This is a genomic window from Gilvimarinus sp. F26214L, from assembly GCF_054401055.1.
This window is the reverse complement of the sequence record NZ_JBTIYG010000018.1, coordinates 1-57,401: the sequence shown is the minus strand read 5'-3', so window position 1 is coordinate 57,401 and position 57,401 is coordinate 1. Positions and strand designations below refer to the sequence as shown.

General features: G+C 60.2%; 49 protein-coding genes and 1 pseudogene (1 of these 50 running past the window's edge). 20 read left to right on the top strand and 30 right to left on the bottom strand.

From position 1 onward, the window contains the following. The 3 genes in view from ACURWW_RS16015 to ACURWW_RS16005 are tightly spaced (each overlapping or abutting the next) and all read right to left on the bottom strand, a layout consistent with a single transcriptional unit that may run on beyond the window. A protein-coding gene (locus tag ACURWW_RS16015) for an ATP-binding protein (RefSeq protein WP_445617876.1) crosses the window boundary here: on the bottom strand, positions 1-2,736 show its 5' portion. 897 nt of this gene lie to the left of the window's left edge; 2,736 of the gene's 3,633 nt are visible here — the first part of the coding sequence; it begins with the start codon at positions 2,734-2,736; its stop codon lies off the left edge, out of view. After that, positions 2,736-3,461, bottom strand: a complete 726-nt coding sequence (locus ACURWW_RS16010; RefSeq protein ID WP_445617877.1) for a DUF4194 domain-containing protein — start codon at positions 3,459-3,461, stop codon at positions 2,736-2,738. Before ACURWW_RS16010 ends, ACURWW_RS16015 begins: the two co-directional genes overlap by 1 nt. Beyond that, positions 3,454-4,893, bottom strand: coding sequence for a Wadjet anti-phage system protein JetA family protein (locus ACURWW_RS16005; RefSeq protein WP_445617878.1), 1,440 nt, complete (start codon positions 4,891-4,893; stop codon positions 3,454-3,456). Before ACURWW_RS16005 ends, ACURWW_RS16010 begins: the two co-directional genes overlap by 8 nt. Positions 4,894-5,535: 642 nt before the next feature. Here ACURWW_RS16005 and ACURWW_RS16000 point away from each other — a divergent pair. From ACURWW_RS16000 to ACURWW_RS15980, 5 genes are all read left to right on the top strand, one after another. After that, positions 5,536-6,669 (top strand): peptidyl-alpha-hydroxyglycine alpha-amidating lyase family protein, encoded by a 1,134-nt coding sequence (locus ACURWW_RS16000; RefSeq protein ID WP_445617879.1) that lies wholly within the window; start codon positions 5,536-5,538, stop codon positions 6,667-6,669. 432 nt (positions 6,670-7,101) lie between these two features. Further along, entirely contained in the window at positions 7,102-8,412 is a 1,311-nt protein-coding gene (locus tag ACURWW_RS15995) for a PQQ-dependent sugar dehydrogenase (RefSeq protein ID WP_445617880.1), read from the top strand. An 86-nt stretch (positions 8,413-8,498) separates the two neighbouring features. Next, complete coding sequence (locus ACURWW_RS15990) at positions 8,499-8,933, top strand: hypothetical protein (protein ID WP_445617881.1); 435 nt, start codon at positions 8,499-8,501, stop codon at positions 8,931-8,933. 238 nt (positions 8,934-9,171) lie between these two features. Then, positions 9,172-11,445 carry a molybdopterin cofactor-binding domain-containing protein gene (locus ACURWW_RS15985; RefSeq protein ID WP_445617882.1) on the top strand — a complete coding sequence of 758 codons (2,274 nt, stop codon included), beginning with the start codon at positions 9,172-9,174 and terminating at the stop codon, positions 11,443-11,445. A gap of 174 nt (positions 11,446-11,619) precedes the next feature. Then, positions 11,620-12,846 carry an HD-GYP domain-containing protein gene (locus tag ACURWW_RS15980; protein ID WP_445617883.1) on the top strand — a complete coding sequence of 409 codons (1,227 nt, stop codon included), beginning with the start codon at positions 11,620-11,622 and terminating at the stop codon, positions 12,844-12,846. Here the strand turns inward: ACURWW_RS15980 and ACURWW_RS15975 are convergent. After that, positions 12,843-13,469, bottom strand: coding sequence for a 2'-5' RNA ligase family protein (locus tag ACURWW_RS15975; protein WP_445617884.1), 627 nt, complete (start codon positions 13,467-13,469; stop codon positions 12,843-12,845). The two genes, ACURWW_RS15980 and ACURWW_RS15975, sit on opposite strands and share 4 nt — an antisense overlap. Positions 13,470-13,659: 190 nt before the next feature. Between ACURWW_RS15975 and ACURWW_RS15970 the strand changes: the two genes are divergently transcribed. After that, positions 13,660-14,229: a hypothetical protein gene (locus ACURWW_RS15970; protein WP_445617885.1), complete on the top strand. Its 570-nt coding sequence runs from the start codon at positions 13,660-13,662 to the stop codon at positions 14,227-14,229. A 136-nt stretch (positions 14,230-14,365) separates the two neighbouring features. Here ACURWW_RS15970 and ACURWW_RS15965 read toward each other — a convergent pair whose 3' ends face one another. Both ACURWW_RS15965 and ACURWW_RS15960 read right to left on the bottom strand, forming a co-directional pair. Then, on the bottom strand, positions 14,366-15,187 hold the full coding sequence (locus ACURWW_RS15965) for an alpha/beta fold hydrolase (RefSeq protein WP_445617886.1): 822 nt from the start codon (positions 15,185-15,187) through the stop codon (positions 14,366-14,368). A gap of 76 nt (positions 15,188-15,263) precedes the next feature. Further along, the gene (locus tag ACURWW_RS15960) at positions 15,264-16,004 is read right to left on the bottom strand and encodes a class I SAM-dependent DNA methyltransferase (RefSeq protein ID WP_445617887.1); all 741 of its coding nucleotides are present in this window, start codon (positions 16,002-16,004) and stop codon (positions 15,264-15,266) included. A 333-nt stretch (positions 16,005-16,337) separates the two neighbouring features. On the opposite strand from ACURWW_RS15960, the gene ACURWW_RS15955 reads away from it, so the two are divergent. Genes ACURWW_RS15955 through ACURWW_RS15945 form a run of 3 tightly spaced genes read left to right on the top strand, consistent with a single transcriptional unit; the run spans position 16,338 to position 18,477 of the window. After that, on the top strand, positions 16,338-16,985 hold the full coding sequence (locus ACURWW_RS15955) for a dihydrofolate reductase family protein (RefSeq protein WP_445617888.1): 648 nt from the start codon (positions 16,338-16,340) through the stop codon (positions 16,983-16,985). Between the two features lie 50 nt (positions 16,986-17,035). Next, positions 17,036-18,190 (top strand): hypothetical protein, encoded by a 1,155-nt coding sequence (locus tag ACURWW_RS15950; RefSeq protein WP_445617889.1) that lies wholly within the window; start codon positions 17,036-17,038, stop codon positions 18,188-18,190. Continuing rightward, a complete protein-coding gene (locus tag ACURWW_RS15945; protein WP_445617890.1) occupies positions 18,187-18,477 on the top strand; it encodes a MoaD/ThiS family protein in 291 nt (96 codons plus the stop codon). Before ACURWW_RS15950 ends, ACURWW_RS15945 begins: the two co-directional genes overlap by 4 nt. A gap of 11 nt (positions 18,478-18,488) precedes the next feature. Here the strand turns inward: ACURWW_RS15945 and ACURWW_RS15940 are convergent, their stop codons facing one another. Next, on the bottom strand, positions 18,489-18,788 hold the full coding sequence (locus ACURWW_RS15940) for a YebG family protein (RefSeq protein ID WP_445617891.1): 300 nt from the start codon (positions 18,786-18,788) through the stop codon (positions 18,489-18,491). A gap of 642 nt (positions 18,789-19,430) precedes the next feature. On the opposite strand from ACURWW_RS15940, the gene ACURWW_RS15935 reads away from it, so the two are divergent. The 4 genes from ACURWW_RS15935 (at position 19,431) to ACURWW_RS15920 (ending at position 25,177) form a co-directional block, all read left to right on the top strand. Further along, positions 19,431-21,761 (top strand): DUF6351 family protein, encoded by a 2,331-nt coding sequence (locus tag ACURWW_RS15935; RefSeq protein WP_445617892.1) that lies wholly within the window; start codon positions 19,431-19,433, stop codon positions 21,759-21,761. Positions 21,762-21,868: 107 nt separating this feature from the next. Further along, positions 21,869-22,792 (top strand): MBL fold metallo-hydrolase, encoded by a 924-nt coding sequence (locus ACURWW_RS15930; protein WP_445617893.1) that lies wholly within the window; start codon positions 21,869-21,871, stop codon positions 22,790-22,792. 121 nt (positions 22,793-22,913) lie between these two features. Beyond that, on the top strand, positions 22,914-24,059 hold the full coding sequence (locus ACURWW_RS15925) for a PQQ-dependent sugar dehydrogenase (protein WP_445617894.1): 1,146 nt from the start codon (positions 22,914-22,916) through the stop codon (positions 24,057-24,059). Positions 24,060-24,127: 68 nt separating this feature from the next. Then, positions 24,128-25,177 carry a zinc-dependent alcohol dehydrogenase family protein gene (locus tag ACURWW_RS15920; RefSeq protein ID WP_445617895.1) on the top strand — a complete coding sequence of 350 codons (1,050 nt, stop codon included), beginning with the start codon at positions 24,128-24,130 and terminating at the stop codon, positions 25,175-25,177. Between the two features lie 263 nt (positions 25,178-25,440). Here the strand turns inward: ACURWW_RS15920 and ygiD are convergent, their stop codons facing one another. The 3 genes from ygiD to ACURWW_RS15905 all read right to left on the bottom strand — a co-directional run bounded on the left by ygiD (position 25,441) and on the right by ACURWW_RS15905 (position 28,617). After that, entirely contained in the window at positions 25,441-26,295 is an 855-nt protein-coding gene (gene ygiD, locus ACURWW_RS15915) for a 4,5-DOPA-extradiol-dioxygenase (protein ID WP_445617896.1), read from the bottom strand. A 248-nt stretch (positions 26,296-26,543) separates the two neighbouring features. Then, positions 26,544-26,930 (bottom strand): hypothetical protein, encoded by a 387-nt coding sequence (locus ACURWW_RS15910; RefSeq protein ID WP_445617897.1) that lies wholly within the window; start codon positions 26,928-26,930, stop codon positions 26,544-26,546. Between the two features lie 241 nt (positions 26,931-27,171). After that, the gene (locus ACURWW_RS15905; RefSeq protein WP_445617898.1) at positions 27,172-28,617 is read right to left on the bottom strand and encodes an MFS transporter; all 1,446 of its coding nucleotides are present in this window, start codon (positions 28,615-28,617) and stop codon (positions 27,172-27,174) included. Positions 28,618-28,791: 174 nt separating this feature from the next. Here ACURWW_RS15905 and ACURWW_RS15900 point away from each other — a divergent pair, with 174 nt between their 5' ends. Continuing rightward, positions 28,792-29,568 (top strand): SDR family oxidoreductase, encoded by a 777-nt coding sequence (locus ACURWW_RS15900; RefSeq protein ID WP_445617899.1) that lies wholly within the window; start codon positions 28,792-28,794, stop codon positions 29,566-29,568. A gap of 267 nt (positions 29,569-29,835) precedes the next feature. Here the strand turns inward: ACURWW_RS15900 and ACURWW_RS15895 are convergent, their stop codons facing one another. The 4 genes from ACURWW_RS15895 to ACURWW_RS15880 all read right to left on the bottom strand — a co-directional run bounded on the left by ACURWW_RS15895 (position 29,836) and on the right by ACURWW_RS15880 (position 35,002). Beyond that, complete coding sequence (locus ACURWW_RS15895; protein WP_445617900.1) at positions 29,836-30,222, bottom strand: GreA/GreB family elongation factor; 387 nt, start codon at positions 30,220-30,222, stop codon at positions 29,836-29,838. Between the two features lie 225 nt (positions 30,223-30,447). Beyond that, positions 30,448-31,164 (bottom strand): 5'/3'-nucleotidase SurE, encoded by a 717-nt coding sequence (gene surE / locus ACURWW_RS15890; protein WP_445617901.1) that lies wholly within the window; start codon positions 31,162-31,164, stop codon positions 30,448-30,450. Positions 31,165-31,384: 220 nt separating this feature from the next. Next, on the bottom strand, positions 31,385-33,601 hold the full coding sequence (locus ACURWW_RS15885) for a PAS domain S-box protein (RefSeq protein WP_445617902.1): 2,217 nt from the start codon (positions 33,599-33,601) through the stop codon (positions 31,385-31,387). Between the two features lie 450 nt (positions 33,602-34,051). After that, positions 34,052-35,002 (bottom strand): LysR substrate-binding domain-containing protein, encoded by a 951-nt coding sequence (locus ACURWW_RS15880; protein ID WP_445617903.1) that lies wholly within the window; start codon positions 35,000-35,002, stop codon positions 34,052-34,054. Between the two features lie 81 nt (positions 35,003-35,083). On the opposite strand from ACURWW_RS15880, the gene ACURWW_RS15875 reads away from it, so the two are divergent. Next, positions 35,084-36,256 carry an MFS transporter gene (locus ACURWW_RS15875; protein WP_445617904.1) on the top strand — a complete coding sequence of 391 codons (1,173 nt, stop codon included), beginning with the start codon at positions 35,084-35,086 and terminating at the stop codon, positions 36,254-36,256. 50 nt (positions 36,257-36,306) lie between these two features. On the opposite strand, the gene ACURWW_RS15870 is transcribed toward ACURWW_RS15875, so the two are convergent. The 12 genes from ACURWW_RS15870 to ACURWW_RS15815 form a co-directional block, all read right to left on the bottom strand. Beyond that, positions 36,307-36,990 (bottom strand): DUF899 domain-containing protein, encoded by a 684-nt coding sequence (locus tag ACURWW_RS15870; protein ID WP_445617905.1) that lies wholly within the window; start codon positions 36,988-36,990, stop codon positions 36,307-36,309. A 105-nt stretch (positions 36,991-37,095) separates the two neighbouring features. Further along, on the bottom strand, positions 37,096-37,929 hold the full coding sequence (gene budA / locus ACURWW_RS15865; RefSeq protein WP_445617924.1) for an acetolactate decarboxylase: 834 nt from the start codon (positions 37,927-37,929) through the stop codon (positions 37,096-37,098). A 119-nt stretch (positions 37,930-38,048) separates the two neighbouring features. Then, complete coding sequence (locus ACURWW_RS15860) at positions 38,049-38,993, bottom strand: LysR family transcriptional regulator (protein WP_445617906.1); 945 nt, start codon at positions 38,991-38,993, stop codon at positions 38,049-38,051. Positions 38,994-39,118: 125 nt separating this feature from the next. After that, a complete protein-coding gene (arsH, locus tag ACURWW_RS15855) occupies positions 39,119-39,880 on the bottom strand; it encodes an arsenical resistance protein ArsH (RefSeq protein ID WP_445617907.1) in 762 nt (253 codons plus the stop codon). Between the two features lie 99 nt (positions 39,881-39,979). Further along, positions 39,980-40,393 carry a PadR family transcriptional regulator gene (locus tag ACURWW_RS15850; protein WP_445617908.1) on the bottom strand — a complete coding sequence of 138 codons (414 nt, stop codon included), beginning with the start codon at positions 40,391-40,393 and terminating at the stop codon, positions 39,980-39,982. A gap of 70 nt (positions 40,394-40,463) precedes the next feature. After that, positions 40,464-41,024: an NADPH-dependent FMN reductase gene (locus ACURWW_RS15845; RefSeq protein WP_445617909.1), complete on the bottom strand. Its 561-nt coding sequence runs from the start codon at positions 41,022-41,024 to the stop codon at positions 40,464-40,466. 190 nt (positions 41,025-41,214) lie between these two features. Beyond that, positions 41,215-42,285, bottom strand: coding sequence for a non-homologous end joining protein Ku (gene ku / locus ACURWW_RS15840; protein WP_445617910.1), 1,071 nt, complete (start codon positions 42,283-42,285; stop codon positions 41,215-41,217). Next, positions 42,278-43,057 (bottom strand): non-homologous end joining protein Ku, encoded by a 780-nt coding sequence (gene ku / locus ACURWW_RS15835; protein WP_445617911.1) that lies wholly within the window; start codon positions 43,055-43,057, stop codon positions 42,278-42,280. Before ku (ACURWW_RS15835) ends, ku (ACURWW_RS15840) begins: the two co-directional genes overlap by 8 nt. 12 nt (positions 43,058-43,069) lie before the next feature. Further along, positions 43,070-45,661 carry a DNA ligase D gene (gene ligD / locus ACURWW_RS15830; RefSeq protein WP_445617912.1) on the bottom strand — a complete coding sequence of 864 codons (2,592 nt, stop codon included), beginning with the start codon at positions 45,659-45,661 and terminating at the stop codon, positions 43,070-43,072. Positions 45,662-45,930: 269 nt separating this feature from the next. Next, positions 45,931-46,515 (bottom strand): hypothetical protein, encoded by a 585-nt coding sequence (locus ACURWW_RS15825; protein WP_445617913.1) that lies wholly within the window; start codon positions 46,513-46,515, stop codon positions 45,931-45,933. 232 nt (positions 46,516-46,747) lie between these two features. Further along, positions 46,748-47,254 carry a GFA family protein gene (locus ACURWW_RS15820; protein ID WP_445617914.1) on the bottom strand — a complete coding sequence of 169 codons (507 nt, stop codon included), beginning with the start codon at positions 47,252-47,254 and terminating at the stop codon, positions 46,748-46,750. Between the two features lie 66 nt (positions 47,255-47,320). Beyond that, complete coding sequence (locus tag ACURWW_RS15815) at positions 47,321-47,701, bottom strand: hypothetical protein (protein WP_445617915.1); 381 nt, start codon at positions 47,699-47,701, stop codon at positions 47,321-47,323. 474 nt (positions 47,702-48,175) lie between these two features. Here ACURWW_RS15815 and ACURWW_RS15810 point away from each other — a divergent pair, with 474 nt between their 5' ends. Next, entirely contained in the window at positions 48,176-49,267 is a 1,092-nt protein-coding gene (locus tag ACURWW_RS15810; protein WP_458618513.1) for a hypothetical protein, read from the top strand. Between the two features lie 90 nt (positions 49,268-49,357). On the opposite strand, the gene ACURWW_RS15805 is transcribed toward ACURWW_RS15810, so the two are convergent. Continuing rightward, complete coding sequence (locus ACURWW_RS15805) at positions 49,358-50,722, bottom strand: MutS-related protein (protein ID WP_445617917.1); 1,365 nt, start codon at positions 50,720-50,722, stop codon at positions 49,358-49,360. Positions 50,723-50,903: 181 nt separating this feature from the next. Here ACURWW_RS15805 and ACURWW_RS15800 point away from each other — a divergent pair, with 181 nt between their 5' ends. Genes ACURWW_RS15800 through ACURWW_RS15790 form a run of 3 tightly spaced genes read left to right on the top strand, consistent with a single transcriptional unit; the run spans position 50,904 to position 55,178 of the window. After that, the gene (locus tag ACURWW_RS15800; protein ID WP_445617918.1) at positions 50,904-51,878 is read left to right on the top strand and encodes a formylglycine-generating enzyme family protein; all 975 of its coding nucleotides are present in this window, start codon (positions 50,904-50,906) and stop codon (positions 51,876-51,878) included. Beyond that, positions 51,875-52,765, top strand: a complete 891-nt coding sequence (locus ACURWW_RS15795) for a hypothetical protein (protein WP_445617919.1) — start codon at positions 51,875-51,877, stop codon at positions 52,763-52,765. The genes ACURWW_RS15800 and ACURWW_RS15795 overlap by 4 nt, the downstream gene beginning before the upstream one ends. Before the next feature lie 4 nt (positions 52,766-52,769). Further along, positions 52,770-55,178, top strand: coding sequence for an arylsulfatase (locus ACURWW_RS15790; protein WP_445617920.1), 2,409 nt, complete (start codon positions 52,770-52,772; stop codon positions 55,176-55,178). Positions 55,179-55,240: 62 nt separating this feature from the next. On the opposite strand, the gene ACURWW_RS15785 is transcribed toward ACURWW_RS15790, so the two are convergent. Both ACURWW_RS15785 and ACURWW_RS15780 read right to left on the bottom strand, forming a co-directional pair. Further along, positions 55,241-55,729, bottom strand: coding sequence for a GNAT family N-acetyltransferase (locus tag ACURWW_RS15785; RefSeq protein ID WP_458618514.1), 489 nt, complete (start codon positions 55,727-55,729; stop codon positions 55,241-55,243). Between the two features lie 92 nt (positions 55,730-55,821). Continuing rightward, positions 55,822-56,334 (bottom strand): DUF6933 domain-containing protein, encoded by a 513-nt coding sequence (locus tag ACURWW_RS15780; protein WP_445617922.1) that lies wholly within the window; start codon positions 56,332-56,334, stop codon positions 55,822-55,824. A 236-nt stretch (positions 56,335-56,570) separates the two neighbouring features. On the opposite strand from ACURWW_RS15780, the gene ACURWW_RS15775 reads away from it, so the two are divergent. Continuing rightward, the gene (locus ACURWW_RS15775; RefSeq protein ID WP_445617923.1) at positions 56,571-56,825 is read left to right on the top strand and encodes a hypothetical protein; all 255 of its coding nucleotides are present in this window, start codon (positions 56,571-56,573) and stop codon (positions 56,823-56,825) included. A 119-nt stretch (positions 56,826-56,944) separates the two neighbouring features. On the opposite strand, the pseudogene ACURWW_RS15770 reads toward ACURWW_RS15775, so the two are convergent. Continuing rightward, positions 56,945-57,187 (bottom strand): annotated as a pseudogene (locus tag ACURWW_RS15770) (acyltransferase family protein); the annotation flags it as partial. Positions 57,188-57,401 lie beyond the last annotated feature (214 nt).

Genomic DNA, 57,401 nt, shown 5'->3' with positions numbered 1-57,401 from the left:
CAGGTCGATCTCGCCACGCAGCTTCACCACCCGCTGGAAGAACTCGTCGCTGTGGCGCTCCGACAGCGCGTTGTCGTAGACGATGGCATCGTGCTGATTGCAGCGCTGGTTGTGCTCGCGGATGGACTGAAACAGCGTGCGTTCGATGTTCTCCAACTGACCACCCAGAGTCTCCAGTTCGTCATTGAAGCTGTGATCCCTGCCGGCACTGCGGGCGCGCTGTTCGGCCTGCTGCAGCACTTCCTCCGCATTCAGCTCCGGATAGGCACTGGCTGTTTGCTCAATGGCCGACTCCAGGTCATCCTGCACCTGCTGGAGTGCGTCCTGGGCATCGGCAAGCTTGCGGATTTCCGTTTCGTGCTGTTGTTCCTTCTGCTTCAGGCTGCCCGACTCCTCGCTGAGTTGACGGGCCAGGGTTTCCTGCTCGGCATATTGCTGCTTGAGCTGCTCCAGTTGCTCCTCCAACTCACGGAAATCGCTGAGGTCCAGTTGCGCCAGCTCGGATTCGGCCTGGGTGATTTGCCGCTGCAACTGCAACATGCCCCGGATCAACCCGGAACACTGCACGGGTTTGATGGATTCCACCAGCCCGAACAACTGGCTGACAGTCTGCAGTTCACGCTCCGCCTGATTGGCGTCGATGGCCAGCTGCTCGCACTCTCGCTCCTTCGCCCGCATTGCCCGTTCGCGGGCAGCCTGTCCGAACACCAGTTCGCTGTCGTCCAGGTCGCAACGCCACATACTGTAGCCGCCGGAACCGAGCCCTTCGGGAGTCACACCGCGCACCGTATTGCGCAGCGCATCCGCATCACCGACGCACAGCACGTTGCCGTAAGAGGCGCGCAGATAGAATTCGGCGGTGCGGTGGGTAAAGGCCATCACCTCGATAATGGAGCCTTTAGGTGTTCCCAGCCGCTCTGCATCCCGCTGCACCTTGCTGCCTTGAATGACCCGCGCGTTGCTGCGGCGGCCACCGGGCATGGAGCGCACGATGCGAATCGCCTCCGCCTCGTATTCTGTTTCCACCAGAATGGAAAACCGCGCTCCGCCGATGTAACCCTCAATGGCCATTTGCCAGGCGGGATCGGTCACCTCCACGTAGTCGCAGAGGACCCGCGGGTCCGCATCGGGGCAGGCTTTGCGGATGGCGGCGACCGCGGCTTCCACCTGGGGCGGATAGCTGACTTTGCGGGTCTCCAGCATCCGCACTTCTTTTTCCTTCTGCCGAAGCTTGCCCTGCAAATCCTGCCAGCGGCGTTCGCAGGATGAGCGCACCAGGGCGATCTGATCGCGCACGCTGCCCTGCCCGGAATCTCCGTGAAGGGTCTCGGCCCAGTGGCGATGGCGGGTTTCTATGGCGAGCACCCGGTCCAGGTCCTCCTCCAGCCGCTCCATGCCCACCCAGTCCCTGGAGAGCAGACGATTGAAGTCCAGCTCCAGATCCTCCCCACTGGCGATGGCCTTTGCCTGCTGGCGGAAGTCCCGTCCGTCGAGCGCCGGGATCTGAATGGCCAGGGACTGCCCCTGAAGTTGTTCCATGAGGGTCTGGGTTGCTTCCACATTGCGGGCGATCTGCTGACCGCTCTCCAGCAGCGGCCGGGCCTTTTCCCCGAGTTCGCGATTGCGTTCGGTGATGGCCCGCTCCAGATCGTCCTTGTCCTTCAGGGCGCCGACGCCTTGGCGGCGCGCTTCCAGTTGCACTCTTTCATCATAACTTTGCTGGCGGCGCTGCTCGCAAAGGGTGAGGCGCTCCTGGTTGTCCGCGATCGCTGCGCGAACATCCTGCTGCGCTTTTTTTGCCGCCACATAGGAGTGATGATTGAGCTGCAGGCGGCGGGTGGCTTCGGTATATTGAAGAACGCTTCGCTCCACCCAGGTGTCCACGTAGCGCTGGGCCTGGGTCCTGGCGTTGTCCAGGGTATCGATGGTGTCGCGGATGGCGCGGGTGTCCGCTTCCATCTGATGAATGGTTTTCATCAATTCGGAAACCGCGCGAATGGCCTCGCCCAGATCCTTCGGTTCCAGAACCTCCCGCGCAACAAACTCGGTAATGCTTTTAACCGGTTTGTAGGCCATGAAGTTGGCAAAGGTACGGGCTGCATGCTTCGCTTCCCGGTCCGACACCGCGTCCCGGCGTCCGCGCAGCGCACCATAAAGACGCCGCAGGTAGGCGCCCTTCTTGTCGTACACCTCGACCGTCTTGCTCCCCAGTCGCTTTTTCAGCAGACCGGTAATGGAGTCGATGGGCACCACGTGCTTGCCGTCCGGGTACTCCTTGATCAGGTCGTCCAGGCACAGCTGCTCGCCGGGAATGATCAGGAATTGCAGGGCGGCAAGGCGCGCCTGTTTCTGAGTGCCGGCGCCGTCCAGATGGGCGCGCATGCACATCACTGCCGTGAAAACCTCACCGCTTTCCCCCTGGGTGGGATGGAATATCCCCGCCACGTAGGCGTCCGTGGGCCACGGACGGGAATAGCTGCCGTCGTCGCAGCCCAGCACGTAGGAGGCCAGAGTTCGCACCTGCTTGCCGCCCCGCCCGCGCTGTGTGGTTTCGTCCTGCCCCGGGTTATAGTTGAACAGGTTTTCGTGAGCGGCGGTCATCAGGGTCTGGATGGCGTCGGCCGCCGTGGTTTTGCCTGATCCGTTTCCGCCGGAGAAGAGATTGATGGGACCAAACTCGAATTCCAGCTGTGGAATGTTGCCCCAGTTAACGAAGATGCCGCGCTTCAAAAACATCAGTGATCCTCACCATTGGGCTCGCCGGAAAACAGTGCGCTGGGCACGATGGTCTCTTCAGTGTCTTCCCCGGCGGGTTCCGGGGTGTCGTCGACCGCTTCGCCACCCGTCAGTGCGCTGAGCACGTCTCCGGTAACAAAACTGGTAATGGACGGTTGGATGCTGATCCAGCTTTCCTCGCTGTCCATGTCGTCCTCATTGTTGAACTGAATGAGACGCAGTTGCCGCAGCCGGCGAAACAGGTTTTTCCTTTCCACCTGGGCTTCCGGCAGGGAGCGCTTGAGCAGGTTGTGCATGGCGATAGCCAGGCCTTCCAGTGAGATCATGGCCCGGCCCTGATCGTCCACCTGGCCCTCGCGCAGGGATTTTTCGTACTCGGTGCGCAGCACCAGAATCACCGCCACTTCCTGCTGGGTGGGGCGGGATCGAAAGCCGCTGTTGAATGGTGCATCGTCAAGGTCGGCCATTCCGGGCACTTCGGCGCCGGGCGGAAAGATGCGCACAAAAGCAAAACGAGGGTCGTGCTGAATACGCACTCCGATCACGGCCAGGTAATCCTCCACTACGTCGGCACATTGCAGGTAGCGGTCATACAGGCCGGCCTCGATCTGGCTTTCGTTGCGGGAAATCACGCCGTAATCCAGCAAGCGGATCACCAGCTCGGAGAACTCCTCGCGGGTGAGACCCGATGGCTTCAGTTGTTCCTGCAAAAACGCGTCAATCATTCGATTCAATCAACTCAATCGTAAATTCGTCCAGGGACTGGTAGTAGTCGTTGTCAATTCGCTGACCCGTAGGCTCCACCAGAAAGCGGTGACTCGTACCCAGGTTGTTCACTGCACCCACTTCAATGGCGTGGGCCATGGCCAGCAGGTCGGGCGCGCTCTCGACCGGCAGTTCCCGGGTGGACACCCGCTGGCCGCTTTTCAAAGCGCGGAACACGTAATCGCGCAGGCTCTTGTTGTCCATGGCAAAGGCCTGATCCAGCAACTGTTGGATATAAAGGTCGCGCTCCGCTTCCGGGTCCAGGTCGTGAAACTCGCCAATGGCCGTTTGCACCGGACGCTGGCGTTTACGCTCCTGTAGCTTGATCTGGCCGGGGTCGATCAACTGCAGCTTCATGGTGGCCATTTCACCGGCCGCTGCGTCAAGGCGCTGCTGGTATTCCTCGGGCGGCAACTGGCTCAGTGTCCGGCAGACCGCCAGCAGGTCGTTGCCACCTTGCATGTTCAGGTAGCTCAGTTGCCGGATGATAATGTCCGCCCGCTTGGTAAAACTGTGCAGCGCGCGGCGCAGAGCGGGCAACATGATCTCCGCCGCGTTGCCCATGCGCCGTTCAATGGTGTCGAGTATGGTCCACAGCACGGACTGGCCCGGCAGCGCCATTTCCGGCAGGATGCGTCGCAATTCTTCCTCGGCGTTGCGCTTGAACTCCTTGTTCTTGCGTCGCACCCTGCCCAGGCTTTTGCTGATCTGATCCCTGTACTTTTCCACGCTGTCGGCCGAGAGGCGCACGGACACGTCGGGCTGAAAGCGCTTTTCCATGAATTCGAAAAACTGTTCGGTGGCCTGCTGCACAAGCTGCTGGGATTCCACTTCCCGCACCAACTGCCGCTTGCGTTCTTCCAACTCGGCGATAATGTCGGTGAAATCCGTCACGATCCGTTCGGAGTAGTCGTAGGCGTCCAGCAGGTCGTGGACTTCGCCGCGGTTCAGGAAGGCTTCCAGTGCGTTGAGGGTGTTGCGGGTATTGCGGTGCCGGGTCCGCACTCGTGTCGAGTCGGACTCCACAAGGGTCTGGCTGAACAGTCGGCCCAGGCGGGTGAAGGGGTAGGTGGACTGCAGGGTTGCGGTGTCCACTTGCTTTTCCAGCCAGCCGCAGTCGAGCAGTTGTTTGAGTATCCAGTTGGCCTGGTCCCGCGGCGACTTGAATCGCTGGGGCTGGTCATCGTCGTCCTGTCCGCTGCTCAGTACCGGCGCGCGGGCGAGGGCTTCTTCGAGGATTTCCACTACCTGGTCCCGGGAGAGGGAATGGCCGTAGTCGGCATTGGCGCTGTACAGGCGCTGGTACAGCAGGCTGAGGCACTGGGCGGTCTGCTCCCGGTACTTGCTGACGAGGGGCTTGAAAAAGTCCTGGCGTTCCGGGGAGAAAAACATGAATGAGGCTGAAGCAGTCCTGGCGTTCGAGGCAGCGGGCTACTCTATTGGCAGCGCCACAGAGCGTCAACAAGCATAGCTCATCTGGTGCGAAGCATGGGGAAGCATAATGGAGTGCTGCTGCTGCGGTGGTGTGGTGCCACTAAGCCGTTCGGGGTTGGTCCGGGCCTTTCAAAATCGCGGTGGATACCTCCCTGTAGCTCCCTCACGTCTTCCCTGACGTGAGGGTTTTGAAAGGCCCGGACCAATCGAACTCGTACCGTGCAATCGGCACGCGGAAGACCCGGACGTTCCCGGGTGGGGCGAGGCGTTTCAAAAACGCATGAATACATCCCTGTAGCTCCGTCGCTTCATCCCTGAAGCGACGGTTTTGAAACGCCTCGCCCCACCCGCGAACTCGCATCGTGCCTGGTTCACAATTTGAGCCGTTGCTCATCAGGAACGGTCAGGGCGAACGTTACCGGTCCCTCACCGTGGTCCAGCGGCTGGTGAACGGGTTCCCGGCACCTCACAAAACCATTTCACGTTGCTTTACACACGCGGGTCGGGCCTGTGATTTAGTCCGGCTCGGGTTATGATGGCCAGTCTGTAAGGGCTTCCCCAGATAATAAGATTTCAACAGCGACGCTGACGAGGTGAATAATGATCAAAAGACACGCACAAGGCACACTTTTCCTGCCCCTGGTTCTGCTCTCATTGATTTCCGCCCCCGCCCTGGCCCAGCGCGGCGCCGTGGGGCCCGAGGAGCATGCCAAGGTCAAACCCATCAATGACGAGTTGCCCAATCCCTACAAAACCGTTCGCGACTGGGGCAAGCTGCCGGACGGTCGCAAGTGGGGCTCCGTGAGCGCGGTTCACGTGGATATCGATGGCAAGCACATTTGGGCGGGCGACCGTTGCGGAGCCAATTCCTGCGTGGGTTCCGACGTGGATCCCATCGTGAAGCTGGACCCCAACGGTAAAGTAGTGAAAAGTTTCGGAGCCGGAGTGCTGGCCTGGCCCCACGGAATGGAAGTGGACAGTGAAGGCAACGTCTGGGTGGTCGACGCTCGCGGACCGCGTCCGGATGAGCTGGAAAAGCACCCCGAAAGCAAGAACCTCGGTCACCAGGTCGTCAAGTTCAGCCCCGAAGGTGAAGTGCTGATGGTCATTGGCAAACCCGGGGAAGCGGGCAAGCCGCCGACCCATCTGACCGAGCCCAATGACGTTCTGGTCGCGCCGGACGGCAGTATCTTCGTGGCCGAAACTCACAGCGCCCAGTTCATGGACGAGCCCGGTCCCCGCGCCAGCAGCGCCATTCACAAGTTTGCGGCGGACGGCACCTACATCAAGAGCTGGGGCGAGTGGGGCTTTGAGGATGGCCAGCTCCGTTCACCCCACGCGTTGGCAATGGACTCCCAGGGTCGCCTGTTCGTGGCGGATCGGGGCAACCGTCGTATTCAGATTTTTGATCAGGACGGCAAGCACCTGGACACCTGGTACCAGTTCAGCCGCATCAGCGGGATGTTCATCGATGCCGACGATACCCTCTACGCGATCGATTCCGAATCGGACGATAACTACAACCCGGGCGGCTGGAAAAAAGGCCTGCGCGTGGGCAGCGCAGAAACCGGCGAGGTGAAGTATTTTGTCCCGGCCCACGAATCTCCGCGTCCGTCCGGCATGGGCGGGGTTGGCTCCATGGGTGAAGGGGTGACCGTCGACCAGGACGGCAACGTCATCGCCGGTGAAGTGGGTCCGATTCAGGGGCTGACCAAGTTCGTACCCAAGAAGTAAACCGTCAAGCAAGACCGTTGGCCGATCGCCGCAAACCAAGCGGCGATTTCACAGCTACGCAGTAGTTTCGGCACCGGCAAGCAGCTACGAGTTGGCACCAACGCACTTACTACCCATTGGCACTAAACGTCCGGACGCGGGGCCGCCAGGCCCTGCCGCGACCTTCACCAGCAGGGATGCTGGTGAAGAGCCTCCAGGGATGGATTCACTGCGTGTCGCGGCAGGGCCTGGTGGCCCCGCGTCCTGGCACAATCTCTCCCCCTCCCGGACCAACTTTCCTATCTCGGCGCACTCCGCGGCTCTTCCTGCTTCGGCTCGTGCTCCAGCGTGGTAGCCCCGCAACTGGCACGAAGTCCGCAAGTTCCCTCTCCAGTTTATCCACACTCAGCCGTACCCGTGCGGTGTCAGGGAGAATGTTTCCAGGAGGGAGTCATGCACAAAAAATTTCCGGTAATTGTTACCAGCGCGACGATTGCTACCGTGTGCAGTGCAGCAGCGTTGGGCCAATCCGTATCCGAGCAATTTCCCACTGCCAATCCGCCCGAGGTTCCCGACGTCGAGGTCATTGGCCACATCCTCAAACCGGCACAGCTGGAAGTCACCGAAGAGCGGGTCCAGCGCCTGCAACTGCCCGAGGGCTTTGAAATTGCCATCTTCGCCGATGGGCTCGAGAACCCGCGCATGCTTGCGGTCCACGAGAGCGGAGCGGTATTCGTCACCCGCCGGGAAGTGGGTGATGTGGTCCGGCTGGTGGACGAAGACGGTGACGGCCGAGCCGATACCGAAACCGTCGTAGCCGAGCAGGAGGAAGCCCACGGAATCGCCATTGATGGCTCCACCCTCTACCTGGTGACCGTGCGGGAACTGTATCGGGCCGACATTGATGAGAACGGCGACCTGGGCGAGCTCGAACTCCTCATTGATGACCTCCCCGATGGCGGCCAGCACCCGAACCGCACCATCGTCGTGGGTCCCGATGGGAAACTGTACCTGTCGGTAGGCTCAACCTGTAACGCCTGCGCGGAAACCAACCCCGAGAGCGCCACCATTTTGCAGGTTGAACCGGATGGCTCGGACCGCCGCGTGTTCGCCTCGGGGCTGCGCAACACCATCGGCTTCGGCTTCGTGCCCGGAAACGGCGCCCTGTTCGGGATGGACCACGGCATCGACTGGCTCGGGGACAACGAGCAGCACGAAGAACTCAATCGCATCGAAGACGGAGCGCAGTACGGCTGGCCCTACGTCTACGACGACGGCCGGTTCAACCCCGCCGACGAACCTCCCGCTGACCAGAGCTGGGCCGACTGGGCAGAGCAGAGCACCGAACCGGTGGGCTTCTACACGCCCCATGCGGCCCCGATGCAATGGGCGTTCTATACCGGCGACCAGTTTCCCGAGGCCTACCGTGGCGACGCCTTTGTAACCATGCGCGGTTCATGGAACCGCAAACCCCCGTCCGGCTACGAAATCGTGCGAATCGATTTTGAAGATGGCGAACCGGTGAGCTTCGAACCCTTCGTGACCGGGTTCCTGATGCAGGAAGGCGGTCAATGGGGCTTTCTCAGCCGCCTCGCTGGAGTGGCTCAGGCCGGGGACGGCTCCCTGCTCGTGAGTGACGATACCAACGGCGTGATCTACCGCATCAGTTACACGGGAGAGGCAGACGCGGAAGCGGCGCAGGGCATGACCCCAACCAACAGCGAAGGCGCTGAGGTCCGTGTGGAAGGTGGCCCGGGGCGGTGACAGCGAAAGCGTCGTGGGACGGGTGAAGGTGCGATCGTCGGTCGCACATTCGCCGCCGGGATCATCACTGCAACGGGAGGAAAACGATGGCCGTCACACTCAACCGGATTCTCAACGACTCGCAACAGGCTGCCATGGTGTACGGGAGCCTGGTGGAGGCCGCCAACGTCGATGAAAAAGCCTGGGACTTCGTGGAAATGCGCAAGGACCACGAACAGATCGTGGGCAGCATTCGCCGCATGCTGGCGGAAATGGGTATGGACCCAGGGGGGCAGGGACCCGGCGCCTCGCCCCAGATCCGCAAACAACCGCACCTACGTTTATATGAGGACCCGGAAGTGCTGAACGCCCTGCGCGAAGCGGAGCAATCCGAACTGGCCGATTGTGATGCCCTCATGGGACAGTCGGCAGGCGACCGGGAAATCCACACCTTCGTCGCCAACCAGATCCGCCCGGTCCTGAGCAATCACGTCGAGGTACTGAGCGATTACCTCAAGCGCGCCCGCGCCCGGAGGCATTGAGCCGCGGCAGCCCCGTTGTGGCTCCGATCTGGCGTGCGGCTCGGGCTTACAACCCCGGGCCGCTTTCTATACAGTACGGACTGACTCTACAGTACCCGCTGAACCACGTGTGCGCACGTACCGGCAGGGCCTGCCCCCTGCAGGTCTGCTGAAACGTCCGGCCCACGAATGCCAACCACAAGGCCGCTGCATTTCGGGCCAACAAAACAACCGGGCCATCAAAAAACAAGGAATCGTCATGGACTTCGCCGACCAACCGCTACACGACAGTGTCGTTGAGGAAGTAAAAACTGCGCTTACCCGCCAGCCGCGCCTGAAGCGAAGGCGCTTTCTGGAACTGGCGGCAGTAAGCAGCGGCGGGTTTGCTGTCGCCCTGTCCCTGCCCGCCGGAGCCGCTACCGGCATCGGCCCCGAGTTGCCGTCGGTCAGGCAGTTCGAGCTCAATGCCTTCGTACACGTGGGGCCGGATGGAGGTATTACTCTTTATTCTCACACGCCGGAAATGGGCCAGGGGGTGAAGACCTCCATTCCCATGATCATCGCTGAAGAGCTGGGCGCGGACTGGGCCCAGGTCACCGTGATCCAGGCGCCGGTCAACGAACAGCGCTATGGCACCCAGCGCGCCGGCGGCTCCACCTCCACCCCGCGCAATTGGCGGCCCATGCGCCAGATGGGCGCCGCCGCCCGCCACATGTTCATTGCCGCTGCCGCCCGGCGCCTCGACGCTCCGGCGAATGAATTCATCGCGAGGAATCACACAGTCGTTCATCAGCCCAGCGGACGAAGCCTGACCTTCGCCGAGCTGGTGGGGGCCGCCGCAAAGCAGAAGCTGCCCGCTGCGCGGGACGTCCGTCTGAAGGATGCCGGGGAGTTCTACCTGCTGGGCACCGCTGTGGGCGGCGTGGATAACCCGGCCATCGTGACCGGCAAACCCCTGTTCGGCATCGATGTGCAGCTGCCCGGCATGCTGCACGCGGTCTATCACAAGTGTCCCGCATTCTTCGGCCGCGTAAAAAATGCCAACCTGGACGAGGTGAAAAAACTGCCGGGGGTGGTGGATGCATTCGTCCTTGAAGGTGGCCGGGATGCCATGGGGCTGGTCTCCGGCGTGGCAATTGTGGCCCGCTCCACCTGGCAGGCTTTCAAGGCCCGGGAGGCGCTCCGGGTGGAGTGGGACGAGAGCGACGCGTCCGACGACAGCTGGACCCGGTTTGCAGAACAGGCGCGTGAACTGGCCCTTACCCGCGGCGAGCGGGAGATCACGTCCCGCGGCAATGTGGACGACGAATTCGGGCGCGCCGACAATACAGTAGTGGAAAGCTTCTACACCCATCCTTACGTGGCCCACGCCTGCATGGAGCCCATGAACTGCACCGCCCACTACAAACCCGCCCGTGACGGGGAGCCCGCCAGCATGGAGATCTGGGCCCCCACGCAGGCCCCGAGCCGGATCTTCGCCCTGGGCCCACGCTACCTGGATCTGCCCGCCGAGCGGGTCACGGTCCATCAGACCCGAATGGGCGGCGGCTTTGGCCGCCGGGGCCGGGTGGACTTCTCGTCGGAAGCCGCTTTGATATCCAAACGCATGGAGGCTCCCGTCAAACTCACCTGGAGCCGGGAAGACGATATCCAGCACGACTTTTATCGGGCCGGTGGCTTCTTCGCCATGAAGGGTGCGGTGGATGAACAGGGCAAGCTGGCGGCGATGGAAACCCACCTGATCGGGGTGGGCCGCGATGGGGAGCCCACCAGCGGGACCCGCCTTTCCGCCGAAGAATTTCCCGCACTCTGCGCGCCCAATTACCGTGCTGCCATGTCCCTGATGGAGAGCCTGACCCCCTGCGGGCCATGGCGCGCACCCGGCTCCAATGTCACGGCCTGGGCCGTGCAGAGTTTCATTGCGGAACTGGCCCATGCGGCGGGCCGCGATCATCTGGAATTTCTGCTGGAGATCATGGGCGAGCCGCGCTGGTTCGAGCCGGGAAATATGCGCTCCCTGAATACCGGCCGCGCCAGCGGGGTCATCCGGCTGGCGGCGGAAAAAGCCGGCTGGGGCAAGCAACTGCCCAAAGGGCGCGGGCTGGGCCTGGCCTTCCATTTCAGTCACGCGGGCCATGTGGCGGAGGTGGCGGAAGTCAGCGTCGGGCCCGATAAAAAGCTCAGTGTTCACAAGGTCACCGCAGCGGTGGATATCGGCCCGGTCATCAACCGCAGCGGCGCGACTGCCCAGGTGGAAGGGGCCATAATCGATGGCTTCAGCACCATGCTGTCCATGGAAATCACCATGGAAAACGGGCGCGTCCAGCAAAGCAACTTCCACGACTACCACGGCCTGTCCATGCGGCACGCGCCGGAAGTGGACGTTCACTTCATCGAATCGGACTACGAGCCCACCGGCATCGGCGAACCTGCCTTGCCGCCCCTGGCACCCGCGGTGGGCAACGCCATCTTCGCGGCCACGGGTGAGCGGGTGCGCGTGATGCCGCTTCGCCGGGAAGGCTTCACTGTCTGATCAGCGGCTCCCCGTCACTGCGGGTGTCAGCCGTCTTTGCGAATATTCAGACACTTTCCATCAGGCTGCTATATTTATCTGATCAGATCGTTTTCCGCCGCTGCTTCATAGCCCCCGTTTCCCCGCGGCTCGCAGAGCGGGCCGTACCAACGTTTCCATGGAACCCCATCGCCAATGCCTGTAAAGAAGATCAACGTCAACGAAGTCGAAATCGGTATGTACGTCTCCCGCCTCGATCGGCCGTGGAGCGAAACACCCTTCCTTTTTCAGGGTTTTCCTGTGCGCAACAAGGCGGAGATCGCGGAGCTGAAAAAGCAATGCCAGCACGTCTACATCATGGTGCCGGACGAGGAGATCGAGATCAGCGCAATCCCTGCCCGGCCAAAGCCCCAGCCGGCTTCCGAGCTGATCGGCAAGAAACAGTACAAGACCACCAGCACCGCCATGGACGAGATCCGTACCGTGAAGCAGTCCCACGAGGAACTGGTGGGACTGATGCGGGATGTGGAAACCGCGTTCAGGCAGACGGGACAGATCAAGCTGGATCTTATCGAGGAGTCGGTCGAGGTAATGATCGACAGCATCGGGCGCAACCCGGATGCCTACATCTGGCTTAACCGGATCAAGAAGTTCGATTCCTACATTTACCGGGACGCACTCAACGCCTCTATTCTGGCCACCACTGTGGGGCGTGAGCTGGGTCTGGCTCGGGACAAGCTCAACGCCCTTGCCACCGGCGCACTGGTGATGGACATCGGCAAAACCAAGCTGCCCCCGGAACTTCTGAACAAGAAGGAACGGCTCACCGACAATGAGTGGGCCATCATGAAGACCCACGTGGAGCACGGCGTACGCACTCTGTCCGAGGATGCGGATGCGTCTGCCGATGTGCTGGACATCGTACGCACCCACCACGAACGCCTGGATGGCAGCGGCTATCCGGCAGCCCTGAAAGGTGACCACATTCCACTGCTGGGCCAGATCGCCGGTATGGTGGATTTCTACGTGGCCCTCACCACCCCGCGTCCTTACGCCAATGCCACCTCCGCCTCCAACGCAGCGTACATGCTCTACCAGCAACAGGGCGTGTATTTTTCGGAGATGCTGGTCAAACATTTCATTCAGGCACTCTCCACCTATCCCACCGGCAGCCTGGTGGAACTGAGCAGCGGAGAGGTGGGCATTGTGGTGTCCCAGAACCCGGGCTTGCGACTGCGGCCCAATGTGGTTCTTCTGCTCGACCCAAAGAAGGAATACTACGGATCATTCACCGTGGTCAGCCTCGTGGACTACTGCTACGGCAACACCGACAAGCCGGTGACGGTGGCGAAAACCCTTCCCGATGGTGCCTACGGTGTTGCAATCGAAGAGATGACCGCGTCGGAGCCAGCGGAGGATTAGCCGGAGGGCCCCACGCGCCGGGAGCGGAGCTCCCGAGCGCAGGTGCCGTGATTCCCGAGCTGGAAGATGGCCAAAGCTTCCACGCCAAAGCGGAAGGGCGTGAAGGTTTCCTTTCGCAACTGCTCCAGAAATTCCCGATGAGCCCGGCCAAGAGTCACGTGCGGGTTGTACTTGTCCCGGGCGTGCTCATCGAAGAAGACCTCCACATAATGGCGACTCGATCGCGCAATCGTCGGCTCGTCCGGGGTCGTATGAAACGCACTTTCCCCTCCGCTTCGCAGCGCGATCGGTTCCAGCAACTCCACCACCTGCCTGTGCGCCTCAGCCAGCCATTGCGGCTGGCGAACGTCAAATCCCGCCGTGCCGAGCCCGTTCTTCGGGAAGAAATCAAAGGCTTCCGCGTGTAGTTCGTGGCCAATACCGAGGGGCGACACCTGCTCCCAGATCGAATCCAGATCATTCGGGTCAATAAAGGCCTGGGCCAGAGTGATGTGAGGCACGTGGCCGTCATCCAGTGCAAAACCCGCCGGATAATTTTTCAGCAAGCGCAAATTCCAGCTTCGGGCGCGCTCTCTCATTGCTTCGCCGGGAACAAGGGCCACGTTGATTGCGAGGCAATTCATATTTCCTCTCTTCTGCATGCGTAGAGCATCGCTTGTGAGACTCTCATACAACTTGCATAACGGACCCACTCCTCAAAATGGGTCAGCGGGTATTGCCGAGTATCGCGCCAATACCTATGCTGGCGACGCGCCGGAGCGAGGCAGAACGCGCCTCCAAGACGCACATCATAGAAGATTGAGGGAGATAAAGATGAAAAAGGCACAGCACTTTTTGTTTCTGGGACTGTTGGGGGTTGCTCCGTTGGCCGCTGCCGATCTGAGCTATACCTACCTGGGCGCCGGATACGTGATCGATGGCGAAGTCGACGGCATCAACGTGGACCTGGATGGTTTCTCATTCGCCGGCAGCTTTGCGGTGGGCGAAAACTTCTACATTCTCGGCAACGCTCAAATGCTGGAAACTGACCCGGGCGATGCGGATGTGGACCGGATTGATCTGGGCGCTGGTTTTCATACTCCCATTGCGCCCGGCATGGACTTCGATGGATCGTTGGCCTATTCCGACGTGGAGATCGGCCGTTTCGACGGTGACGGATTCCAGTTGCGGGGTGGCGTGCGCGGCAAGCCCAACGAATTTTTCGAGTGGGGTGCGCACCTGGTGTACGAAGATCTGGACTTCGATGATCTTGGAAGCGACAGCGACGTGGGCTATGACCTGAATGCCCGCTACTTCTTCTCAGGCACCCTCTCGGCCGGCTTGAACCTGCGCGACGTCAGCGATATCGAGACCATGACCATCAACGTGCGTTTCGATTTCTAGCACGTGTTGCTCGAGTCCGTAATGGACTCGAGCAATCGGAGGGTCTGCGGCGCAAGTCCGCACGCCCTCCACATCAACAGCATCGATATCCTCCGATAACCCGCCCGGCCTGGTCGGCAATTCCCCTCCTCCGCATTTATTTGCCTGGCTCTGGGCTCACACTCCCCAGATGTACCTTCAGCAGCCGCACAAACTCGTGAGGGCTGTCGAGCGGCAGCAAGTGCGTGGCTTCCTCCACTTCAAGGGTCCGTCCATTGCCCAGACAGCTGCCGGCTGCCCGGGACACCACGTTGAACAAGGTTCTCGTCTTCCCGCCATAAGCCACCGCAACCGGTATGTCGATCGCGGCCAGCGCATCGCAGCTCAGGTTGGTGGCCTCACTTTGGCCCATCTGCAGGGGCAGCGTGTGGGCGTTCTGAAGTTGCTGCTGCTGGCGCGAGTCCGTCTGGGAGAGGAAATAGCCCGCGCGACCTCCCGAACCATCCATGAGTGCTACCACCGCTTCCGTTAGCTGTCCGTGCTGGACCAGGGGGAAGACGGGGCCGAACATGCGTTCCGCATCCTGACCGAAGAGCGCCATTTCCTGCTCGGTCAGGCAAGCGGGATTGCCCGGTTCATAGAGGAAGGCACTGCGGATTCTCCCGGGCCGTCGCGCGAGCGTGCTCAACACAACGTCGGCGCCATAGGACCAGGCCGCCACATGAACGGGGCGGTCCGTGTCCAGGGTGTCCAGGAAGCGCGCCAGGTCCTTGCCGTGGGTCTCAGTTCCAAAGCCTCCCTGGTGGGCACGGCCGCCGGGCCCGAAATGGCGCTGGGTCAGCGCGATCACATCGTACTCGGACTGCAGGAGCTCAATGTGGGGCGCCCACATCCGCTCATCGGCCAGGGCGCCATGAACGAGCACCAGAATGTCGCCTTCGCCACGGCGGGTATAGGTGGGCCTGAAATCAGCAGTCATAGATCCTTGTCTCACACGATGGTCGCCGGCGCTCCCTGAATTGTCGAGCCGCGACGAACAGGTGCTGCAGTGTGGCTCAGGGGCTTTGCCGGAGCTTGCGAACTTCAACCATGGCCTGGCCCCTCGGGTGGTTGTATTCCCATGAGAGGTCCCGCAGACCAAAGCCGTTCTGCTTTGCCAGCGATTCGAAGAAAGGGAAAGGGTAGCAAAAATCCTTGAGTCCGGTCTGCCCGAAAGCATCCGCGGGGAAGTAGGTAAAGTAAAAAACCGAAGCGGGTTCCATGAGGCGGCCGATATTCTGGAAGCATTCACGGATATGTTCAGGCTTTAAATGGGTGAATACGGATTGGGCGAGTATGAAATCAAAGGTCTGATTGCCGAATTCCTGAAACTTCAGGTCCTTGCCGGTGCTGAGCAGGAGTTGGGGCTTTTTGTCCGCCAGCCCGTTCTCTTCCACAAATTGGCGGGCAAAGGCGATGGCTTTTGCAGAGATGTCAGTGCCGTGGTAACCGCCTGGTTTCAGGTAGCGGATAAAATGCTGGCCCCCGCGAAGGGTACCGCAGCCGATGTCCAGCATCCGGTGCTGGGGCTTTAGTTTGCGGCTGAGCAAAAAATCGAACTGAAGCCGTCCGATTTCCTCCCACATGCCGCCGATCGCCTCGCGGGGATCCGCTTCCACGCGTAGATCTGTATGCTCCGCGTAGGCCTCCAGGTACTCTTTCTCGTCGTAAATCCGGTGAACCTGGTCGCCGAACGTATTGATACCAAACAAACGCTTGATGGTGCTTTTTCCAAAACGAATGATTCCGGCCTCCATGGGCACGTCTCCTTGTATGAGGACCCGATCCGTATCGCGAGCGCGTAACACGGCAGTGGGTTGTTGCGTCAATGCTGAGTCGCCAAACTGGGTGAGTGACTCGGGCCCGGAACGATTCAGTGGGCCGGGAGGTGAGCGCGGGGTATTCTCCCACAGGCCCACTGCCGAACAGGCAGGGATTGGTGCCGATGTTCGGTCTCGGGTAGCGAAGATGTCGATTTGTCGGCAGAGGGAACGACCAATGGCAGCCAGTTCTGTTTTGAACGAACTGTTGTGAACTCACAAGGGGGCGAGGTGCAGCCGTCTGCCCCATGAAAACCCAGCGAGGACTTGATGAGCAAACTCAGAATCGACTGTTTTGGAATCTCTCTGGACGGTTATGGGGCCGGGCCCGACCAGGACCTGGAGCATCCCCTGGGGCGGGGCGGCGAGGCGCTCCACCAATGGGCGTTCAAAACCCGTCGCTTCCACCAGATGTTTGGCAACGATGGCGGCGCGACCGGTGTGGACAACGACTTCATCGAACAGGGTTTCGAGAATGTGGGCGCCTGGATACTGGGCCGCAACATGTTCGGACCGGTGCGCGGCCCCTGGCCGGACGAAAGCTGGCGCGGCTGGTGGGGTGATGAGCCGCCCTACCACTGCCCGGTGTTCGTGTTGACTCATCACCCCCGGGAGCCCGTCACCATGGAGGGGGGCACCGTCTTCCACTTCGTGACCGAAGGCATTCACGCCGCCCTGGAGCAGGCGCGGGATGCTGCCCGGGGTAAAGATGTACGTCTCGGCGGCGGGGTGGCCGCCATCCGGCAATATCTTGAGGCGCGGCTGGTCGACACCATGCATCTTGCCGTGAGCCCGGTTGTACTGGGCAAGGGGGAAAATCTCTTTGCCGGGCTCGACCTGCCTGCACTGGGCTATGAGGTCCAGCGCCATACGCCTTCCGATTCGGTGATACACATGGTTCTGGGCAGGAGGTCGTGACGGACTGCGGTTGACTGATCACTCGGCTCGGGCGAACAAGGGATTCGATCATGAACAACGACACAACCATTCTGGTAGGCACCCGCAAAGGGGCCTGGGCGGTGAGCGGTAATCCCCAACAGGCCAATTGGAATATTCACGGACCCAACCATCTCGGCTCCTCCGTGTTCCACTATGTGGCTGACCCGCGCAACACCCGGCGGCGGCTTATGACCATCGGTGGCGGCCACCTGGGGCCGAGCCTGTTCCGCTCGGAGGACGGCGGTGAAAGTTGGACTGAGGCCGAACGTCCGCCGCGGTTTGCGAAAGCGGGGGACGAAGGAGAGGGGCGCAGTGTGGACCACGTGTTCTGGCTGACGCCTGGCCATCCGAGCCAGCCGGAGCGCTGGTATGCCGGCACTTCACCCCAGGGGCTCTTTGTCAGTGATGACCACGGCGCTCACTGGGAGGAGGTGCAAGGCTTCAATGCCCACCCGGACTTTTTCCATTGGCGCGGCGGCGACAAGGATGGCACCCCGGACGGCCCCAAGCTTCATTCCATCATCGTGGACCACAGTGACCCGCGTCATCTGCTGCTGGGAATGTCCAGTGGCGGGATTTTCGAGAGCCTGGACGAAGGCCACAGTTGGCACCCGCTCAACCGGGGCGTGGCGACGGACTTCTTCCCGCCCAAAGAGGACGGCAGCGAATACGAGTACGGCCATGATCCCCACTGTATGGTCATGCACCCGCGCGACAGCAATCGCCTTTACCACCAGAACCACTGCGGTATCTACCGCATGGACCGGGACCGGAGCGACCGCTGGGAGCGCATTGGGGACAACATGCCTCAAGAAGTTGGGGACATCGGCTTTCCCATTGTCGTGCATCCCCGGGACGTGGATACCGCCTGGGTGTTTCCCATGGATGGCTCCGGCCTGTGGCCCCGCACCAGTCCGGGCGGCAAGCCAGCGGTTTACCGCACCCGCGATGGGGGTGCTTCGTGGACGCGCCACGACGACGGCTTTCCCCGGCAACAGGCCTGGTGGACGGTCAAACGCCAGTGCATGGCGGTGGGCCCGTGTGGGGCGGATTCGGAGCCGGTGGGATTATTCCTGGGCACCACAAACGGCCAACTTTGGGGGAGCTTTGACGAAGGGGAGAGCTGGCGGCCCCTTGCCATGGATCTTCCCCACATCTACTCAGTGGAGGTGGTGGGCGCGTGATTCGGGTTGTGTTGCCCAGTCAGCTGGATCGCTACACCGGCGGTGCGCGCAACTTGAATCTGGAGGCCGCGGACCTCGGCGGCAGGGAGGAGGGCGCGACGCTGCTGGACGTGATTCGCGCGCTGGATACGCGCTATCGCGGCCTGGCTTTTCGCATCGTGGATGAACAGGAGCGCATCCGCCGGCACGTCGCTATCTTTGTGGGGGAAAACATGGTCCGGCGCCTGGATGTGCGCCTACAAGCCGGAGCCCGGATACAAATTGTAGGCGCACTGAGCGGCGGATGATCTCACCTCATTCAGCCACCCACGGCTCGCAGGCTGCCACTGTCTTCCTGTTCCCCGGTGCTTGCTGCTTCATCCCCCGGGAGCAGTAATTCCGGCTTACCCTTGCATGCCTTGGCCAGATCGTCCTTGCGCCTGGCCAGCACCAGACCGATGTTCTCCGCTGCTTCGTCGCCCACGCCTGGCACTTCTGCTTCGATCAGGCAGGTAATGCACTCCGCCAGTTCCAGCATCTTGTCGTGTTCGTCTGCCGCTTTCTTGTCATCAAACATACTGCCGTCCCGGTCACATTTCCAAACTGCTACAACTGCCATGCCTTGTTCTCCTCGCGGATACTGTACAAAAAAACAGGTTCAGCATAGACGAAGCGTAGCGCCATGTAAACCGTTTGTGATCCGCCGGACCAGCCGTCGGGCGCTGTGCGTTAACTGATCCGATCGCCCAGCGACGGTGATGTGGGGCACCGCGCTGTTTGTTCACAGACTTGCCCACAGCTTCTGTGGATACCGGACGGCGCCGCGCCGCATATGAGAGCAATGCCGCGATTGGACTTATCAACCGTTCCAGGTGTGTGGCTGCTAACCCGGCCCTTCGCCGCGCGTCTGAAACCGCGTGTCAAACCCGATAGTCCACCAACGCCGCCCGAATCTTGCACCTCCTCGCGCTATCGATTGCAGGGAGGCTTGCAGTCGACCGCAGTTCATCCGCAGGCCTTCGTCACTGAATGGGTGCTTAAGGGTTCCGCCGATGGCATGGGCGACGAATTCATGAAGCGATCCGCAGGACGACGGGCAGTTGGCGGATAAGGCTAAGTTCGCGCAACAATTTCAGCGGCAACGTTGTCGCAACTGTTGCACCAATGAGGGATTCATTCCATCGCGCAAGTTCGCGTACTCGTCTGTAAAAACTGCACGAAAAAGACTCCAACCTACAAAAACCTGCCGTAGAGGTCTGCTATGGGATTGTTAGCGAAACTGTCCATTGGCTTCCTGGTTTTGTTTCTTGGCGCCGGCGGTGTGGGCTTCGCCTACCTGGCGGAGTCCGTTCACGTCATGAAAGAGCCACCGCTGGCCCCGGTGCTCGCACTGCCGGACAACTTCGACCCCCGGGAGCCCGTGGCTCCCTACTCCGGCCCCCACCCCCGAGTGGCGGGAAGGCCGGCCGAAACTTTCCGGTTCCCCATCAAACTCGGCGAGGTCGGTCCGGTCGCCCCGCTGTTTGCCGGCCCGCTTGACTACCCCTTTCTCTGCGGAGAAAACCAGGTCACCGATGCCCAACCACTGGTGGATAACCAAAGCGGCATGGGTGTGCCGGTCTACGGCCTGAAAGATGGCGAGATCGATCCCGAGAATGTTGTGGGATACAGCATGAACTGCTCGCACCCCACCACTGCGAGCTACTATTACAACCGGGAGGGAACCCGGGAATTTTTTCCATTGGAAGAAGCCGATGGTGACATCGCCACCATCGAGGTGGACGGAAGGGAGGTTCCGTTCGTCGTGCGGCTGGAATCCGGCACCATCAATCGCTATCACTACCTCATGGTGGCCCTGCGCGGCAGCGAAGAAACTGTGGACGCACCCAATCCCGACCACTGGAATAAAAAGTTGATCTACCAGTTCCGCGGTGGAGTGGGCATCGGCAAACGCCAGGGCCGCATCAAGCCCAACGATGTGTTGAAACGGGGCTTTGACCAGTTGGAGCAGGGCTACGCCATGCTTTACTCCACCGGCACCCAGACCAGCAACCACTACAACATGTGGCTGGCGGAAGATACGGCGGCCCGGCTCAAGCGTCAGTTTGTTTCCCTGTACGGGGATCCCCTCTATACGGTCGGAATCGGCGGCTCCGGCGGCGCCATCCAACAGTATCTGATCGCCCAGAACCATCCCGGCCTGCTGGACGCGGCCATTCCCCTGTACTCCTATCCGGACATGGTGACCCAGACCATCAGCACCATGGACTGCGAGCCTCTGGAATACTACTTCGACGTCACCGACGCCAAGAACCCACTGTGGCGCGTATGGGAAAACCGCAGCTGGATTCAGGGGCTGAGCGCCAATTCGGAAGCGGACAATCGCTTCACGGAGGTGCAGGCCGTGGTGGACCTGCTGCGCGGCAAAATTCCCGAACTGGGCAAGGGCGCCACCGAGTGCATTCAGGGCTGGCGGGGCCTCACGCCTCTGGTGCACAACCCCACCTTCGTTCACTTCAAAAGCAGCTTTTCTCCGGAGGTGCAGGAACAGGTTCACTTCAGCCATTGGGACGATCTGAAGTATGTCTATGGAGTGGACGCGCAAGGTTTCGCCAACTCCACCTGGGACAATGTGGGCGTTCAGTACGGCTTGCGCGCCCTGCGTGAGGGCCAGATCAGCCCGAATGACTTTCTCCGATTGAACCGTTTCCTGGGGGGATGGAAAAAGCCACACGAAATGAAGCCGGAGAAGCTGTGGCTCCTGGCGGGGAACATCTTTCCGGTGGACCTTTCGTTCTGGAGCCATCACAACATGTATCACAGCGATGGCCGCTCTCCTGCCAGGCGCACTGAAGGCAGCATTGCAGCGATCGAAGCCGCGTACCGTTCCGGCCATGTGTTTGTGGGCCATGCGGATATTCCCATCCTTGACGTGCGCCACTATCTGGAGAAAGACCTGGATATGCACCACTCCACCGCCTCCTTCGCAGCCCGCCAGCGGCTTATCGAGGCCCAGGGGCACGCGGACAACCAGGCAATCTGGATGGCCCACAAAAAGCATAATCCAATCGTTCACGCGGTGGAGGTGATGGACCAGTGGATGACAAACATCCGCAAGAACCCGAACCGCACCATCGCCGAGAACCGGCCGCCAGCCGCAGCGGACAAATGCCTGGATGCGCGCGGCAATGTGATTGCCCAGGGTGATACGGTGTGGGACGGCGAGTGGAATGGCCAGCCCGCCGGCGCCTGCATGACCGCGTACCCCCGCTACAAGACCTCCCGCGAAGTGGCCGGCGGCGACGTGACTGGCGATGTGTTCAAATGCCACCTGCAGCCGGTGTCCCGGGCTATTTCCCGCGGGGAGTACGGCAATGTGGACATGCGACCCTACCAGCGCGAGCTGGAAGCCATCTTCCCGGATGGTGTTTGTGATTACAGCCGCGGCGATGTGGCCCGGCCCGCTGACCTCCTGGCAAAGCCCGAGCGCTATACGGACGAAGCCCTGGGTCCGGCAGTCATCGCGCGGATGGACCCTCGCCCGGAAGGGACTGACGAGAAGGCCAGCCGCGAAGTGCATCTTGCGCCCTGAGGCCGCAGATCGGCAGCCATTGCTTGGCCCGGTACCAGCCTTTGTCTACAATCGTGCCCGCTCGGTCTGTACCGGGGCGGGCACGATTGTGAACGGCGGGAGAAATAATGAAAAAATCCTTGCTCACCTGGCCGCTTTTCATGTTGACGGCCGCCACGGCATTGGCCCAGGAGACCGGCCCCTACGTTCGCGAAGGCGCTACGGTGCAACTGGGGGAACACACCTACGCCATCCCGGATGCCAACGCGCCCGCCGTGCCCAACGTCGGCATCGTGGTCGGTGAGCGCGCAACCCTGGTTATTGACCCCGGCATGGGCCGGCGCAACGGCGAAGCCGTATTGCGCGAGGCGCGCAAGGTGAGCAACACCGACGCCCTGTACATTGCCACCACCCACTTCCACCCGGAGCACACCACGGGCAACCTGGCCTTTCCCGAGTCCGCCACCTACATCAATTCCAGCGTTCAGGAGCAGGAGTTCGCGGACCGCGGACGTGCGATCATTCGCTACTTCGAGCGGCGCAGTCCGCAAATGGCCGAGCTGCTGGAAGGCGTGGAGCAGCGACCCGCGGATATAATCTTCGACCGGCGTTACGCGCTGGATCTGGGCGGCGTAACGGTTCACATGCAGGTGGTTGGCCCCACCCACACTCAGGGAGACACCGTCTTCTTCGTGGAAGAGGATCAGGTTCTGTTCGCGGGCGACGTGCTGATGAAGGAGTCGTTCCTGGCTGCAAATCGAGGCTCCAGCGTTAAAGCCTGGCTGGACGCGTTCGAGGTGCTGGAGGCCATGGAGCCCGCCAATATCGTTCCCGCCCACGGCGCCTTCGGCACGGCTTCACTGATTCCGGCCAACCGGCGCCTGGTGGAAGCCATTCGCGACCGTGCGCTGGCCCTGAAGGGGGAGGGGAAATCCGCCGAGGAAGCGGCCGCTGTCGTTGATAGCGAGTTGCGCGCGCAGCATCCCGAATGGCCACGCGCCCAAGGCATCGCCCCACTGGCGGCCGCGGCCTGGAACGAAGCGAGTCAGTAACGGTTTCGCCGATCGCCATCACTGTGGACTGCGCGCGCCTCCATTCCCGGCACAGAGCTGGCCCCCACGTTGCACTCACTTTTGGATCACCCCGACCCGCCGCCCGTGACAAGGAGGATCCATGCGCTTCCATCTGCTATTCATCCTGCCCCTTGCGCTGCTTTCAGGTTTGCCAGCCATCGCTCAAAGCCAGAACGCCGACCCGCCTTTCAACGCCGAGGAACTGGCCGACTTTGAACAACCCTGGGCCATGACATTTCTGCCGGACGGCGCCGCGCTGATTACCGAAATGAAGGGCGAACTGCTGTTGTTCCGCGAAGGCGCGGAGCCACAGCAGATCGAAGGCGTCCCGGAGGTCGCCTTCGGCGGGCAGGGTGGTCTCGGCGACGTGGCCCTGCACCCGGACTTCGCCAACAACCAGGTCATCTACATCAGCTATGCGGAGCCGGGCGAAGGGGACACCCGGGGCGCAGCGGTTGCGCGGGCGCGGCTGGCCGTGGCGGAGGATGGTGGCGCCTTGGAGGATCTGGAAGTGATCTGGCGCCAGGAGCCCAAGGTGTCCGGTGAGGGACACTATTCCCATCGCCTGCTGTTTGGTCCGGACGGGCATCTGTGGGTCACGTCAGGGGACCGGCAGAAGCTGGACCCGGCCCAGGACAAGAGTGCAAACCTTGGCAAGATTCTGCGCCTGAACGACGACGGTTCGGTGCCGGATGACAACCCTTTTGCCTCCGAGGGTGAGGTGGCCGCCCAGATCTGGACACTGGGCCATCGCAACATGCTCGGCATCGTGTTTGACGATCAGGGGCGACTGTGGGCCCACGAGATGGGCCCACAGGGCGGCGACGAACTGAACCTGATCGAAAAAGGCGAGAACTACGGCTGGCCCGTGGTCTCCGAAGGCATTCACTACGATGGCACTGACATTCCCGACCATTCCACGCGACCGGAATTCAAGGCGCCCGTCACAACCTGGACGCCGGTCATTTCCCCGGCCGGCTTCATCATTTATTCCGGAGAGGAGTTCCCCGACTGGAAGGGCAGCGCATTGGTCGGCGGACTCTCATCCCAGTCGCTGGTGCGCATCGAGTTCCAGGGTGATGGTGCCGAGGAGGCAGAGCGTTTTAATATGGGCGATCGCATCCGCGAAGTGGAGCAGGCGCCGGACGGAACGGTATGGCTGCTCGAGGACGGGCGCCAGGGCGGCGCGGGACGGCTTCTCAAATTAAGCGCAAGCCGCGCTGTTGCCGACACCCGTGAACGCTAAAGCTTGTGCGCAGCCCCCGTTAACCGGGAAGGCTGAAATGGACGCTGCAAACTACGAGGGAGAAAATCATGGCGGAATCAATGAACGCTCTTGTCTACAAGGGGCCCGGTCAAAAATCCTGGGAAGAGGTGGCCCGACCAACCATTGAAAAGCCCACTGATGCCATCATCAAAGTTCTGAAAACCACCATCTGCGGCACGGACCTCCACATTCTCAAGGGCGACGTGCCCGCCGTTACCAGTGGCCGGGTCCTGGGGCACGAAGGTGTGGGGGTTATCGAAGAGGTGGGCGACGCGGTCAGCAACTTCAGGAAGGGCGACCGCGTGCTCATGTCCTGCATCACCTCCTGCGGCAAGTGCGAGTACTGCAAGCGCCAGATGTACTCTCACTGCGAGGACGGAGGCTGGATTCTCGGCCACCTGATCAACGGCACCCAGGCCGAGTACGTGCGCATTCCCCACGCGGACAACAGCCTCTACCCCGTTCCGTCCGGTGCCGACGAAGAGGCGCTGGTGATGCTCAGCGACATTCTGCCCACCGGGTTCGAAATTGGCGTGCTCTATGGTGCAGTCAAACCGGGGGATGTGGTGGCCATCGTGGGGGCCGGCCCAATCGGCATGGCGGCGCTGCTCACCGCCCAGTTCTACTCACCCTCCCGGGTCATCATGATCGACCTGGATGATGCACGGCTGGAGATGGCCAAAAAGTTCGGCGCGACCGACACCATCAACAGCAGCAAGCACGATGTGGCCAAACTGATTGCCGACCAGACCAAGGATGGTGTGGATGTGGCCATTGAAGCAGTGGGCATTCCGCAAACTTTCGACGTCTGCCAGCAGATCGTCCGGCCCGGCGGTCACATTGCCAACATCGGCGTTCACGGCAAAAGCGTGGACCTCCAGATCCAGGAGCTGTGGATCAAGAACATCACCCTCACCACCGGCCTGGTCAACACCAACACCACACCCATGCTCCTGAAAACCGTCGAATCCGGCACCCTCGAGCCGGCGAGCCTGATCACCCACCGCTTCAAGTTCGACGAGTTCATGAAAGCCTATGAGGTATTCGGTAACGCCGGCAAGGAGTCCGCGTTGAAGGTAATCATCAGCAACGATTAGTGTTGGGTTACGCTTCGCTAACCCAACCTACCGGTCCGGCAAGTTCCCGTAGGTTGGGTTAGGCCAGAGGCCGTAACCCAACAACAAGGCACCCCATGCCGCAGGCCGTAACAACAATGCACCCCACGTTGGGTTACGCTTCGCTAACCCAACCTACTGGTCCGGCAAGTTCCCGTAGGTTGGGTTAGGCCGAAGGCCGTAACCCAACACGCAGTTCCTTCCCCAACCCCAACCCCAACCGCGCCGGCTCCGCACAGGAATCATCACAGATTCGTCTGCTCTCCCGGAACATCTGTGACCGGCGGCGCTCCGCGCGAGTCGTGGGACTTCAGATCGCCACAACACCCCAGCGCATAGGACGTCATGGACAAGGAACCCATGGCGTAACCCTGAATCAACATTTCCGCCGGCGCGGCTGCTGCAGAGGCCAGGCCCGCCAGATAGAGCAGGGGAATAAAGTGTTCGTCGGTGGGTACTGCCAGGGGGAAATCGGGGTGATCCTGCAGACTGGGGAGCCGCTCGGGTTTGTGAGTCATGATGTCCAGTGCCGCTTCGTCGAAACGGCGGTTCCAGTCGAAGGCGGCATCACTCTGGTCGCGCGCCATTTGCCTGAGATTGTGCACCACGTTGCCACTGCACAGTATGAGAATGCCCTTGTCCCGCAGTGGTGCCAGGCGAGCGCCCAGTTGCAAATGGAAATCGAAGGATTGCGCGGCATTGATGGAAAGCTGGAGCACCGGAATGTCGGCTTCGGGAAAAGCGTGAACCAGCACGGACCAGGTGCCGTGATCAACGCCCCAACTGTCTTCGTCCAGGCCCACGTGCTCCGGCTGCAGCAGCTCGGCAACTTCCCTCGCCACGTCCGGTGCGCCCGGCGCTGGGTATTGCACGTCGAACAGCTCCTGGGGAAAGCCGTAAAAATCGTGAATAGTCCGAGGGCGGGCCATGGCCGTGATTGCCGTGGCGTTGATGTACCAGTGGGCGGATATGGCGAGAATCGCCCGCGGTCTTGGTACCGACGCGCCGAATTGGCTCCAGGCCTCGGTGTAGCGGTTGGAGTCCAGGGTGTTCATTGGCGTGCCGTGGCCGAGAAATACGGCAGGCATGGGGCTGGTCATTGCGATCTCCTCGATGGTCGACTTTGGAGCAAGCTACAGGCCGGTTGGGCGGAGGCGCAAGGTTTATTATTCTGTTGGGTTACGCTTCGCTAATCCAACCTACCGGTTCGGCAATTCCCGTAGGTTGGGTTAGGCCGTAGGCCGTAACCCAACAATGAGGCATCCCTGTGTTGGGTTACGCTTCGCTCAACCCAACCTACCGGTTCGGCAGAGTCTCGGTTGTTTGCCGTAACCCAACACAAAGGCACTTACTCGCACACAAACACAATATACCGGGGTGACGTTTTGCCAGATGCTTCCGCCCCGCACTTCTTGCGCGTTTTTCGCTTCGAGGACCACAGGGGATGCGCCTCAGGAGTCCGATACAGGGTCAGGCCACCGTCTGGCTGCTGAACCAAACGGTATCCACCGTCTTCGGATACCAAATCCGACAGGGGATTCGAACGCCGTTTGCGCGGGTCGCGCGCCGAGATGGTCATGGTCGCCAGCGACAACAGCCCGAGCACCAGCATCTGAATGGTTACCGGATCGCCTTCGAACTTGAGCGTGGTGGTTACATCCATGGCAACCACCGACACATATCCGAACAGCGCGACCCGCAACACCCGCAGTTTTATCAGAGGCATGTTGTTCATTTTCCTTCTCCTTTAGAACGGTGATGCGATATACATCCGCAAAGAAGTAACGGAAAAACCCCATGAACCTTCCGTTGCAAACCAACGCTACCGGGTGTTCAGAAAATAAACAGTGACGTGGTGCCGTTTTATGCATGAGTTGGCGCTGCGGTTACCGAACAAAGCCGGCGACAAAACACCGGCGAGCCGTGGAGGTGGGTGCCGGCCTCCGGGCCGGCACTCAAGCCCGCAAATCGTGGCGCTATCGCCCATCACGCGCCTGTGGCGCCACTTCCATCGCGTTCGGCTGTCCCGGTGCGACAGCCAACGAGCGGTTGCCCAACAAGAGCGCTACAAATCCGGCGCCGGCCATGGTTGCAAGGACCAGCACCGTGTTGTGCAGAGCACTGGTGCCGCCGTCGCTTGCGGTCCATACGATGGCGGCGGTCGCGGGCCCCATGGTCGAGCCGAGCATCCGTGCCACACCGGAAATTCCGCTCGCGGTACCGGTCATGTCCGCGGGCGCCGCTTGGAGCATGGCGGCCATATTCGGTGCGTTGAACACGGACATTCCCGCACCTGCGGCCCCCGTGCAGAGGGTCAGTTCAATCAGGGTTGCATCCGGCCCCAGAGCCAGAAAGGAGAGCAGGGCAAGCGCGGTCAGAGCGGCCCCCGCAGTGGCGACCGGAAGCGGCCCCCACCGGTCCGCCAGCCCTCCTGCAACGGGTGAAATAACGGCCGCCGCAAGCACAAAGCTCATAATGACGATGCTCAGTGCTTGCGGTCCCGCGCCGACCACTTCCAGCACAAAGAAGGGCAAGGTAAAACCGGTAAGCCCGGTAATGGCCGCAATGAGACTCAGCGACAGGGCCGGTGTGGCAAATCGCGGACGCGCCAGCAATGCGACAATGGGGCGGGAAAACTCGAGCTGCTTCCAGGCCATCAGTACGGCCAGACCGGCCACGCCCAGCGCGCCGGCCAGTAACGGGTCCGCACCTGATCTTTCCAGCCCGAGCAGCAGGGCGGTGGTTCCCGCCCCGATCAACAAACTTTCTACCAGAAGCGAGACGCTCGGTACCGGCAGACGTTGGCGCAAGGGCGCTCCAACATGGGTGCGGGCCAGCAGGTGATGACCGAGAACAACAACGATCGCCAGAAACGGAACCTTGAGCAAAAACACTGCGCGCCACCCAAACGATTCCGCCACCAGGCCGCCCAGGGGCGTCAAAGCCACGCTGCCCAGCATCATGATGCTGGCGATAATGCTGATGGCGCGACCCCGCACGGCGGGACCTACGCTGGTGGCCACAACGGGCATGTACACCGCGAGGTAGAGCGCGGAAGCCATGCCCTGCAGCACACGGCTGGCAAGCAGAACAGGGAAGGAAGGGGCCCAGGCCGATGCGATGCCCGTGAGGGCCACAAGAGTCAAGGAACACAGATACACCAGCCGCACGTCCGCACCGTCCACCCAGCGCCCCGCGGGAATTGCCAGAGCCACCAGCGGCAGGGTGTATGCGAGAAGAACCCAGGCGGTTGCCGACGGGGAGATTGCGAATTCGGAACTGATCAGCGGGAGCGCCATGGCCGCAAGAGTCATTTCGCTGGCGACCACCAGAGTCGCGAGGGCCAGGGTCACCACGGCCCCCCAGCGGGTTGATGAGTCGGTCGGTAATGACGGCTTGCCGGAGTCGATTGTTGCGGACATGCATTGCCTCCCTGTTTATCTGCAAACGCTCGCGCATACGGTCCGCGAGCCGGACGGCAACGATAGAACCTCAACGTAAGTTGAGGTCAATGGAGGTTATGCAAAAAATCTCGCGGTATACTCCGCCCCGACCTATTCAAACAACCTATAAACAACACTGATGAGGGCCAATAAATGTTCGAGAATCTGTTTTCACTGGAAGGGCGCACCGCGCTGGTGACCGGCGGCTCGCGGGGGATCGGTAAGATGATCGCAGCGGGTTTTATCGCCCAGGGCGCGAAAGTCTACATCTCCTCCCGCAAAGCCGATCAATGCGATGCGACCGCCGCTGAATTGTCCCAGGGCAATGGCCGCTGCATCTCCATTCCCATGGACATCTCAACCGTTGACGGCTGTAAGGCGCTCACTGAAGAGATCCGCCAGCGGGAAGAAAAGCTGGACATATTGGTTAACAACGCAGGTGCTGCCTGGGGCGCGGACTTCCTGGAATTCCCCGAGCACGGTTGGGACAAGGTGATGGACCTGAACGTGAAGTCCCCGTTCTTTCTCACCCAGGCCATGTATCCCTTGCTGAAGTCTTCGGCCTCCGACCAGAAGCCCGCCAAGGTGATCAACATCGCCTCCATCGATGGCATTCGCCTCAACCCCTGGGAAACCTATTCCTATCACGCGTCGAAGTCGGCGTTGATTTTCCTCACCCGCCGCATCGCAGCCCGGCTGGTCAAGGACCGTATCGTGGTAAGCGCCATTGCACCGGGACCGTTCGCCTCGGAAATGAACCGCCACGCGCGCGATCACGAAGAAGAGTCCGCAGCAGCCACGCCGCTCGGCCGCATCGGTACACCGGAAGATATGGCGGGCACCGCAATCTTTTTGGCGTCTCGCGCGGGGGACTATGTGGTGGGGGATACCATTGCCGTTGATGGCGGGCACGCCTACGCAAAGATGTGATAGCAAAAACGGCGCACCAGCTCCTTCTGGTGCGCCGAAGGTTGTTTGTCACCGTTCCCGCTGTTCGGCGGAATTGCGTTTCTCCTTTTTCAAGCGTCTCTTTTCCTTGAGCGTTTTCTCCGGTTTCTTCTTCTCGTTTCTGGCCATGATTCAATCCTCCAGGTTCACTTGTGGGTTGGAGCACAGGTCCTATCAAGCCCCGGCAAGCATGATGAATCACCTCCTTTTTCAACATGAAGGGGTCAGGTGCTGTACCGCGGAAGCAAATCAGGGCTGCTCAATGCGAACAATCTTGAACACCACTTCCCGACACAACACGGAAAACTGGACGGTTTCCCCTACAGTCTTCCCCATGAGCTCCGCGCCCAGTGCCGAGAAGCAAGACAACTTCCCCTTCTCGGGAGCGCTGCCACTGGGGCCGACCAGAGTAAAAACCTGCAGTGATTCGGACTGCTTCTCCACAAGGGTTACCCGCGAGCCAAGGCGCACAGACAGATCCTTGTGCCGATTGCACTGGTTTCCGGATTCCAGTTGCTCCAATAGAGAGGCAATATTCAGGTGATTCAATTTCATCCCCCACAGGTGAGTAAGAGACAGCTCTTGGACGCGACTGTGCAGAGCGCCGTGAAACGCTCTGACCGCAGACATCAGCATGGACGGATTCCGAAGCGAATTTTGAAAACAGAAAAACGCGAAACGTGCAGAAACAAGGAGCGCCGAATGCGCTCCTTAGGAGGGAAAGATCGGAGTTGTTCTCCAAAAGAAAAATCGAAGCAGTTTTTTCACAGTCTTGCTCAAAGGAATGAAGTAACTTGATGATTCAAGAGCCTACCCCAAGCAAAATATAAGTCAAGTCAATCGCCTGGCCGGTCAATGTGATCAGCGCTGTAGAGCTCGTGCAAGCTCTTCATGGTCCGTGAGGTCCAGGCGCACAGGCATGATTGAGGTGAGACCGTTCTGCACCGCCCAGCGGTCCGTATCTTCCTCAGTTTCCTCGACGGGAACTTCATGAAACCAGTAATGCTGACGGCCGCGCGGGTCCGTGCCAGGGGTGATGCTGCCGTTGTAGTGGCGAACGGACTGTCGGGTCCAGCGTACACCTTGCGGGCGGGGAGGAAGATTGACGTTGAGCAGCGGGAAATCGTAGGCAATCACCTGTTCAAGCACTTCCCTCACGCTGGGTTTGAGCGCGTCGAAATCCGGCTCCTCGTTTTCCATGGGGGTGCTTAAAGCAATGCCGCGCAAACCCAACAACGCCGCCTGTTTGGCGGCCGCCAGCGTTCCGGAATGCCAGCAACCGTTGCCGATATTCAGCCCCAGGTTGATCCCCGACAGCACCAGATCGACCTTCCCCCAGATGGACACGCCAAGGGAAACACAATCAGCCGGTGTACCATTGACTCGCCAGGCGTCGAAGTGGTGGATGGGGGTCTTTTTGTGGGTAAGCGGCCGGCTGGCAGTAACCGCGTGACCCATGGAGGACTGCTCCACGTCCGGCGCGACAATGCGCACCTCGCCGAAATCCTCCGCAGCCTGGGCCAGGGCAAAAATGCCGGGGCTGTAAATGCCGTCGTCGTTGGCGACCAGAATGCGCATATTGTTTCACCTGACGAGAGACTTTCCTGGCCTGTGCGCTGCCCTGGATCGTACGACCATTGTTAGCGGGCAGCTTCTGCCGGGCTGTGAAGCTGAAAATTTCCGGGGCGGAACTCCCCATAGGGAAACAAGATCCGGACCACAATCCGGTCCGGCTGAGAGGGCCAACCTGCGTGTGCGTTTTAATGGATCGCGGGAAGTTTCACCGCTGATAGGCTTGTCAGTGTCGGGCCAGGGAACGCTGTGGGCATTCCACTGAGTCACCGTTGGCAGAGACCTGCGCCAGAATATCGCTCAGAGCCGAATAACTGACCGGTTTGACAATGTGATAGTCGAACCCAGCTGCCGCCGATTGCTGGCGGTCCTCGTCCTGGCTCCATCCGGTGAGCGCGACAATGACCGCAGCTTCGGCCCACGGCCGCTGCCGGATGCGCCGGCACACTTCGTACCCGTCCAGACCGGGCAGGCCGATGTCCAAAAGGAGCAGCTCGGGTGTGAACCGCTCGGCCACCTCCACGGCTTCGAGACCGTTGTGAATCACTTCCACCTCATGGCCGTTCAGGCGCAGCAAGATAGCCAGTGTCTCGGCGCTGTCGGTGTTGTCCTCCACGATCAGAATCCGGCGGGAGGTCTGGCTGACATTGGTCAGTGCCCCGGGCTCGCTGGAAGGCAGGTTCCGGGCTGCCACCGTAGGGAGCACCACCACGAACTCACTGCCTTTGCCAAGCCCCTCACTGTGAACGGAGATGCTGCCGCCGTGGAGTTCCGCAAGCCGTTTCGCCAGAGTCAGGCCAATACCCAGGCCGCTGACCGTGCGCGTGAGGCTGGTATCAGCCTGCCCGAACAGATCGAAAATGCTGTCGAGCTGGTTCTGAGCGATGCCGATGCCGTTGTCCTTCACCGCAACCCTCACCTGATCGCCTTCCCGTTTAGCGTCCACAGTGATGTGGCCGCCCGGATCGGTAAACTTGCAGGCATTGCTGAGCAGATTACTGAGTACCTGGGACAGCCGATCCGGATCGGCATCCAGAAAGACCGGCTCGTCGGGGGTTTGCACATCCACGGTGTGGCCCATTTCCTTCGCGAGGGGTTCGCAAATTTCAATGGCTTGCTGCACTACGTCCCGCAGTTCGACTTCACTGGTCCGCAGGGTGAGCTTGTCCCGGGAGATGCGGCTGATATTCAGCAGGTCGTCCACCAGGCGAACCATGTGGTTGAGTTGGCGTTCAATCGTGTCTCGGGATTTGTTTAGCAGGGCCGGGTCCTGTTTCGCCTGCTTGAGGATCTCGAGCGAGTTACGGATCGGCGCCAGCGGATTGCGCAGCTCGTGGGCCAGTGTGGCAATGAATTCGTTCTTGCGGCGGTCGGCGGTGCGCAGCGCGTCTTCCGCTTCCTTGCGCTCGGTCAGATCGATACTCGAACCGGCGTAGCCCACGAAACGCTCGTTATCCTCGTAAAGGGGCAGCCCGTTTGACAGAATCCAGCGGTACTGCCCGTCCGCGCGGCGCAGGCGGTACTCGGCGCTAAAGGGCTCGCGGGCCGCAACCCGCCTCTCGTAGGTTTCTACAATCGTGTTGCGGTCGTCTGGGTGAAGCTTGCTCTGCCAGCCGTCGTTGATTTCCTCTTCGAGGCTGCGGCCGGTAAAGTCCAGCCACCGCTTGTTGAACCAGTAGGGCTTCGCGTCGGGGTCCGTCATCCAGATCGATACGGGTGCGGCGTCGGCCAGACGGCGAAAGCGCTGTTCACTGGCTCGCAAAGCGGCTTCGGCGCGTTTCTTTTCAGTGATGTCGCGGGCAACTTTGGAGGCGCCGATCACCCTGCCCCGATCATCGAGAATCGGAGACACAGTGATGGAAAGATGGATTCGCTGCTGGTCCTTGCGAAGGCGCACCGTCTCGAAGTGCTCGAGTCGTTCACCGGATCGGATGCGATGGATAATGTCGCGTTCCTCGCTCCACAATTCAGACGGAATGATGGTGTTGATGGAGCGACCGATAATCTCTTCAGCGCTGTAGCCCAGCAGCCGCTCGGCCCCTGCATTCCAGGAGCGGATGATTCCATCGAGCGACTTGCTGACGATCGCATCGTCAGAAGCGGAAACAATTGCGGCCAGCCGCGCCCGGGTCTCCTCCTCCCGCGTGCGGATCTGCGCGTCCGCGATGGTGCGCCGCGCAAGAGTGCCGATGACGAGAATCGCTCCAGAGGACAAAAAGTACGTGCTTGCATCAATGACCGAGAGGTTGCCGGTATCCAGACTGAACGGGCGACCAACGAGCACCAGGCCGGAGAGTGCGTAACTCAGTACCGCCGTGAGCACTGCCGGACCCGTTCCCAACAGCAGGCTCGCGACTACGCTGGCCAGCAGAATGCTCGGACTGAACTGCCAGTCCCAAAGTGTTTGCACCAGCGCGGACAGCAGCACGGCGGAGATCGCCACCGCAGTCGCGGCTCCATAGCGCAAGGGGGGCGATAAGTGTATGCGACTGACGTTCACCAAATGGAAGCACCCTTTGCTGGACCGTTGAGAGATCGCCCGGCCTGCGCGATCCATTGCGAGCAAGGTTTCGCATGATAGCGCCGACTTCTGCTGAGGTCGAATGCCTCCCTGGCTGCCGCACGCACCGAAACAGCGTGGCAGTAGGGATTGAAGCGAGAGGGGCTGGGTGGCTGCAGCGTCTTGGCAGCCGTTCTGGAGAGGGCCAACGCGGAAGCTGGCCCGCGATTTCGACAAAAGCTCTGCTCCCGAGTTCCGTCTGCGGGCCAGCGCGACCGGGGTCAGCAGGTCCAGCCGGGGGCTGCATGCAAACCCGGCGGACCCGTGCCGGGACCATAAAGCAGGAGAATGCACCGGCGGCGGTCTTCATTCGATGGTCGGAGCACACTCGTATCAGCTCCCGAGCGATTCGTTCAATTCCCGAGTCAGCTCTTTGCGTAGAAAATCTTTGAATACGCGCACACGGGCCGGCGCGTCTCGGCCGGAAAGGCTGATCGCATATAGCGTGACCTCAGCTAAGTGCCATGCCGACAACACTCTGACAAGCAGGCCGGAAGCTGCAGCTCTAGCGGCAATCAGCTCGGGCAGTGGTGCGATACCGCCGCCTGCGAGGGTCAGGCGCAGGGCGCTGGCGAAGTCCGTTGTGCGAATCACCGGTTGCGGGAATGCCTGCTCGATACGGCCTCGGCGATCGTAGAAATACAATGGGGCCGCGCCGTTTATATTGTCGACGCCGATCAAGTCGTGGGTCGGTAGCGCGGCCGGGGTGTGTGGTTCATCCTTCCCCGCAAGATACCTTGGAGAAGCATAGAGGCCGATGCGATAGGCGACCAGGGACGAAGCCCGATAGTCCATGTCCGGTAGTTCGCCCGCGGGCACTCTCAGAGCGAGATCAATACGATGGGCCGCCAGGTCTTGCGGCGTATCCGTGACCATGAGCTCGATGCTTATTTGCGGGTGCCGCTTGCGGAAGCGCACAAGACACTCCGGCAGCAACTCCATCCCCAAGTCCACCGGCGCGGTGATGCGCAAACGCCCCTGTGGCACCGATTGCGATTGGCGCGCTCCCTCCGCCGCATCGTCCAGCCAGGTTAGCGCTTCCCGCGCTTTGTCGTAAAAGGCTAAACCTTCCTCTGTCACCGACACCGCGCGTGGCGTTCGCGCAAGCAATACCACGCCAAGGCGCCGCTCCAACCGCGAAAGTCGGCGGCTGACACCGCCTTTGGTTTCGCCCGCTTGCTTGGCCGCGGCCGATAACGTGCCGCATTCCACTACCGAGCAGAATGCCCTCACGTCTTCCAGCGCCCCGCCTAAGGTTTCTATTCTGTCAACTAAATGTTTCATGTTTGCAATCTTAACGCAATTTGGAAACCACTTTAAGCTTACAAACACAATCACGTAGGTATTCGATTAGAGGAATTATGTATGCCTAAATCCGTTTACGTCCTGGCGCTCGGGATTTTCGTCATGGTGACCAGTGAACTAATTGTCGGTGGCCTCATGCCGCAAATGTCGCTTGATCTGGGCGCAACCATCCCCCAGATTGGCTACCTCATTACGGCATTCGCTCTTGGTATGGCCCTGGGCGGTCCGTTCGCTGCAACGGCAGTGGGGAGACTACGCCCGAAATATGCATTGCTCGTGCTGTTTGTTGTCTTCTTCATCGGGAATGCACTTGCCGTCGTAGCCGGCAGCTACGGACTTATACTGTTCGCACGGATCCTGACGGGCACGGTATCGGGCGCCTTCTTCGGCGTTGCCCTGTCGGTTGTCGCTCAACTTGCGGCGCCCTCATTGCGGGGCCGCGCGACAGGAATCGCGCTGCAAGGACTCATGGTCGGCACCTTGCTCGGGCTTCCGCTCTCGACGCTGATCGGCGATCATTGGGGATGGCGTGCGTCGTTCGGCGTGGTCGGCTTTCTGACAATCGTCGTTGCTGCGGTTACTATGGCTACTCTGCCAAATCTGGGTCACCCGAAAGAATCCGCCGACCTCGGCCAAGAGCTCACCGTGTTCCGCAAGCCGCGGCTGTGGCTTGCCATGGCGACCTCAACGCTAATCATCGGCGCGACATTCGCGGCATTCTCTTACTTCGCACCCATCCTTATTGAGGTGACCCATTACTCCCCCCGTAGCGTACCGTGGCTATTGCTCGCATACGGCGGCGCGACAGTGATAGGCAATTCGGTCGTTGCCCGCTATGCCACATCGCACACCCGTCCCGTCATTATCATCGGCTTGGTGCTCAATGCGCTCTTTCTGACCGCCTTTGCGGTATTGGCCGATTCCAAAGTGGCGGCGTTACTGGCGATGATCGGCATCGGGTTGGTGGGCATCACTTTGAATCCGGCGATGGTTGCCCGGGTGCAAAGCATTGGCAACCCTCGTATGCTGGTCAATAGCGTGCACTCGTCGTTCATTACCCTGGGTGTGGTGATCGGCTCCTGGGCAGGCGGATGGGGGATCGACGCCTATGGACTCCGTGCGCCGTTGTGGGTCGGAGCGATTCTGGCCGTCCTGGCCCTGGTTTCACTTACGCCCGATATGGTCGAATCCCGTCGAACCATCAAGGTCGGGCGCCCGGTGAGCAATCCTTGAGCGGAGCATGGATAATGGAAGCTTCATCGATATCACCAGCGACTATTTGCTTAAACGTCATACTCGTCGTGGCGTCGGTTCCATACATACGGTTCTGTCTTCGGCCAACCTTCAGGAGAGTCCTCCCATGTTTCCTGGCGGCCGTATGGGGTTAAGTCCAGGTACGTCCAGAGGCTGCCCAGATATTCGATTCCACGCGCACCTGAGAAGTACGTTCGATAGATGTCGTTCCCGCTGCGGAGAAATACGCTTACTCCGTGCGTTTCGCCATCAGCTGTAGTTGCGCCGAAATCATAGTTGAAGTCGCTTCCATAAGACGAATACCACGGGATCGTCCAACCCATGCGTGATTTGTACTGTTTGAGTTTTTCTAAAGGCGCGCGTGAGACCATTACAAGCGAAGTATCACGAGCATGTAGATGGGCCGGGTGAGTCATGGCGTCGGCAACCCAAGAGCACCCGTCACAACCTGCCTTCCAGTCAGGTGCGTACATAAAATGATAAACGATGAGTTGACGGCGCCCATCAAACAGTTCAAGGAAGGATGTGGGCCCTTTGTCTCCATGGAATTCGTAGTTATTATCCACTTTTACCATGGGCAACCTTCTACGCTCAGCGCTTAACGCATCACGTGCCCGAGTTAGTTCTTTCTCTCTAACGAGTAATCGATTAAGTGCCGCCTCCCACTCTTCAAGAGAAACGACCTTCGGTAATGGTTGCTTAATTTCCGGCATACTGAGCGCTCCTTTTTCGATTCCAGATAATACTCGCCACGTGCGCAGAATTCGATGGCGGGTTCGACCCTTCGATAACCGGTGCCTGGATTTCGCCGGTCGTCCTCACTTCGGGCGCACGGCACGTTCGTAGGCGTCCGAAACGTCGCCCGCGGTGCTGAAATCCGCTTCCTCGAACGCAGGGCTGTCGGGCAGTATCAGGTTGAGGCCGTGGCTCTCGTCTACCGGCACCTCCAGCGACGGACTGCGCAGGTCCAGTACATGGCCGCCAAGGCGGCGCTTTGCGTCGACAAAGTGCATATGGAAACCGCTGCCGGAGGTGCTGCTGAGGTAAGACGGGAAGCGGAGCGCAACGATGGTGCCGGCCAGATCCCTGTGTTCGTAGACCGACTGCCCTTTCACCACCTCGTCGATGGGCGGGTAGGGTGGCGCCTGAGGGGGCACGCTGCGGAGTTTCAGGTAATCGAATACGCCCTCAATACGGAAGGCGTAAATCACGTTCGGCGTCGGCAGCCGACGATCGATTTCCCGTATCAGTTCGTCCAGGCTCCCTGCGGCCGGCAATTCTATGCGCCGATCCTCCCGAAAAAGCTTGATGTAGGCGAAGGGGCTCTTCTCGCTTGGGTCCAGCTCACGCAGTTTTCCTCCCGCATGGCCGGCCTGGTAGACGATGCCGTCGACGATGATGATCTCGCCATCGATGTGATTGGTGGCGCCGAGCCCAAAGTCTCCGAAGCGCAGCAGATCAGCAAATGGTGTCGGCCCTTCGTAGAGCCCTTGTGCCAGCACCGCGGCGGGAGCCAACTGGTAGAGAGCGTCGTCAATGCGGTGGCCCTGTCCCGGCGCCTCCTTCGCAGCCGGCGCCGGCGACAGCAAAACGGCGGCGGTCGCGGCGATGGAGACTGCCGTCAGCGGCAGGTTGTGGAAGGCTGTTCGCATTAGTTTCAATTTCGGTCTCCTTCATTGAACCGTAATGAAGAAACTCTAACGGCAGCGAGGCAGGGTAAAAAGCGGGCGGCCATCAGGGGTTTGTTGCCCCCGGATCATGAATTACATATTCAGGCCTTTGCGGTAAAAGCGGGCACCGCTCCCGGCAGCTCCGCATCCCAGGCTGGCACGCCATCGAAGGCCGACACCAGGAAATCTACGGTTGCGCGCACCTTGCGAGATAGCTGCCGGGTGGAGGGATAGATGACATGGATGGCTGTGGGTTCGAATTCGTGGTCCGGCAGCACCCGCACCAGCTCACCGGATTTTAGCGCAGCGGACACGGAAAAGGTGGCACCCAGGGCGATGCCGAGTCCATTCTTCGCGGCCTCGGTCAGCGCTTCGCCATTGTTGCATACCAGCGGCCCGCCGGCGGAAACGGTCACTGGCCCCGCAGGGCCGACCAGCCGCCACTGGTGCGGTCTGTCCAGTGCGGTAAAGACCAGGCAATCGTGGTCGTTTAGATCCGCCGCCGTCTGCGGAACGCCGCGGCGCTTCAGGTAGTCCGGGCTGGCCACCAGCAGGCGGCGGTTGGCGCACAGGCGCCGCACGATCAGGCGTGAATCCGCCAAAGCACCGATACGTACTGCCATGTCCACGCCCTCTTCAATCAGATCGACAAAGTGATCGCTCAGCGTCAGCTCCACCGATAGCTCTGGATAAAGCTCCCGTAGCGGCTGTAGCAAGGGCACGATGTGCTGGCGGCCGAACACCACTGGCACACTGAGCCGCAGCAGCCCCCGAGGCTGAAGACTGGCCGCCGAGGCCTCCGCCTCCGCCTCGTCCAGATCTCGCAGTATCTGCAGTGCCCGCTGGTGGAAAACCGCCCCTGTTTCGGTCAGCGACAGGCGGCGCGTCGAGCGCTGCAGCAGGCGCACACCCAGGCGCTCCTCCAGCCGGGAGATGACCCGGCTGACCCCCGAGGGGGTCAGCCCCTGTTCCTCTGCCGCGCGCGCGAAGTTTGAGTGCTTCACCACACTGGCGAATACGGCAATGGCGGATGTATCCAGCGGCATAAAGGTTATTCCTCAATCCATTGGGGCCGGCGGGGCCTTGGTCTCGAGTTCTATTTTTTGGCCAGCGCGGTCGGTCAGCAGGTCCAGTCGTAACCAGCGTACAAATCCGGCGGACCCGTGCCGGGCTACAGGCTCGTTACCTCATCCGGGCGGAACGCGCCGCCCATCGCCCTTGCCCCTTCTTCGGGTAGGCGGCCTGCCTCCTTGCGCTCCGAGTAGCGGTCAGTCATTGCCGGTATGTGCGGTCGAAGCAGTACCGTAAACCGGTAGAGCTCTTCCATCACGTCCACAATGCGGCCGTAATAGGGGGACGGGAGCATGCGGCCCTGCTCATCAAATTCGTTGTAAGCTTTGGCCACGCTGGACTGGTTGGGAATGGTGAACATGCGCATCCACCGGCCCAGCAGGCGCAGGGAATTCACTGCATTGAAGGACTGGGAGCCGCCGCTCACTTGCATGACCGCCAGGGTGCGGCCCTGGGTTGGGCGAATGCTGCCGATACTCAGGGGTATGTGGTCGATCTGTGCCTTCATTACCCCGGTAATCTGGCCATGCCGCTCGGGGCTGCACCACACCTGGCCTTCCGACCACATCGCGTGCTCCCGCAGCTCCTGCACCGCCGGATGGTCGTCGCCCCGCACCTGATCGGGCAAGGGCAGGTCGGAGGGATCGAAGATCCGTGTTTCCGCTCCGAAAAAACGCAGAACACGCGCTGCCTCTTCCACCGCCAGCCGGGAATATGAGCGTTCCCGCAGAGAACCGTAAAGCAGGAGAATACGCGGCGGATGCCCCAAGGGGTCCGGCAATGCTGCCGCGGGGCGACGGGCCAGATACTGCTCGTCCAGAGCGGGCAGGTTGTCGGGGTCAGGCAGGTCACGCAATCTCATGAATTCTCCTTCAATTAAAACAGGTACATGTTCGTTTGGGTGCATCAGAGCATCGGGCTCCAATGCCTCGGCCCGCGAGGTATAAAGCCGAAAAAAATCTCAACAACAGTCGGCGGCGCCGCCCGTCTGCCCGGCGCGATCCCTGCTCGCGAGGATGCAATCAGTGGCCTCCAACCAGGCTCCCACGGCAACCTGGAACGCCTGCCGCCCTTTGTCGGTCAGGGAGTACACCTTGCGCGCGCGGCCCTGTACGGTTTCGGTTACTGCCGTCAGATAGCCGCCAGCCTCGAATTCGTTGAGCATGGGGTAAACCGTTCCCTCGGACGGGCTGCAGCAGCCATTGGTGGTTTTTGCCACCGCCTGCACCACTTCGTAACCATGCATGGGCTGGCGATGGAGGACGCTGAGCACAAAGAATTTGGACAACGACATCTTGATGGTGCCGCGCCAATAGCTGGGGTCGCTGTAATCCGGGGCCAATCGGCCGCCCGGTCGTGTGCTCGGTCTGCTCATGGAGGCGGAGATTATGCCTCGAGGTCCGATGTGTCAACCGGGGTGCCTTCCTGTGCGGGCCCCGGTTGCCTTACCCCTCCCTCACCGACTTCAACGCTCCGCTCCACGCCACCAGTTGATCCAGCATGGTGTCGGCCGCGTTCTGGTGGTAGTCCGCAGGTTTGAATTTGCTCATGTCCTCGAAGTCGGTAAACAGGGACAGCATGACCTGACTGCGCACCGTGGCAACCTGCAGCTCCGCCATGACCATGCGCAGTTGCTCGACCGCGCGAACTCCACCGGCGCTGCCGTAACTTACAAAACCCGCGGCCTTGTTGTTCCATTCGGCATAAATAAAGTCCAGGGCATTTTTCAGCGCGCCGGAGATCCCGTGGTTGTACTCAGGAGTGACAATCACAAAGCCGTCGAAGCTTTTAATCTTTTCCGCCCAGCGCTTGGTGTGAGGCTGGCTGTACTGGCCCATGGACGGCGGCACGGGCTCGTCCAGCAGGGGCAGGTCGAAGTCCCGGATGTCGACCAGCTCGAACTGCGCATCGCCGCGTTTGCCTGCCAGTTCGTGGAACCATTTGGCCACCGCCTCGCCATTGCGACCGGGGCGGGTGGAGCCGAGAATAATGGCGATGTTAAGCATGCTTGCCTCCTTGTCTTTGTGCTGGGCTCGCTGCCGCGCCCAGTCTGCTACTTGTATTGCGCGCGTGCAGTTTCCATTCCTCTGTGCGCTCGCTGTCGGCTCGACCTGATCTGCATACGGGTCTGGATGTGCACGCGGGTCCTGGTATGCACGCGGGTCCTGGTATGCACTCGGTGCTTGGGCCGAGGCTTCACCGGGCCTGTTCAATGGCCCGTAGCAAATCCTGTTTGGACATCTGACTTCGGCCCTGAATGTCCAGCTCCCTGGCCAGTTCGTACAGCTCGGCCTTGCTCGTGTCCGGGTCGATGGCCGGTTCGCGGCTGCGTTTGGTGGGGGTGTGCTTGGCCGCCGCCGCGCGTTTCGGTTTGGAGGGCTCCGTTTTTTTTCGGGCCCGTGGCCTGGTTCTGCTTTTTTCCGGGGCTGTGCTCTCTGCCGGCTCCGGCGTACTGGCGGCGAGACTTTGCTTGAGCACCTCCATAAGATCGATGACTTCAGCTCCGGTCTCTTCCTCTTCCGCAATCTCCGGCGCGTGCACTACATCCTGATCCGACTGAAGCTTCCGTTCCACCAGGGACAGCAGTTGCGCGCTGTAGTCGTCCGTGAGTTCGCGCCGTTCCAACTGATTACTCGCGAGTTTATCGATCGACTTCCGGATCTGCCGGACGTCGTCCTTCGCGGCCTTATCCAGCTCGGGCAGGCCCACGTCCGCGGGAGTGCGGAGCTCATCGTGAAAGCGCAGGGTCTCCGCGCGCAGAATGCCCCCCTCGGAAATGATGGCAATGAGGTACTCCTTGCCCCGCATCACAAAGGTCGCAATGCCGGCGCGCCCCGTGGTCTCCATGGTTTTGGCCAACAGGCGGTAAGCCTTGCTCGCGCCCTCGTCAGGCACCAGGAAGTAAGCGCGTTCGAAATACATGGGATCGATATCGCTCAGGGGCACAAAACGACGCAGATCGATCTCCCGGGATTTTTCCGGCGCAAGGGCTTCCAACTCGTCGTCGTCCACCTCGATGTAATGTTCCTTTTCGATCTCGAAGCCCCGCACCAGATCGTCGCGGCTCAATTCCTGTTCATCCCTGGAGCAGAAATACCGTCGCTGCAGCGGCGTACCGTCCTCGTCCAGCATGCGCAGGGACACTCGCCGCGGGCGGTTGGCGGTGTACAGGCTGACCGGCAGACTCACCAGACCAAAGGCAATGGTGCCCGACCAGAAAGAGCGGGCACCGCCGTTCTCCTCTTCGTAGTCGTAGTCCTCAGGCACGCTTCTTCTCCATGTCCAGGCTTGCTTGCAGGGCCTTGCTCAAATCCTCCGATGGCGCCGGCTTGCGGCGCGGGCGGAAGGTGGCCACTTTGCCGCCACTGGCCTTGGTCTGAATCAGCTCCACCACGCGCTCGCGGTACTCGTCCGTATATTCTTCCGGGGTGAAGTCGGCGGCGAGCATGTCGATGAGCTGTTGCGCCATATTCAATTCCCTGTCGTCCAGCTCGGCGCCGGATGGCGTTTCGATGGACTCGAGCGAGATCACTTCCTCCGCGCTGCGCAGGGCCATCAGCATCGGGTAACCCTGGTGCAACCGCAGCGCGCCGACGTAGGCCTTTTTGCGCATGGTCCAGCGGGCGAGACCTTCACGCCCGCTGTCTTCCAGCGCGCGCACCAGTGCGGCGTATTTACCCACGGAGCCGTCTGGCCCCAGATAGTAGGGCCGGCGGTACCAGCGGTGGTCGATGGCGCTGCCGGGGAAGAAGTGCAACACCTCAATATCCCGCGAAGCGTCCGGCTCCAATTGGTCCAGCTCGTCCTGGCTCAGCATGACCAGGTCCCCTTCCGGCGTTACATAGCCCCGGCGCACATTGTCGTAGGGCACAATCTCGTCTGTTTCCGGGTTGACCATGTGCTGCCGCACCGGCGCGTGGTCCCGGGCGTGCAGCAACCGAAAGTGCACGCTCCGGTCCTGTAGCGCCGAATACAGTTTCACGGGAATGCGAGCATCCCCCACGTGCAGCACCGCCTTCCACATGGCGCGAGCGGCCATTGGGATAACCTCCTACTTCAGCTCCACGCCCACTGCATTCAACATTGATGCCGTCAGCGGTTGCCGGGCGCGTTCAAAGTCCTTCCAGGGGTCATCCTTGAGCACAGCCAGGCGGCGGCGCAGGTTGCTGACGCTGTACCGGTCCGGACGCAGGGCGGGGCTCAGTTCGTCCCAGGTGATGGGCACGGCCACCGTCGCACCCGGCCGGGCCCGCGTGGAGTAGGAGGCTATTGCCGTTGCGCCGCGCCCATTGCGAAGGTAGTCGAGAAATACCCGCCCCTGGCGCCGAGCCTTTGACATGACTGCGGTAACCCGCTGCCGGTCTTCGCGCGCGTGTTGTTTCGCCACCCCCTGGCAGAATGCCTTGATCGTATCCCACCCGTAATCCGGCACAATGGGCACCACCAGATGCAGCCCCTTGCCGCCCGTGGTGCGAGGGAAGGTCGCCAGCCCGAGGTCGTGAAGACGGTCGCGCAGATCGCGGGCGACGCGCAACAGCTCGGAATAGCGCAGGTCGGGCGCCGGGTCCAGGTCGAACACCAGGTTGTCCGGTCGTTCCACGTCCTCCACGCGGCTGCCCCATATGTGCAACTCGAGCGCGCCGATCTGCACCAGGGCAATCACGTGGCCGATGGTCTTCACGTACAGATACGGTGAGGGCTTTTTCTTTTCATCGATCATGACCCGGGGCACGTTCCGGGAGATCGTTTGCCGGGGGTGCTTCTGAAAAAAACATTCCTCCGTGTATCCGGAGGGGCAACGCACCAGTGACAGGGGGCGGTGGGCAAGGTGTGGCAGCAGCCACTGTTCGATCGAAACGTAGTATTCCGCCAGATCCAGCTTGGTAATGCCTTCTTCCGGGTAGAGCACCCGGTCCGGATTGGTCAGCCGCACCCCGGCGACTTCCGCCTCGTTGGCGCGCCTGCGTGGCTTCGGTGTGGTGTGCGTACCCCGGGAGGTTTTTGCGGCCTGGGAAACGGCTGAGCCAGCCAACGCGTTGGCCTCGGAAGGGTCGGGCAATTGAATCTCCCGCGGGTTTTTGTCCTCCCGCAGGCCCTGAAAGGACGGATGACGCAACACACCGTCGCGGGTCCACTCGGTAAATTCAATCTCCGCGACCAGCTCCGGCGTGACCCAGTGAATCCCTTTTTCATTTGGCGGGTTGGTCAGCAGGCTCTCTGTGATCTCCAGTTTTTTCAAGCGCGAATGGAGGTCGCGAAGATCCCGCTGGCTGAAACCCGTGCCCACCTTGCCCGCGTACACCAGCTTTTTATTCTTCCAGCCGGCGAGCAACAAAGCTCCGAACCCGCTGCGCGAGCCACCCGGTTCGGTGTAACCGCAGATCAGCAACTCCTCCCGGGCACTGCATTTTACCTTCAGCCAGTTGCGGCTGCGCCCGGCTCTGTATTGGCTGCCGGCTTTTTTGCTGATGATGCCCTCCAGACCCAGGCGACAGGCCTGCTCCAGAAATGCGGGGCCCTGTCCCTGGATGTGGGCGCTAAAGCGCACATTGGCGCTCCCGGTAAAGCCGGAGGCGGTCAACAGCGCTTCCAGCGCTTGCTTGCGTTCTTGCAGCGGGGCGGAGCGGAGGGAATATCCATTCAGGTGCAGCAGGTCAAAAGCCTGGTATATCAGAGCGTGGGTGGTTTCGCTGGCAAGTGCTTCCTGCAAGCTGTGAAAACTGGACACCCCATCCGCGCCGAGGGCCACCACCTCGCCGTCCAATACGGCTGCGTCGCAAGCGAGCTTCGACAGCAGCTTGGCAAGTTCGGGAAAACGTCGCGTCCAGTCTTTGTGGTTGCGGCTGATGAGTTTGATTTTGCCGCTCTCAATTCGGCTGAGAATCCGGTATCCGTCGAACTTGATCTCATGCAGCCACTGGTCCCCGTCCGGCGCCTGAGCCGCCAGAGTGGCAAGAGCGGCGTCCGGTTTGCGCGGGAGCGCTTCTTTCTTGCTGTTCTTGATTTCCGCTGGATCCGGGGCGACTCTCTGCGCTTCGCTGGCTTCACCGCCCTGCGTCCAGGTCCGGTCCTTGTCTCTGGCGATCTGCTCCATGCTTCGACCAGTGGCAACGCTCAGATCCGTAAGCTGCGACTGCCCCTGGGCATTGTCGTGGCGTTTGATCAGCAGCCAGTTGTCCCCGTCCCTCGAGCGGCCGGAGCTGCGCACCAGCGTCCAGGCGCCGCGCAGCTTTTCCCCGTCCAGAACAAAGTCGATGCGGTCTTCGGACTTCCTGCGCTTTTTGCTCTTCGACTGCGGGAGCGCCGCCCATTGGCCCCGGTCCCAGAGCATGACCGTACCCCCGCCGTACTGGCTCCGGGGAATCACCCCCTCGAAATCCCCGTACTCCAGCGGGTGGTCCTCCACCTTTACGGCCAGCCGCTTCTCACCCGGCTCCAGGCTCGGACCTTTGGGCACCGCCCAGCTCTTGAACACACCGCCTTGTTCCAGGCGCAGGTCGTAGTGGAGGTTTCGGGCCGCATGCTTGTGAATAACAAATCGTCCGCCCGGCTGACCTTCGGTATCAATCGGCGGAAGCTGCCCTGCGGGCTCGGGCGTTTTAGCAAAGTTGCGCTTGCGCTTGTATTCCTCCAGACCCTGCATCCGACGCTGGAAGCCTCCCCGGTCAGCCTGTGCATGCCTGAGGTGTAGCAACCTTCGCGCCGGGGACGGGTATGTGGTGGAGTGTGTGCTGAGAGGATCGATGGCTAGCGGCCCTGAGGGGGCGCTGCATAGGAGCGGCATCGGCGCTTATGGTATGCGCCCCTTGGTGTAGCGGCCGTTTGGCACTGGCGGACGCCCGTGCCGATGAGATCAGCGGCGCACTGCAAACCGCAGTGCGCCCGGTTCGGACTTGGTGATCTTGTCAGAACCTACTTTGATGTCAGGCGATTTGAACTGACATCGTTAATGAAATTCTCGAGAATGACATCGATCGACTGTTTCGTGGATTTCAAGGTGGCATTCTTCATACCGAACGGACCGGCAGCCCACATCTGACCGCCTTGAGATCGACCTTCGGACTGATAGGTTTTGTTGAACACTTCCGTGCCTGAATTCTTGACCTTGATGTTCAAGGTAGTAAATGCCCTGTAGTTCTTGAACTCGAAATCTTCCAGCTCGAACTCGATCAAATTTCCACTCTCTCCATCACCTTTTTCGAGTTTCCCGAATGCGGATTGGACATAGTCGGCGTTAACCGTTTTATCGAGTATCTTCCCAAACTCAACAATCCACACGTGAGCATACCCAACCGTGGCGGCTCGGAACTGATAGCTGTGCTCCATTGTGTCAGCGCCAATCGAATAGCCTGCTTCCATCTCCGCCCTGGGAAGAGTGGTCTCAGCGCCGTACTTCTCCAGATGTTGGTCATAATCCTGGGCGACCGGGTGGTTGATCGAGCATCCTGTTGCGAGCGCGGTGAGCAGAAGTAGTAAAACTGAAAATCTTATTCTCATTGTATATCCTTGCTTTATTATCATTTTGGTGTCCTGCCCGAACAAAGCTGTCTCCCTGAAACCAGGGACCGGTCGAGCGAGGGCATTGAGTTTACAAGCTCCCCACGCTCCCGCCAAGCAGCGGGTGAACGCCTGAAGGCTTCCGAAACTTAACAATGCCCCTACCGAAAGCCGCTGGTTCGCGCCCCGTTGTTACGCTTTACGCTGGCAGCGACATGCGCTACCTCAGAAATCATCGGCCAATCAGCATACCGATTCTTGCCGCCATGAGCTTTGAAATAAAGCGCAAGGGGTACGACTTGTATTCAGGCAGCTTAGTTGCAACAGGGTCTTTGTTCGACCTGTACCGGGTTTGAATGCGAAGCTCTATTGGTGGCGCGTCATCATCGAATCTGGTCCGGTAGACGGAGACCCAGTGCCCCTTCTTGAAATCGAGAAACATGGCAGAATTACAGCATGTTGCGACGACTCTTCGCGTGGGGGAATCGTCCTTGATCCGATAGTCGCGGAGGAGGTCACTCCCCTTTGAGCATTGCATGCGATCTTTTCGGAAAAGAAGTACATCGGTTCCACCATCTGCACTCATGATCGGAGAGGCGCTCGGCAGGGATTCAAGCTGGCGCGCGCCTTCCTGGCAGTCATCACAGTAACAGGCAGCTCCCAGGATGGGCTCACCGGCCAGCTCAATCTGAACGTCTCCACAGGCGCATTGAGCAATCGTGTAATTCGTACTTGGCATCAGTGATCCTTTCTAGTTGGCGAGCAGACAATATGGGGCCTTACCGAAACGAACTAAACTGACTGTTTAACTTTGGTAGCGACCGATGGCATAGATGGCCCCTGCTGCAATGAGCGCGACGATGGCGATGACGTCTGCAAAGACGACCTTGAGAACGGACTCATTGTACCCACCAACTGACCATGCAATAGCGATGAAGGACACAACGCTCACAAAGCCTGCAATGATTGCCAGGGGCTGCAGGGATGGTTGAAAAGCCGCGTAGACCAGAAACAGGCCAAGCAAACCAAACAGCACGGCCCGGTGGCGCATCAGGATTTCAATATTGGCCTCGCCCAGCGAAACACCATACAAGGCGGCAAGACGCTCCACGCCCAGAACGCCGGAAACGGGCAAGAGATGAATGATGCCTACGAGCACCAGCAAGCCAGTGACAACTTTCTCCATGTTTTTTTGCTTCTCCTGAAGTTGGCAGTTCAAGTATTGGTGCAATGCCCAAGGCTGTGCCCATTGCGTGACCGAAATATTAGTGGCTGGGCTTCGTACGCGGCAAGCCTAATAGTGACTGATACCAGTCAAAGCTGCGAGCCACATCGGTAACGCCAATAATTGTCCATGTTCGTCTCATGACTTGGTCCTTTTTTCTGAGGTTCAGGCAGCCGTCGCTATGAATGGCGCCCTGTTTATCAGCGCAGACCCCTCATGGCGATCGGCCTCTTTGGCTGGATACTGAGGGGCGGTTGGCATCGCAAGTTGATGTCAGAAGGCTCCAGGTGCGAATTGTATATCCATCCTGCCTTCCCCTGAGAGGCTTGCAAACGTCTATGGATACCAGGCAACAAAACTTAACCAAGGGAAACCTTGTGCAGTGTGACGGCGTGTTTTAGCCTCCGGCGACCATTCAGTTCTCCGGAGGCAATGATGCCCATCAATCGCTCGTCCATCGATTACCACCCCAGAAACTCCGCAATCCGCAGCGTCGCGAAGGCGGTTGCAAGTCGACGTTTCGGTTTCGGCATCATTCTCTGTCTGGGGCTGCTGCCAGTGGCTTCTTTCGCTGCTGACGGGGAATGGCAGGTGCCCAAGACCGCCTTCGGCCACCCCGATCTTCAGGGGACTTGGACCAACGCTACGATGACCCCGCTTGAACGCCCGGAGCGGTATGGTGATCAATTGGTTCTGACGCCGGAGATGGGGAAAAAGATGGAGGAAAACAGTCCCTTTGCGCGCTTGAAGGAATTCGACTCACGGCCCACGGACCCCGACGCCCCGCCGCCGGCTGCCGGGGCTGGGGTGGGTGGATACAACGCGTTCTGGATGGATCCGGGTACCCGAATTGTCCAGGTCGACGGTGAGTATCGCACGTCCATCATCTCGTCGCCGAAAAATGGCCGGATACCGTATACCGATGACGCTCGCAAACACCTCAGGGAGACTTTTGGGCGGCGCACCAGCGAGATCGGCTATGACGGACCGGAAACGCGTGGCCTCGGCGAACGCTGCCTCGTGGGCTTCGGCTCCACCGGTGGACCGCCGATGCTCCCCGTGCTTTACAACAACCACTACCAGATTGTGCAAACGCCCGATCACGTCATGATCCTGGTGGAGATGGACCACGACGCCCGCATCATACGTTTGAACAGCGAACACCGAGCGCCGGAACTCCACCCCTGGTTGGGAGATTCCGTCGGCCACTGGGAGGGCGATACTCTGGTGGTGGAAACCGTGAATATCCATCCCACTCAGGAGATCCGTGCGTCCCGGTCCGACTATGCGATCTACATTCCGCCCGCCGCCACCGTGACCGAGCGCTTTACACGAACGGGGCCCAACAGCATCTTGTACCAGTTCACTGTCGAAGACGATGAGGCGTACACCGAGTCCTGGACCGGCGAAATGCCCATGTACACCGTAGACAAGCCGATATACGAGTACGCCTGTCACGAAGGCAACTACTCGCTGCCCGGTATTCTCGCTGGCGCCCGCCAGGAAGAGCGAGAGGGCAAGCGATAAAAGGCACTTGAGCCCGTAGAGCGTGGGTGTGGGAATCGCTGATCGAGGACCCACCCACTCCTGCCCGCCTATCGGTCCAAACTCTGCTTGTTACTGGTCGAGCAGATCAAAAACCCCTTCTTCCCTCAAAACACGCATGCCGATCCGCTGGGTAGTCACCCCAGGGCGCAGTCGGTAGTCGAAGCGCAAACGCTCCTCCGATTCTATGGCGGCAAAACACCGAAAGTCGATTGGGCCTTGCAGTTGCTCCGCCAACTCTATCTGATGTGAGGAAAACATGAACAACAGGTTACTCATTGCCGAGAATCGGCTCAGGATACCCAACGAGGCTTCGAGCGTATCCTTGACGTTCGTCCCCTTGAACGGCTCATCCATTATTGTGACAACTCGATAACCGGCTATGACCGCTTCTACTACATCCTTGACCCGCAATGCTTCGGCACGAAAATAACTTACGCCACGGTGCAGGTTATCGGATAGGGATATTGAACTAATGAGTTGCTGTACGGGTACAAAACAGTAGCGAGTCGCTGGCACACCCATCCCCAAGTGAGCCAGATAAAGGGTCGTCGCGAAAGCGCGTAGATAGGTAGTCTTACCGGCCATGTTCGGCCCGGTCAAAAACACACCTCGATATTGTTGATTGAGGTTGACGGGATTAGCCACCGCATCCGGCACGTAAGGGTGCACCAGGCCCTCGGCATTAACCTCCATCTCACCTTCTTTCACGGTTGGAAGGATGAAATCGTGCTTTTGGGTACAGTCCGCCATTGCTATGAGAGCGTCTACCTCATAGACAAGACACAATAGCCGGGAAATCCGATGCGCTTCGGTCACACGAAACAACTGGTCCAGGCGCAACACCTGCCAGAAATTCCGCTGACTCCTGCCCGGAAATTCATCACCGACTTCAGATAACCTTCCAGCGAAGAGTAAGGCTTTTGCCTCTTCCAGCAAAGGCGCCAGCTCGCCCTTCGGCGATGCCAAACCAGGCTGATCCAGAAAGCAGCAGAGCGTGTTGATCAGCCTTTGCGTTAGATGTACACCCCTCGTTATGGTGTAGAAGTGGTTGGTGTCGTTCACATAAAGGGATGCTGCCTGGAACGTAAACTCAAAAACATTCGTCGCAGCGATAACCGGAACGGCCGCGTGCATGTAGGTATCGATGGTGCCAGTCACATACCTCAAGCCAGGTTCATGCACTATGTCAAACAGCGTCCTGTTCTCAATGATGTAGGCTACGGAACATTGGGTATCACGAATCTGGCAAGCCTTGGCCCATGGATGGCGCATACGCTTTTCAAGTACCGCCTCGCCGCCTTTGGTTCGCGTTAGATTGCAAAACTCAAAAACGCTTTTCCCTTCCTCGGATTCAAAAATCTCCAGTTCCAGGAACGTGTGCGCATCGATACCCAAAAAATCAGAACAGTTGTTATTGGTTATGGGTCTGTCCATAGGAGTAATCCCGGGCCGAGTTTGATGAGCCTGCCGCTTCACCTCACGCTGCATACTTACATGTTACACATCCACGCTCAAGTCAACGTCCGTAGCTGGGATGGAACTTGTTTGTGTGTCGAAGAGCCATCTTTGGCCCCAATCGTGCTCCCTATCGGTCCCATAGTCAGGGGGCGGGATCATGGAACTGCTTGGCTCAACGATCGGCTGCGTTTCGCCTTTGCACTCGGATATGGTCCGGATCCCGGGCGGGGTTTTTCGCATGGGTTCCGACCGCCATTACCCGGAGGAGGCGCCAGCCCATCACGTTCAGGTGGACGGTTTCTGGATGGACCGCGCGCCGGTCACCAACGCTCAGTTCCGGGACTTTGTGGAGGCCACTGGCCACACAACTTTTGCTGAACTGCCGCCGCGCCCGGAGGATTACCCCGGCGCGCCGGTTGAGCTGTTGCGGCCCGGTTCCCTGGTGTTTTTCAAGCCGCCGGGCCCGGTAGACCTGCGGGATGTCCGCAACTGGTGGCGCTACGTTCCCGGCGCGAACTGGCGCCATCCCTATGGACCCGAGAGCAACCTTGCCGACCTGGATGAACACCCGGTTGTGCACGTTACTTACGCGGACGCCGAGGCCTATGCGGACTGGGCGGGCAAGGCGCTGCCGACTGAGGCCGAATGGGAATGGGCGGCACGGGGCGGACTCACGGATGCCGAGTACGCTTGGGGCGACGCCCTTTCGCCCGGCGGGAGAGCGATGGCCAACACCTGGCAGGGCCGCTTCCCCTGGGAGAATCTTTTGGAGGATGGGTACGAGGGCACGTCCCCGACCGGCGCCTTTCCGCCGAACGGGTATGGGCTCAGCGACATGATCGGCAACGTGTGGGAATGGACTGCCGACTGGTACCGGCCCCGGCATCCTGGCGAAGCCCCCAAGGCCTGCTGTATCCCGCGCAACCCCCGCGGTGGAGAGTCGGTGGCAAGCTGCCATCCGGCCGAGCCCGGTATTCCCCGCAAGGTCCTCAAGGGCGGCTCGCACTTGTGCGCTCCCAATTACTGCCGACGCTACCGGCCAGCGGCGCGCTACCCGGAGCCCATCGATACCAGCACCTGCCACGTCGGCTTTCGGTGTGTGCGCCGGGCGGTCGTGCCGGAGTCGCTATGAACGACTTTTTCCCGGCGCTCCTGAATGCATCGGTTGTGGTGTTTGCGGTGAGCAGCATGATTGCGGCGGGCGCGGGCAACCGGCTGGCGGATGTCCTGCAACCCCTGCGCAACCTCAGCGCTTTGCTGCGGGCCATCGTCGCCAATTTTGTATTGGTGCCACTGCTGGCGGTCGTTGTGTTGCGTCTGCTCGATGTCTCCCAACCGATCGCCATCGGTTTGTTTCTGGTCGCGACTGCCGCGGGGGCACCTTTTCTGATCAAGCTGGCTGCCGTAGCCGCGACCGACCTGGCCCTGAGCACCACGCTGCTGCTGGTGCTGTTGCCGGTAACCATCGTCTACATGCCAATCGTTGTTCCACTCGCGCTCCCCGCGGCGGACGTGAGCGCCATTGCGATAGCTCGTCCATTGCTGCTGACCATGCTGGTGCCTCTGGCGCTGGGCTTGCTGCTACGCGTGTACGCTGAAGCCTGGGCACTGCGCGCGCAGGCGCTGCTGGCCATGGTCTCCACTCTGGCTCTGGTCGTGTTGATTGTCGCCACGGTAGCGGCCAACCTGTCGGGCATTCTGGCAGTGTTCAGAACCAGCGCCATTGTGGCGATCGTGATTGTGATCGGCGGGGCTTTTGTAATTGGCTTTTTGCTGGGCGGGCCCACCGTGCGGGGGCGTGAGGTGCTGGGGCTGGGCACCTCCCAGCGCAACATTGCCGCCGCTACGGTGGTGGCGACCCAGGCTGTCGGCCACCCGAACACCGTCACCATGGTCGTCGTCAGCTCTCTGGTTGGCTTCGCCATTTTGTTTCCGGTGGCCTGGCTTTTGAGCCGGACCCCCGCCGAACCAGCCGGCAATGAGAACACATCAGTCGGGCGGCGCCCGGACAGGGAGTAATCACGTGCACTGGCTAAAGAGCGTCATTGTCAGTGCCGACCACCAGCATCAGGAGGACCACATGGACGTAAAGGAATATCACCCGGGCGAGCCCTTTCCAGGCATCATCGGGCGTACCCCCGAGCAGTCTGAGCCGGCGTGGCCGGCACTGCGACGGGCGAGGGAGGGGGCGCCCAACGTTCTGTTCATCGTCCTCGATGACATGGGCTACGGCCAGCTGGGTTGCTACGGTTCCCCCATTCGCACGCCCAACATGGACCGCCTGGCCGAACAGGGGCTCAGGTACAGCAACTACCACACTCCGGCCCTGTGTTCGCCCACCCGCAGCTGTTTGCTGACCGGGCGCAACCACCACTCCAATGGCGTTGCCGCCGTGATCGATATGTCCACCGGGTTCCCCGGCTCCAACGGCATTATTCCCTTCGAGAACGGCTTCCTGTCCGAAATCCTGCGCATGCACGGCTACAACACCTACGCCCTGGGCAAGTGGCACCTCACATCCTTCGAGCAGTGCAGCGCCGCCGGCCCCTATGATCGGTGGCCGCTGGGCCGGGGCTTTGAGCGGTATTATGGCTTCCTCCGTGGCGACACCCACCAGTACTACCCGGATCTCGTTCACGACAACCATCAGGTGGACCCGCCGCGCACACCCGAACAGGGCTACCACCTCACCGAGGACATGGCGGACCGCGCCATCCAATTTGTGGACGAAGCCAGGCAGGCGGCGCCGGACAAACCCTTCTTCCTCTACTTCGCAACCGGCGCCATGCACGCCCCCCATCACGTACCAAAACAATGGGCCGACCGCTATCGGGGACAGTTTGACGAGGGGTGGGGCATTTACCGGGAGACAACTTTCCAGCGCCAGAAGGAACTGGGGCTGTTTCCGGCCGATGCGCAACTGTCCCGCCACGACCCCGACGTGCAGGACTGGAACGCACTGTCGCCCGAGGAGCGGCGCCTGTACGCCCGCATGATGGAGGTGTACGCAGGATTTCTCGAACACACCGACCACCACATCGGCCGCGTGCTGGACCACCTGCAAGAGCGGGGCGAGTTGGACAATACCCTGGTGATGCTGGTCTCCGACAACGGCGCCAGTGCCGAGGGCGGGGTGAGCGGCTCCACGAATGAGAACAAGTTCTTCAACAACGTGCCCGACTCGCTCGAAGAAAACCTCAAGGTGATGGACGAACTGGGCAGCCCCAAGCACTTCAACCACTACCCGCGGGGTTGGGCCTTCGCCGGGGACACACCCTTCCGCCGCTGGAAGCGGGAGACCTATCAGGGCGGGACGTCGGACCCTTTGATCGTGCACTGGCCCGCCGGATTCAAGTCCCGGGGCGAAGTACGCCATCAGTATGTCCACGCCATCGACCTCATGCCGACGGTGCTGGACGCCCTCGACATTCAGCCACCACAAAAACTCCACGGGGTTACCCAGGCGCCCATCGAGGGCCTAAGTTTCACCAACAGTTTTGACGCAGAGGGCGCTGAGTCCCGGCGTAGAACCCAGTACTTCGAAACCCTGGGGCACCGGTCCATCTACCACAACGGCTGGAAGGCAGTCTGCCCGGTACCCGCACCGTCTTATAGCGAGGCACCGCCGGAGGGCCTGACTATCACCGAAGAGACCCTGCGCCGGCTGGACGCCGAGAGCTGGGAGCTCTACCACGTGGCCGAGGACCCCACCGAGACCAGGAACCTGGCCGAGAGCCACCGCGACAAACTGATCGAGATGATCGCGATCTGGTATGTGGAAGCAGGCAAGTACCAGGTTCTGCCCCTGGACAACCGGGTAGTGGAGCGCATGACGGCCGAGCGGCCAACACATGCGGCCCCTACCGAGCACTACGTCTACTACCAGGGCACCGGCCAGGTGCCCTCCGAGGTGGCCGTCAATGTACTCAACCGCCCCCACCGGATCACCGCCCGGGTGGCAATTCCCTCCGGCGGGGCCGAGGGGGTTCTGCTGTCCCATGGTGGTAACACTGGCGGCTACTCCCTGTACATCAAGGACCGCAAGCTCCACTACGTCCATAACTATGTGGGCGCCCAGGAGATTCATCTGGAGTCCACCGAGCCGGTGCCCGAGGGCACTGTCAAACTGTCATACGATTTTCAGCCGTCCGCCGAACCCGACATAGCCCAGGGCAAGGGCAGCCCCGGCACAGGCAAGCTCTACATTGCCGACAAGCTGGTGGCCGAACGGGAGATCCCGGTAACTGTGCCCCTGTCGTTCAGTCTGAGCGAAGGGCTGAGCTGCGGTCGCGACTCCGGCGCGCCGGTTACCGAGGATTACCGACCGCCGTTTGCGTTCAGCGGTCTAATCGACGAGTTGGAGGTGGAAGTGGGCGGCTGGATGCGGGAGGACGTTGCAGCCCGCACGCGGCAGGTGTTGGCGAGGGAGTAGGTTGGCGCCGGTCGGCGCACATGGTTCTAGGCCGCACTCGTTTCATCCGCTGCTTGCGGTTATTAAACCAAAGTCCGCTCATACTCGACACATGTCACGAGACGGCCTGCGACCATGGCATGATTAGCGTGTTCGGTGGTGGGCTCGAATCCGTTCTTAAGTAACACCTGTTGAGAAGGCCTATTCTCCAAGGAAACAAACGCTACCACCGATCTGACGTTCAACGCCTGCGCTCGCTTTAGCGCATGCATCACCCCGAAGGTTGCGACGCCTCTTCCAGCACTATTCTTTGCCACACGGTAGCCTAATCTGGCTTTCGTTAAATCATCAATCTTCGTGAGATTAACGCGCCCTAGGATTTTCCCGTTCTCCTCTATAATCCCCGGGAACGCTGCGTTTGCATCGGCGGCTCTAAGCAGTTCGTCGACATGACGCGCTACGCTGCAGCGAGAATAGAAACCCCTCGGCCTCGCTCCGATATGTTCTTCGAACCATAATCTGTTGGATTCCTCAAACACCAACAACGACTCGACGTCGTCCTGGCAAAGCATCCGTACACGCATAAGCTTATGGCTCGCAGCAACCGCTGCTTTGCAGTGTAGCCAAAGGCGGAACGGAAAAGTCCACGGTTTGCCTGCGATTGTTACGAATGTTGTGCAACGTTAGTTACAGCCTCTATAGAATACTTCCACCCAATATTCTTCTGCGGCATACGGTTCAACTGGTTAATTATCGCGCCAACATCTGCATGTTCCAAGCCGCCGTTCTCGGAAATCAAGATCTGATAGTGCCAGACAAGGTCGTTCATATTGCCAAGCACCTTCTTGCTGCTGGTCTTTGAGTATGTGATATTCTCAAGCCCGCTCATCAGATATTCGATTTCCCTCGGGCTAAAACCGTCCGTGACCAGCAGTTGATTTAGTCCCCGACGGAACGCCTTCGGCAGCTCTTTATAGTGTTCTGCCCTTACTCCGAAAAGAATAAAAGAGTACAACGTATGATCGTTCACGAAAACAAGAACCTTTCTTCTGTTTTGATTGAACAAGTTTACCGTCCAGCTTCCCAATCCAGACTGATTGTCGTCAATATCCGATAGCTCAGATGCCCTTACTCCTGCGGCCTTTTGAACTTTTTGCGTGAGACGAAGCTGATTCATAAATTATGCATAACTCCCCGATTGCCGCACAGCATAGGCTCCGAGGCCTTTTATCAAGGTCGATTCGTGCTGTGTCGGACAACATTAGATTGTTGAGCATGGGTTGGCAATACTTGCGATTCATGGCGTGTGCGACTTAGCGGTGACTGGGCTGAAGGAGCGCTCGATTCCGAGCGAACGATAACGCTGGTTCTTCTATCATTCTCCAAGATATAGTCGCAATCAAGAACGTCAACATGAAAACGGCGGGTACATATATCAACTGGGCGTGTATACATTATTGCAGCGTGGTACGAGACGCGGCCATTGAAGAACAATGTGACCAAGAAGAAGCCGATGCCGCTGAGAACCAGAAGATCAGACAGCTTACTGAGCGTTCTTTTATCAATGCGCGACTGCAAAGCCAAAGCGACCAGCGCGCCAATCGCCAGGCTATCCATCCGAGCAAACGTAAGCGTATAAATGACGGAGATATGGGGCTCAGATCCTGAAAGAATCAAACGAACAGCGAGGGCCACCACTATGGCAAGGAGGCAACATATGGTAAGTGCCTTGTGAGAAAGCCAGCCGGCGAAGATTGGCCAGATCATATAAAACTGCCATTCGACTGCTAGCGTCCATAGGTGGCCGCTATAGAAAAGGGGAATGATATCAACCAACCTGTTTTGGTGCGCGCAGTCAAGATAATACGTGTAATCAAATATCCGGACAAAACGAAGAAAAGATCTACACCCGCCCAGCCGAAATCAAGTAACACCAACAACAGCTTGGAAATCGGAGACTCAGTTTGATTTGGCCCGAGGATGGAGCTGTGGAACAGTATCACTCCCAGGATCGCTATACCTCTTAGTCCATCGAGGGCCGAATCTCTTTACCAACCAGTATCGTTAATTATTTGCATTATTATTCAACGAACCTCATGGGCTGGCGGATTGGCTAGCCTAACGCAGCCAGTAAGCGCGCTGTCTTTTAGCGTCGCCCTTGGCTGGCCTTGTTGAACGAAGCCGCTCCGCGGCAAAGCACAATACTGTTCAATTGAAGATAATTCCCCTACGTGCTCAAGCCCG

Excerpts from the sequence above, each read along its gene's own strand:
- ACURWW_RS15820 (WP_445617914.1), bottom strand. The coding sequence starts at position 47,254 with ATGCCAAGTACGAATTACACGATTGCTCAATGCGCCTGTGGAGACGTT.
- ACURWW_RS16010 (WP_445617877.1), bottom strand. The coding sequence starts at position 3,461 with ATGATTGACGCGTTTTTGCAGGAACAACTGAAGCCATCGGGTCTCACC.
- ACURWW_RS15985 (WP_445617882.1), top strand. The coding sequence starts at position 9,172 with ATGGACTTCGCCGACCAACCGCTACACGACAGTGTCGTTGAGGAAGTA.
- ACURWW_RS15920 (WP_445617895.1), top strand. The coding sequence starts at position 24,128 with ATGGCGGAATCAATGAACGCTCTTGTCTACAAGGGGCCCGGTCAAAAA.
- ACURWW_RS15995 (WP_445617880.1), top strand. The coding sequence starts at position 7,102 with ATGCACAAAAAATTTCCGGTAATTGTTACCAGCGCGACGATTGCTACC.
- ku (WP_445617911.1), bottom strand. The coding sequence starts at position 43,057 with ATGGCCGCTCGCGCCATGTGGAAGGCGGTGCTGCACGTGGGGGATGCT.
- ACURWW_RS15850 (WP_445617908.1), bottom strand. The coding sequence starts at position 40,393 with ATGAGCAGACCGAGCACACGACCGGGCGGCCGATTGGCCCCGGATTAC.
- ACURWW_RS15815 (WP_445617915.1), bottom strand. The coding sequence starts at position 47,701 with ATGGAGAAAGTTGTCACTGGCTTGCTGGTGCTCGTAGGCATCATTCAT.
- ACURWW_RS15860 (WP_445617906.1), bottom strand. The coding sequence starts at position 38,993 with ATGCCGCTGGATACATCCGCCATTGCCGTATTCGCCAGTGTGGTGAAG.
- ACURWW_RS15780 (WP_445617922.1), bottom strand. The coding sequence starts at position 56,334 with ATGAATCAGCTTCGTCTCACGCAAAAAGTTCAAAAGGCCGCAGGAGTA.
- ygiD (WP_445617896.1), bottom strand. The coding sequence starts at position 26,295 with ATGACCAGCCCCATGCCTGCCGTATTTCTCGGCCACGGCACGCCAATG.
- ACURWW_RS15925 (WP_445617894.1), top strand. The coding sequence starts at position 22,914 with ATGCGCTTCCATCTGCTATTCATCCTGCCCCTTGCGCTGCTTTCAGGT.
- ACURWW_RS15935 (WP_445617892.1), top strand. The coding sequence starts at position 19,431 with ATGGGATTGTTAGCGAAACTGTCCATTGGCTTCCTGGTTTTGTTTCTT.
- ACURWW_RS15960 (WP_445617887.1), bottom strand. The coding sequence starts at position 16,004 with ATGGAGGCCGGAATCATTCGTTTTGGAAAAAGCACCATCAAGCGTTTG.
- ACURWW_RS15905 (WP_445617898.1), bottom strand. The coding sequence starts at position 28,617 with ATGTCCGCAACAATCGACTCCGGCAAGCCGTCATTACCGACCGACTCA.
- ACURWW_RS15795 (WP_445617919.1), top strand. The coding sequence starts at position 51,875 with ATGAACGACTTTTTCCCGGCGCTCCTGAATGCATCGGTTGTGGTGTTT.
- ACURWW_RS15970 (WP_445617885.1), top strand. The coding sequence starts at position 13,660 with ATGAAAAAGGCACAGCACTTTTTGTTTCTGGGACTGTTGGGGGTTGCT.
- ACURWW_RS15955 (WP_445617888.1), top strand. The coding sequence starts at position 16,338 with ATGAGCAAACTCAGAATCGACTGTTTTGGAATCTCTCTGGACGGTTAT.
- ACURWW_RS15910 (WP_445617897.1), bottom strand. The coding sequence starts at position 26,930 with ATGAACAACATGCCTCTGATAAAACTGCGGGTGTTGCGGGTCGCGCTG.
- ACURWW_RS16005 (WP_445617878.1), bottom strand. The coding sequence starts at position 4,893 with ATGTTTTTCTCCCCGGAACGCCAGGACTTTTTCAAGCCCCTCGTCAGC.
- ACURWW_RS15980 (WP_445617883.1), top strand. The coding sequence starts at position 11,620 with ATGCCTGTAAAGAAGATCAACGTCAACGAAGTCGAAATCGGTATGTAC.
- ACURWW_RS15950 (WP_445617889.1), top strand. The coding sequence starts at position 17,036 with ATGAACAACGACACAACCATTCTGGTAGGCACCCGCAAAGGGGCCTGG.
- ACURWW_RS15880 (WP_445617903.1), bottom strand. The coding sequence starts at position 35,002 with ATGAAACATTTAGTTGACAGAATAGAAACCTTAGGCGGGGCGCTGGAA.
- ACURWW_RS15990 (WP_445617881.1), top strand. The coding sequence starts at position 8,499 with ATGGCCGTCACACTCAACCGGATTCTCAACGACTCGCAACAGGCTGCC.
- ACURWW_RS15785 (WP_458618514.1), bottom strand. The coding sequence starts at position 55,729 with ATGCTTTGCCAGGACGACGTCGAGTCGTTGTTGGTGTTTGAGGAATCC.
- ACURWW_RS15845 (WP_445617909.1), bottom strand. The coding sequence starts at position 41,024 with ATGCTTAACATCGCCATTATTCTCGGCTCCACCCGCCCCGGTCGCAAT.
- ACURWW_RS16000 (WP_445617879.1), top strand. The coding sequence starts at position 5,536 with ATGATCAAAAGACACGCACAAGGCACACTTTTCCTGCCCCTGGTTCTG.
- ligD (WP_445617912.1), bottom strand. The coding sequence starts at position 45,661 with ATGCAGGGTCTGGAGGAATACAAGCGCAAGCGCAACTTTGCTAAAACG.
- ACURWW_RS15800 (WP_445617918.1), top strand. The coding sequence starts at position 50,904 with ATGGAACTGCTTGGCTCAACGATCGGCTGCGTTTCGCCTTTGCACTCG.
- ACURWW_RS15940 (WP_445617891.1), bottom strand. The coding sequence starts at position 18,788 with ATGGCAGTTGTAGCAGTTTGGAAATGTGACCGGGACGGCAGTATGTTT.
- ACURWW_RS15965 (WP_445617886.1), bottom strand. The coding sequence starts at position 15,187 with ATGACTGCTGATTTCAGGCCCACCTATACCCGCCGTGGCGAAGGCGAC.
- ACURWW_RS15895 (WP_445617900.1), bottom strand. The coding sequence starts at position 30,222 with ATGCTGATGTCTGCGGTCAGAGCGTTTCACGGCGCTCTGCACAGTCGC.
- ACURWW_RS15975 (WP_445617884.1), bottom strand. The coding sequence starts at position 13,469 with ATGAATTGCCTCGCAATCAACGTGGCCCTTGTTCCCGGCGAAGCAATG.
- surE (WP_445617901.1), bottom strand. The coding sequence starts at position 31,164 with ATGCGCATTCTGGTCGCCAACGACGACGGCATTTACAGCCCCGGCATT.
- arsH (WP_445617907.1), bottom strand. The coding sequence starts at position 39,880 with ATGAGATTGCGTGACCTGCCTGACCCCGACAACCTGCCCGCTCTGGAC.
- ACURWW_RS15900 (WP_445617899.1), top strand. The coding sequence starts at position 28,792 with ATGTTCGAGAATCTGTTTTCACTGGAAGGGCGCACCGCGCTGGTGACC.
- ACURWW_RS15930 (WP_445617893.1), top strand. The coding sequence starts at position 21,869 with ATGAAAAAATCCTTGCTCACCTGGCCGCTTTTCATGTTGACGGCCGCC.
- budA (WP_445617924.1), bottom strand. The coding sequence starts at position 37,929 with ATGCGAACAGCCTTCCACAACCTGCCGCTGACGGCAGTCTCCATCGCC.
- ACURWW_RS15875 (WP_445617904.1), top strand. The coding sequence starts at position 35,084 with ATGCCTAAATCCGTTTACGTCCTGGCGCTCGGGATTTTCGTCATGGTG.
- ACURWW_RS15775 (WP_445617923.1), top strand. The coding sequence starts at position 56,571 with ATGAAAACGGCGGGTACATATATCAACTGGGCGTGTATACATTATTGC.
- ACURWW_RS15825 (WP_445617913.1), bottom strand. The coding sequence starts at position 46,515 with ATGAGAATAAGATTTTCAGTTTTACTACTTCTGCTCACCGCGCTCGCA.
- ACURWW_RS15805 (WP_445617917.1), bottom strand. The coding sequence starts at position 50,722 with ATGGACAGACCCATAACCAATAACAACTGTTCTGATTTTTTGGGTATC.
- ACURWW_RS15870 (WP_445617905.1), bottom strand. The coding sequence starts at position 36,990 with ATGCCGGAAATTAAGCAACCATTACCGAAGGTCGTTTCTCTTGAAGAG.
- ACURWW_RS15810 (WP_458618513.1), top strand. The coding sequence starts at position 48,176 with ATGCCCATCAATCGCTCGTCCATCGATTACCACCCCAGAAACTCCGCA.